This window comes from Streptomyces sp. A01 (assembly GCF_059026195.1).
Map to the genome: position 1 here is coordinate 230687 of NZ_JBWLKN010000006.1, position 56323 is coordinate 287009.

Here is a 56323-nt window from a genome sequence, read left to right on the forward strand (position 1 = left end):
CGCCGCTTGCCGCCACTGCCGACCGTAGCGCCCTTCTTGTTGGAGGTACGGCGGTTCCTGCGCTGGCTGTTCCCGGCCATGGGTCACCTGTCTCTTACTGCTCAGCAAAAAAGTCCATACTACGGAAAGTGTGCCGCCCGGCGCTCCGGGCGGCAGCGTGGGCGCCGCCCGGAGTTTGCTTCCGGGCCTGGTCAGCGGGGACCGAGCTCCCAGCGCGGGCCCGACGGAGTGTCCTCAATCACCAGACCCGACTGCTGGAGCTGGTCGCGGATGGAGTCGGCCGTGGCGTAGTCCTTGCGGGCGCGCGCCGACTGCCGCTGCTCCAGTACGAGCCGTACCAGCGAGTCCACCACACCGTGCAGATCCTCGCCGCGCTCGGCGCCGCCCGACCACTTCTCGTCGAGCGGGTCGAGGCCGAGCACCCCGAGCATGGCCCGCACCTCGGCCAGCCGGGCGACCGCCGACTCCTTGTCATCGGCGGTCAGGGCGGAATTGCCCTGCCGGACCGTGGTGTGGATGATCGCGAGCGCCTGCGGGACGCCGAGGTCGTCGTCCATCGCCTCAGCGAACGCGAGCGGCACCTCGGCGGCGGGCTCCACCGTCCCGGCCTTCTCCACCACGCGCTGGACGAAGCCCTCGATCCGCGCGAACGCGGACTCGGCCTCGCGCAGCGCTTCCGCGCTGTACTCGATGGTGGAGCGGTAGTGCGGAGTACCCAGGTAGTAGCGGAGCACGATGGGCCGCCACTCCTTGACCATCTCGGAGATGAGCACCGAGTTGCCGAGCGACTTCGACATCTTCTCGCCGCTCATGGTGACCCAGTGGTTGTGCACCCAGAAGCTCGCGAACGCGTCACCGTACGCCTTGGCCTGGGCGATCTCGTTCTCATGGTGCGGGAAGATCAGGTCGATCCCGCCGCCGTGGATGTCGAAGGCGGAACCCAGGTACTTGTGCGCCATCGCGGAGCACTCCAGGTGCCAGCCGGGGCGGCCACGGCCCCACGGCGTCTCCCAGCTGGGCTCCCCGGGCTTGGCCGCCTTCCACATGGCGAAGTCACCCGGGTTGCGCTTGTGCGAGTCGACCTCGCCCTCCGACTGCCGCAGCTTGTCCAGCTCCTGGTTGGACAGCTCCAGGTACTCCGGGAAGGAGCGCACGTCGAAGTAGACGTTGCCGTCGACGGTGTAGGCGTGGCCGCGCTCGATGAGACCGCGCATCATCTCGATCATCTCGGGCACGTGGCCGGTGGCGCGCGGTTCGCAGGTGGGCGGCAGGCAGCCGAGCATGTCGTACGCGTCGTTGAACGCGCGCTCGTTGCGGTAACCGATCGACCACCACGGCTCGCCGCTGTCGGCCGCCTTCACGAGGATCTTGTCGTCGATGTCCGTGACGTTCCTGATGAACGTCACGTCGTAGCCGCGGTAGGAGAACCAGCGGCGCATGATGTCGAAGTTGAGTCCCGACCTGATGTGCCCGATGTGCGGGGCGGCCTGCACGGTCGCGCCACAGAGGTAGATCGAGACGCAGCCCGGAGTGAGCGGGGTGAAGTCACGGGTCTGCCGGGCGCTGGTGTCGTACAGGCGAATGGTCACCCGACAAGGGTAGACGGAACAGGGCAGTGCCCCGCGACCCCAAGGGCCGCAGGGACACAGAAGCGTGACACTCGGGCCGTGCCGGTCGCCCCCGGCGCACTGTCCGCGCCTGCCGTGCCGGTGCCGCCGGAGTCCGGAAGCGGGCTCAGATCCTCCCGACGACCTTCCGCGGCGTGATGCGGACGACGACGCGCTCCGTGTCCTCGGCGGAGGCCGGGTTGAACTCGGCGTACTTCTTGCCCGTGTACTTCAGCGACAGCTCGTCGATCAGCGCCTGGCCGCCCTCGGTGGTCACGGTCGCCGTGCCCCGGACCTCGGCGTACGTGTACGGCGCGTCGGCCGGGTTGACCATGACGGAGACGCGGGGGTCGGCCGCGATGTTCCTCTCCTTGCGGCGCCCCACGGTCGTCGAGATGAGCAGGTCGTCACCGTCGCGCTTGACCCAGACGACCGACAGCTGCGGACTGCCGTCCGGCTGGATGGTCGCCACGGTCACGAAGACCGGGCTGTCGAGAAGCTTCTTGAGGTCGGCGGAGAGTGCGGCTGACACGGTGGGTCCTTCCGTCGTGAAGATCAGTGATGAGAGAGATCAAGGACGAGAGATCAGAGACCGGGGAGCAGAGACCGGGGAGCAGAGACCGGGGAGCAGAGGCCGGGGGCGGGGACCAGAAAGCAGAAGCCGGAAACAGAGGCCGGGGGGCAGAGACCGGAGATCGCAAACTGTGGCACGTGGGTGGTGGCACGCGCGCGGTGACACACCTCCGCGTCACCCGCAGGCTCAGGCCGCGGCGCTCGCGCCGGGCCCCGACCCGCACGCTCAGACCCGGGCCACCAGGGCGGTCGCGATGGCTGCCAGGCCCTCGCCCCTGCCGGTGAAACCGAGGCCGTCGGTGGTGGCGCCCGAGACCGAGACGGGAGCGCCGACAGCCTCGGACAGCACCTGCTGCGCCTCGTCCCGGCGCTTGCCGATCTTCGGGCGCGGGCCGACCACCTGCACCGCCACATTGCCGATGGTGAAACCCGCCTCCCGTACGATCCGGGCGGCCTCGGTCAGCAGCGTGAGGCCCGAGGCTCCGGCCCACTCCGGACGGCCGGTGCCGAAGTGGGCGCCGAGGTCGCCGAGGCCGGCTGCGGAGAAGAGCGCGTTGCACGCCGCGTGAGCGACGACGTCGGCGTCGGAGTGACCCGCGAGGCCAGTGCCCTCGCCCTCCCAGCGCAGGCCCGCGCACCACAGCTCGCGGCCCTCTTCGAAGGCGTGGATGTCGGTGCCGATCCCGACCTGGGGCAGCACCGGGTCAGAACCCATCGTTGGCCCTCCTGCGGGCGAGTACGGTTTCGGCCAGCACCAGATCCAGCGGCCGGGTCACCTTGAACGCCTCCTCGTGGCCGGGCACGACGACAACCGTGCGGCCCAGGCGCTCCACCATCCCGGCGCAGTCGGTGGCGCCCTCGCCCTCCAGGGCGACCTGCTCGTGCGCCTCGACGAGCGTGGCGCGGTCGAAGCCCTGCGGAGTCTGGACGGCGCGCAGACTGGCCCGCTCCGGGGTACCGACGACCGGCTCCGGCTCACCGCCGGTGCGCGGCTCGACCTGCTTGACGGTATCGGCCAGCGGCAGCGCGGGCACGACGGCGAGCGCCCCGTCCCGGACGGTGGCGGCGACCGCGTCCACCACGTCGACGGGCACGAGCGGGCGCGCCGCGTCGTGGACGAGGACAACGGTGATGCTGTCGGGCAGCGCGGCCAGACCGAGCCGTACCGACTCCTGGCGGGTCTCGCCGCCGGGGACGACCAGCAGCTCGGTCTTCTCGGTCGAGGCCAGCGGGTACTCGTCGAGCAGTCGGCGGACCTCGGCGACACCGTCCGAGGGGGCGACCACGACGACGAGCGACACGGCGCGGGAGGCCGACATGGCGCGTACGGCGTGGACCAGCATGGGAGTGCCGTTCAGGGCGCGGAGCGCCTTGGGCGCGCCGGGTCCGAGCCGGACCCCGCGACCTGCGGCGGGGATGACCGCCGCCGTGCGTACGGGGCGCTCCTCGGTGGGTTCGGCGCGCTCTGATGCGGACATTGCGTTGGCGTTCAGGTTTGCTTCCTCGGCCGAGTTGGGTATGGCCACAGCGTGCCGGGCGCGACGGCCCGACCAGCCCCTTCCGTGACGACTGGTCGAGTCAGCTGTCCGAGCCCGGCACACCAATCGCCGCACATGTGATGTAACCGCACATGACGCGTCGAAGCGAAGCGCAAGAAGTTGCCAGTTGTCCGATCTTCCCATTCCCCATCGCCACTGCTGACCGCTGCCCGTCCGACCCCGACGCTCGCAGCGGAGCGGCCACTCGACCGTGGCTCCGGCCACCGCATGGCCCGCTTCAGCCAACGGCATGGGAGAAGAACACCGCAGACAGAGGGCGGCATGCGCGTGCCCGGCACGCACATCCTCTGCGGCGCGGCGCGTACGAGTACGTGATGTACGAGCGGCATGGGACGGGACGTCCATCCGCGAGCGGGCATGCGCGCACGCTCGCGTACGAGGATGAGTAGTCGCGTACGCGAGTGTGGGTGCGGCGGCCTGTGGGCGGTGCGGCCCACGGTGTGACCGGGGCGTTTGCGGTCGCGCCGCCGGGCCTGCGGCTCGCGGGAGCGGGCGCCGGGGCGCGGCGTCGTGCCACGGTTGCCGTGCTCCGAGCCGTGGCGCACCGACCTGTCCGTCGATCCGCCGGTGAGCCGATCCGCCGGTCAGTCGCCACCGGGCGTGGGCGTGTCGCCCGTGCTCGTATGGCGGCCTGTGCTCGCATGCCCTTGACCTGGGTCCGTACGAGGATCGCGGCGGCGTGGCCCCGACTCCTGTGACGTGCCTGGTCGCCAGCCGAGCGCCTCGACAACACCGGTCATCGCCGCGACGACCGCCGTGGTCCGGGATCTGGGCGTCCGGGCCGTGGAGCAGTGGTCGCAGCTCAGGCGTCGCACGCCTCGACCCACGATGACTATCTGCCACTTCACCAAGCGTCATCACCAAAGGTCGCAGCTGCTTCAGCCGTCACAGGTATGCGATGGCACCGCGGACTCCACGGTCGCCACAGACAACGTCCTGCACGTATGCCGAAGTGCCCGATACGAGGGACACGTCATGAGGACGTGACCGCCACTCGGGCACTGCGGCATATGTACGTCCGTCAAGACCATCAGGACTGTCCGTCAGGACGCGAGAACCTCGTCGAGCAGGGCCTCAGCCTTGTCTTCGTTCGTGTTCTCCGCGAGAGCGAGTTCGCTCACGAGAATCTGGCGGGCCTTGGCGAGCATGCGCTTCTCACCCGCGGAGAGCCCGCGCTCGCGCTCACGACGCCAGAGGTCACGCACAACCTCAGCGACCTTGATCACATCGCCGGAGGCGAGCTTCTCAAGGTTTGCCTTGTAACGACGGGACCAGTTCGTCGGTTCTTCCGCAAACGGTGCGCGCAGCACCTCGAAGACCCGGTCCAGCCCGTCCTGGCCGACCACATCGCGTACACCGACGAACTCCGCATTGTCCGCTGGGACGCGCACCGTCAGATCGCCTTGAGCGACCTTCAGCACCAAGTAGGTCTTGTCCACGCCTTTGATCTGGCGAGTTTCGATAGCCTCGATCAGCGCGGCCCCGTGATGGGGATAGACCACGGTGTCGCCAACCTTGAACGTCATGTGACAGGTACCCCTTCCGTGGCTATCCAGAGTAACACGGGAACGCCCCGTTCTGAATGGCGTTTTCGCAGGTCAGAGCATATCTCGGGGCTTGACAACAACAGCCGAATCGTGCTTCGAGCGCTCTCCGGAACCAGGTATTCGCAGGTCGGAGCCACTGTCCGGGCGAGGTGAAACGCGTACGTTACAGCCCTCGACAACCTCGGGCGACAGGCCGTACGTCCCGGTTTGCCGGAGTCCAGGAGTCCCACTTCCGCTACTCCGTTCGGGGCCTCTCCCGCGCTCACCGCAGGTTTCCCGAATTGATCAGGCCGAGTTGATCATCGTCGTGATCAATTCACGAAGCCATCACCGAACCCCTGCATTCCTTACCAATATTCACCCGGTCGAGCCAGCGGCCGATATTCGTCATCCGGCAGCGGCCGCCGGCGTGATCAAGCACTGTTCAGACAGTGTTCACGGAGCGGTGCGCGAAGCGGTTCACGGACAGGCCGCCGGGGCGGTTCACGGGACGGTTCACGCGTGGGTTCACGGACAGGTTGACGGGCACGTGCACGTACCTGGTGAGGGGCGGGGTTTCCGGTGGCCGCGAGGACGGGTTCCCGGCCGGTGCCGAGCGACTTCCCGGATTCGCCTCAGCGGAACCCGCGCACGCGCTGCTCGTACGGAGAGTCCCCGTCGAGTCCCCCGTAGTGAGGCGAGGACGCGTCGGACGCACCGGCGCACCCGAGTACGGCGGTCCGCGACCCCCGCGCCCGGGCACGGACCACTGGCGGAGAGAGCGGGCGGCAGGGCTCTCCGTTCGCTCGAACAGCCGCACGGGGCGGGACGGAGAGCCCGGGGGCGGGTCGGGTGCGTGCTCTCGACGGCGGGTCGGTAACCTAAGCCCGCTGACAGACCTTTAGGGCGGCCACCGCCGCCCGCGCCGTCCATCCGCGACCGGGCGAGACTCGTTCGGCCGCCGTAGCTCGTCCTAGGAGATGCCGCCGCCGTGAGCAGCAGCCTTCGACGCGGCACTCTCGCCGCTACCGCCCTCGTGCTCTCGATCGCCTCGCTCTCCGCCTGCGCGGCCGGGAACGACTCGCAGATGATGGAGGTCAAGCCGGACAACGCCGCGAAGACCGTCGATGACATCAAGATCCAGAACGCCACCGTGATCACCCAGCCCAAGGTGGACATGGAAGGCCCGGCCGCCATCACGGCCAGGATCTTCAACAGCGGTGACACCGACGAGGTCCTCAAGGCCATCCGCCTCAAGGGCGCGGAGACCGTGAAGCTGGCCCCGGCCAAGGGCTCCGGTCCGATCGTCGTTCCCGCGGGCGGCTCCGTCGTCCTCGGCGGCAAGGGCAACGCCTCGGCCGTGGTTCCCGACGGGCATGAGGCCGCCAAGGTCGGCAGCGCGCAGGAGATCGTCTTCGACTTCAGCAAGACGGGTGACGTGGAGATGCGCGCCTTCGTCGTCCCGGCGAAGGGCACCTACGCGAAGTGGGGCCCGAGCGCCGCGCCGAGCCCGTCGCAGCCCGCGAAGCCGACCGAGTCGGGCAAGCCCACCGGTAAGCCGACCGGCACTCCGACGGGCACCGCCAGCGGCACCCCGACCGGCTCGCCGACCGGGCCCGCGAACGCCAACGACGACGCCGACGCCGACGACAACGCCCAGCACGGCGGTCAGCAGGGCGAAGGGATCGCTTCCGGCGAGCCCGACCCCAACGGCGAGCAGGGCCAGGCAGGCCACTGACCCGGCAGGCGGGCCTGTACGCGCCCACACGGGTCTGACAGCGCCAAGCTCCGCACAGTCGCACCACCAGCGGTCCCTGGGCTTTACGAGGCTCATGGGGCCGCTGAGTGCTGGTAAGGGCGGTTTGGAGCGGCCCGGGGGAGCGTGTCGCTGGCGGGGGCGCGTGCCTGCGGCGCACGCCCCGTGGACGTATGCCTGTGCACGTATGCCCCGTAGACGTACGCCTCGTAGACATACGCCCCGTGGACGGCATGCCTCATCGATGGGCGCCGCGTGGACGCACGCCGCATACCAGCACAGCCCGGCAGCCACCGGGATGGCGACATGGGTGGGCCCCGGACAGCGGATCGCTGCCGGGGCCCACCCATGCGGCCTCGTGGCGTATGGCCCAGCCGTGCGGGCGCCACGTGACGCGGTCGCCGCCTGGGCACGGCCCGGCCGGCTGGCCGGTCGCGCGCCCGCGTGCCGATGACGGCGGCGACGTACGGCTACGGTTTACGGCTCGAACTTGTAGCCCAGTCCGCGGACCGTGACCAGGTAGCGCGGCGCTCCCGGGTCGGGCTCGATCTTGGCGCGCAGCCGCTTCACGTGGACGTCGAGCGTCTTGGTGTCGCCCACGTAGTCGGCGCCCCAGACGCGGTCGATGAGCTGCATGCGGGTCAGCACCCGGCCCGCGTTGCGCAGCAGCATCTCCAGCAGGTCGAACTCCTTCAGCGGGAGGTCGACCTTGCCGCCGGAGACGGTGACCACGTGCCGGTCCACGTCCATCCGCACCGGGCCTGCCTCCAGCGCGGCCGGGCTGACCTCCTCCGGCTCACCGCGGCGGCGGAGCACCGCGCGGATGCGGGCGACCAGCTCCCGCGAGGAGAACGGCTTGGTCACGTAGTCGTCGGCTCCTATTTCCAGGCCGACGACCTTGTCGATCTCGCTGTCCTTGGCGGTCACCATGATGACCGGGACATTGGAGCGGCCGCGCAGCTGGCGGCAGACCTCGGTGCCGGGCAGGCCGGGCAGCATGAGGTCGAGCAGCACCAGATCGGCGCCGTTCCGCTCGAACTCGTCCAGCCCTTCCGGTCCGGTTGTCGCGATGGCGACCTCAAAGCCTTCCTTGCGGAGCATGTACGACAACGCGTCGCTGAACGATTCCTCGTCCTCGACAACGAGCACTCGGGTCACGGAAGGACCTCCGGGGCAAACTCAGGGGCGCGAAGCGCCTTCCAGCTACGGGTGGTGGTGGGCGACAGGAGGGGGTTCGTTGGTGAAGGTCTCATAGGGCCGGTCGGGGTCCTCATCCTCCAGGTCGTCCGGCTCGATCAGGGTGTTGCCGCCCTTGCGCCGTCCGGAGGCGGCTGCGGCTTCGGCCCGGTCGCGTACGCCACCGGCTTCCGGAAGCCGCAGAGTGAAGGTGGAGCCTTGTCCCTCGGCGCTCCACACCGTGACCTCCCCGCCGTGCGAGGCGGCCACGTGCTTGACGATGGCGAGGCCGAGGCCGGTCCCGCCAGTGGCGCGCGAACGCGCCGGGTCCACTCGGTAGAACCGCTCGAAGACACGCTCCCGGTCTTTCTCCGAGATGCCGATGCCCTGGTCGGTTACGGAAACTTCGATGAGATCCCCGCCGGGGGCTGCGATCCGCCGGGCGGCGATGCCGACCCTGGTGCGGGCCGGGCTGTAGTTCACCGCGTTTTCCACGAGGTTGCCAAGGGCTGCGGCAAGCTGGCCCCGGTTTCCCCAGACATGGAGGTCGGCGGCGCCACCGGCGGCCATGTTGATCTGCTTGGTGCCCGCCTGGTGGCGGCACCTGTCGATCGCCTCGGCGACGAGCTCATCCACCCGTACCGGCTCGGCGTCCTCCAGCGGGTCGTCGTTCTGCACCCGCGAGAGGTCGATGAGCTCCTGGACCAGGCTGGTCAGCCGGGTCGCCTCGATCTGCATGCGACCGGCGAAGCGGGTGACCGCCTCCGGGTCCTCCGACGCGTCCATGACGGCTTCGGAGAGCAGCGACAGGGCGCCGACCGGGGTCTTGAGCTCATGGCTGACGTTGGCGACGAAGTCGCGGCGGACAGCCTCGATACGGCGGGCCTCGGTGAGGTCTTCGACCAGCAGCAAGACGAGCCGGGAGCCGAGCGGGGCGACCCGCGCCGACACCGCCAGGGCGTCGCCCCGGCCCGTGCCGCGCCGGGGCAGATCCAGCTCGACCTGTCGTATCTCACCGTCGCGGCGGGTGTCGCGCGCCATCTGGAGCATCGGTTCGACCGCGAGCTTCCCGCCCCGTACGAGCCCGAGGGCGTACGCGGCGGAGCTGGCCTTCACGACCGCGTCCTCTTCGTCGAGGACGACCGCTGAGGAGCGCAGCACGGAGAGCACGGTATCGACGCCGGGTGGAAGCACGGCGTCGGTGTGGAGTGAGGAGCGCGTGGGCTTCGCCTGGTCGCGCTCACTCCAGCGGAACGCCAGCATGGCGATGACACCGGTACAGAGCCCGGCGATCGCTGCCACTGCGGCGATGGCCGCGTCCACGTTCATGTCTCCAGGTTAGGCGCCCGCCGAGACCGCTCCACAGCCAAATGGGGGTCAGCCCGAACAGACGTTGCCGAGAGTTCACCGTGGGGACGTGACTGGTTCACTACGGCGGCCGGTCGCCAGGCCGGCCGACACCCCTCTCATCATGGGCGTTGCCGAGAGTTCACCGGCACGTCGGCACTGGTTTACTCCGGAGGCCGGAATCGGACGCGTTTCGGCCACACCGTGGGAGCGTGGGGCTACAGCCTTACGAGACCCAAAGCGAGAGAAGGTCAGTGATGCGGGACGCGTACCACGAGGAGCTTGATTCGATCGGTGAGGGACTGGTCGAGATGGCCCGGCTCGTCGGCTCGGCCATCGGCCGCGCCACCACGGCGATGCTCGACGCGGACCTCAAGCTCGCCGAGAGCGTCATCGCCGCAGACGAGAAGGTGGACGGTCTGCAGCGGGACCTGGAGGCCAGGGCTATAGCCCTCCTCGCCCGTCAGCAGCCGGTCGCCACGGATCTGCGGATCGTGGTGACCAGCTTGCGGATGAGTGCCGACCTGGAGCGGTCGGGCGACCTCGCGCAGCATGTCGCGAAGCTCGCGCGGCTCCGCTTCCCGGAGTCCGCCGTGCCGCACGACCTGCACGCCACGATTCTGGAAATGGGCCAGCTCGCCCAGCGACTGATGGCGAAGGCCGCCGAGGTCATCATCACCAAGGACGTGGATCTGGCGCTTCAGCTGGAGCAGGACGACGACGCGATCGACATGCTGCACCGCACGCTCTTCCAGCACCTGATGGACGACCGCTGGAAGCACGGCATCGAGACGGCCGTGGATGTGACGCTGCTCGGTCGCTACTACGAGCGGTTCGCCGACCACGCCGTTTCGGTCGCCAAGCGCGTGGTGTACCTGGTCACCGGTGAGCACGCGGACGAGATCACCGCGGCGACGCCCGCGGTGGACGGCCAGTAGCCGGACCGGCGCCCCTCAGCGGAAGGGCGCACCAGCACAAGGGCACGGCGGTGCGAGAGTCCGTCGGCACGAGAGCCCGCGCTCTCCCGCGTATCGGGGGCGCGGGCTCTCGTCTACGTAAGAACCGCTGTGCAACCACGCGCCGGGGTGCGCGCTGTTCCTCCGCGCCGGGAACCGGGCATGCACTGGAAGCCAAGAAGTACGCCTGCGAGGAGGAATTCCATGGCAGATTCCCCGAGCCCGACTCCAGTGGAGCAGCCCGTCACCGAGACCCCGCCGCGGCCCGTGCTGGGCGCCTGTGGCTGCGGCCCCGGTTGCCAGTGCGGCTGCCAGTCCGGCGGCCCGTGCCAGTGCAGTGGGGGCTGCGGCTGACACCAGGCACCGGCACTTGACGCCACCTGTCTGACAGCCGACGGCAAGCGCCGGGCGGCTGACACCGAATGCGGAACGGGCCCCGACTGGCTGGCGGTCGGGGCCCGTGCGTGCGCGGTCCGGCGAGTCCGCCCTCGCGGACATGCGGCTTCTCGGCTCGAAGCGGAGGGCTTACTTCGACATGATGAAGTCCAGGGCACTGCCGGAGGCCGTCGACCAGTAGGTGACGAGTTGACCGTCGTCCGCGTGCAACGTGGCGACGGGCAGGGGGACGTCGATCGGCCCGCCCGCCGTGCTGCCGGGCTTGCTGCCATGGAGAGTGAGGGTGACGCTGTTCGCCTCGTACTCATCCCTGGCGCCGCCGGCGACGAGCAGAGCGGCGTATGCCTCCTCACCCGGAGCGATGGTCATGGGCTTCCCCGGGTCCGGGCTGCTGTCCTTGATCACAGGGGTCGTGGCCTGGGCTTCGCCGATCTTTACGTGCGGATAGTGGTAGACGTTGCACTTCTTGTCGCCGGCGTTCTGGACGGTGACGAGGAGGTGCCTGGCGTCCTTGCTGTCCGCGGGCTCCTTCGTGGCGGAGACCGCGAGGTCGTCCGCGGCGCAGGCGGCGACGGTGCCACTGCCGCCGTTGCCGCCGTTGCCGTCGCCACCGCCGGTGTCACCCGAACCGCCGCCCGGCTTCACCGAAGCCGTCGCACTCGGCTTCACCGAGCCCGTGGCGCTCGGCTTTGCCGAACCCGTCCCACTCGGCTTCGCCGAACCCGTCGCACTCGGCCGGTCCGTAGGCTTGGCGTCATCGGAGCCCTCGGCCGTGCCCGGCTCGCACGCCGTGGACGCGAGCAGCGCGGCGACCGCCGCGGCCCCGAGAGCATAGGGCTTCCAGCCTCTGGGGCTCTTGTGGTTCTTGTGCTTCTTGCGGGCAGCAGCATTCATCGTGTTCCCCCCGTTGCCAGTCGGAAGCGTCCGCTCTCGACTCTCGATTGCGAGCAGATTCTGCATCAGGGAAGCGCCCTCAACCCATATGCCGCGTATGCCTGTTACCGATCACGTACAAGGAGGGGACGGTTCCGCAGAGGAACACAGACGTGGCCAGAGGGGCTGCTCCATGGTCACCCCCGCCGCGCTCAGTCACACGAACGCGCGCCGAGTCCCGAGAGAACGGCACGCACGCGCGGCGCCCCTGCTACGCCTCGGTTCTCCTGGACGCACGGGAAGAGTCCCCTCCTGACGATAAAACCGCAGGCAGGGGGCTCTTCGCGCTCTTCGCGCTCTTCAGTGGCGCTTACTTCTTCTTGCCCTGGTTCTGTCACCGTCTTGGTGACCTGCGGTTCCGCGGCTCGGGGTGATGTGCTCGTGCCGGTGGGGGTGCAGGCCCTCATCGCCTACTCTGCGCCAATGAAGATTACCGATTGGGCCACGCTCGTGGATCAGGGCGGCTACAGCAGTAGCTCAGCGTTCGAGCGAGTCGAGCGCGATATTCGCTCTGCGATTGTTGATGTGGTGTGGCCGGAAGGCTCCAAAAACTTCACGATCTACCCAGAATCCGGAAAAAAACGCGGAGAGGGTAACGGCGTGGTGCCGATCAAGAAGGGTTTTGCGCTTGCCTTGCAACGACGCGGCTGGGAACTGGAGCACCGAGCGCCGAAAGCCACCAGCGAAGAGCAGAAAGTCATCAAAGGTTCCCGCCCGGGAGCCTTCGATGGCCACCTCTCCTTCCCTGACGACGATCCGCCACCGTTTGCGGTCGAGTGGGAAACTGGCAACATCTCATCCAGCCACCGCGCAATCAACAGGATCGGACTGGGGCTGAAAATCGGTTACCTTTCAGGGGGCGTACTGATGGTGCCGAGCGCGCGACTGGCCAGATACCTGACAGACCGGATCGGAAACGCGCCCGAACTCCTTCCTTATCATCCGCTATGGAAGGAATGGACCTTCGGCGCGTTCGGGTACTTCGGCATCATTACCGTTGAGCACGACGACGAGAGCGTCGAAGTTCCTCGCGTACCGAAGGGGACTGATGGTAGAGCCGCTTTGTAGCACGGCCTCGCGCCCTCGCGGGTCTCGATAACCTCGTTTCCATCGTGGGGGTGGCTGAGCGGGAAGCCTCAACCACCCCCCGTTCGGCCTACGGCGACACCAGCCGAACTCAGGTCTTGCGATTTTTTCTGCTGTCTCCCATACCGGGGAGTTCGACGTCATTCGCAACGCCGGTAAGACGGTTGACGATCGGCTCGATTTCACCCGTTTCGGCCCCGATCCAACGGCGGTGCCTTCGCTCCGCCACGGCATAAGTTGTCCCGCTCCCCCCGAACGGGTCGAATACCAGGTCGCCGGGTCCGCTCGCTATATCGAGTACCCTGTCCAGAAGTTTCTCGCTCAGTTCGTTGGACTGGCGATTCTTCGTTCCCCTATGACGGACAGGAGGGATGTCGTTCCACACATCAGTCAGATTGATTCCGTCGGGGTGCAGCTTGTTTCGGTGCCCACCGTAATCCTTGATATCTTTTCCGCAGTGCCTGCACACCTGAATAGGAATCCGCGGCCTGTCAAAGGTGCGCGGTTTCCCCTTGGTGAAGTACAGAAGGCTGTAGTGACTGGGGTACAGCTTGCCCTGAATTGGTAGACCAAATTTAATATCAATGGTAATCCAATGGCGGAAATTCATGCCCAGGCTCTGCATGAAAGTACCATTGGGCATGTTCCAGCGTGGAATATTGTACAGAAAGAACGCACCACCCGGGCTGAGAATGCGCAGGCCCTCTTTGATCCAGGATTGAGACCAGCTCAAATACTCCGCTTCCGCCAGCGAATCGCTGAAGTGCGTCCCGTAGATCTTCCCAAGATTAAACGGTGGATCTGCGAAGATCAGATCGACAGAGTCAGAATCCAATCCACGCATAACATCCATGCAGTCATTCTGGTACAGCACACCCAGTTCAGACGTGAAGGCAGGCTCAAGCGAGCAAGACTGCCTGCTCGCACCCTCGGGGTGGCACGCATCAGAGCTAACGGCATCGTTCATGTGGATTCCTTTTCAGTCTGTGGCCCAATAGTCCCGGAAAGGAGAGCTCGCAAGCAAGCCGCATCAGCGACCGCCACCAACAGCGATGCCGATGGAGCGGGTTCAGCCGGCGGCCCACCCCGGCTCGGGGGCCGGGCAAGATCAGGAGGTCCTACGCCGACCCGGCAACTCCGGCAGACTGTCGACCTGCCAGGAATTCGCACGAGTGGCCCCTTGTTGACCTCCGCGCGGGGCACCGAGACATCGAGGCAACGAGGCGATCTGCTGGTACCGAGTGCCCGCCAGGTCGCTGCTCCTTTGTTTGCGACCCCTTCGGTGTGGCAGGACAGTCGCATCGAACGGTCATGACGGGTAGCCCGCGCCCGGTCGCCGCGATCCAACGCGGCAAGAACGGCGCTCCAGCGGACTGAGGGCATCGACTCCGGTACATCCGTCTCGACGCGGATGTGATCCGGTCGGTGGATCACGCGTGGCTGACACTCAGCAGCCAAGAGACGTGCTGCGATCTTCTGCGCTCCGAATGCGGAAGCGTGCACAGCAGTCCTCCGTCACGGCGCGATCACCCACGGTAAAGCCAGTTAACTAGACTACAGCTAGTGGACTAGATTTGCCACATGCTTGAACAGCCGCCCTACCTCTTTGTTGCTGACCAGCTCCGGCAGCGCCTCACCAGCGGCGAATGGGCGCCCGGGGACCGGTTGCCCTCCCGAGCCGCACTCGCCGAGGCATACGACATGGGTGACAACGTCGTACGCAGGGCGCAGGAGTTGCTGATCGCTCAAGGTCTCCTGGAGGGCCGGACCGGATCTGGCACGTACGTGGCCGAGCCGCGCGAGCGGCTGCGCGTGGTCCGTTCCTGGTGTCGCGAAGAGCGCGGTGGTTCGCGGTTCCGCGCCGATATGGCCGGACTGGGCCAGCAGGGAACGTGGGAGCACCGCACCGAGGTGCAAGTGCCGGCGCCACCGGAGGTCGCCGTCCGGCTGGGCATCTCCGAAGGAGACCTGTGCGTGCGTACGGCCTACGAGTTCCTGACCGATGGCAAGCCGGTTCAGCTCTCGACCAGTTGGGAGCCGTACGACCTCACGGGCCGCACGATCGTGGTGTTGCCCGAGGGTGGCCCGTACGCCGGTCGTGGCGTGGTCGACAGGATGGCTGCGATCGATGTGCGGGTCAGTCACGCCGTTGAGCAGCCGGAGCCGCGGCAGGCCAGCATCGATGAAGCGAACCTGCTGGGCGTGCAGAAAAGCGCCTTGGTGACGCACATCAAGCGGACGTACTTCTCTCGCGACGGCCGTCCAGTCGAGACGGCGGACATCATCGTCCCGGCCGCATATTGCGACATTGTTTACGAAATCCCCCTCAACGAGCCGTAGAGCCAGCCGAGACGCGAGAGGGGAGCTTCGGCGCTTCCGCCTGATGGCCGGGCATGACCACGACCGCTGGTGCCGCACCGAGCATCCGCGTAGGCGTCCGGCGCCGCCAAGCCTGACGGCCCCCAGACGGCCCGACACAGCACGAAGCCCCCTACCAGCGGAGAATCCGCAGGTAGGGGGCTTGAACGCTGCTGCCTACTTCTTCTTGCCCTGGTTCTTGACCGCCTCGATGGCGGCCTTCGCGGCCTCCGGGTCGAGGTAGGTGCCGCCCGGGTTGAGCGGGCGGAAGTCGGCGTCGAGCTCGTAGGCGAGCGGGATGCCGGTGGGGATGTTCAGGCCGGAGATGTCCTCGTCGGAGATGCCGTCGAGGTGCTTGACCAGGCCGCGGAGACTGTTGCCGTGGGCAGCGACGAGGACCGTGCGGCCGGTGAGCAGGTCCGGGACGATGCCGTCGTACCAGTACGGCAGCATCCGGATGACGACGTCCTTGAGGCACTCGGTGCGCGGGCGCAGCTCGCTCGGGATGTAGGCGTAGCGCGGGTCGTCGCTCTGGGAGAACTCGGCGCCGTCCTCAAGGGCGGGCGGCGGGGTGTCGTACGAGCGGCGCCAGAGCATGAACTGCTCCTCGCCGAACTCGGCGAGCGTCTGCGCCTTGTCCTTGCCCTGGAGCGCACCGTAGTGCCGCTCGTTCAGCCGCCAGGAGCGGTGGACGGGAATCCAGTGCCGGTCGGCCGCCTCCAGGGCGAGCTGCGCGGTGCGGATCGCGCGCTTCTGGACCGAGGTGTGGACGATGTCGGGGAGCAGGCCGGCGTCCTTCAGCAGCTCACCGCCGCGGACCGCCTCCTTCTCGCCCTTGTCGTTGAGGTTGACGTCCACCCAGCCGGTGAACAGGTTCTTCGCGTTCCACTCGCTCTCGCCGTGGCGGAGGAGGATCAGCTTGTACGGTGCGTCGGCCATGCCTCTGAGCGTAATCGACGCCGTACGGCCCTTCGTGCCCCAGGTTCCCTCGTGCCGGGTGTGCCCGCGACCGCTGGAGCGTTGACGGTTTCTGCTAATCGAGTGGCGCCGGTGAGCCCTCGGGACGTAAGTTACGCATGCCATGAGGGCCTATTACAAGCTCCTCGTATCCGCACATCCTCGGGGGATCTTCGATGTCGGTTGCCACCATGAGACGGGCCGCGAGAGAGAGCGTCTCGGGGCTTCCCCGTGAGTTCTGGTGGCTGTGGACCAGCACGCTGGTGAACCGGCTGGGGGGCTTCGTCGCCACCTTCATGGCGCTGTACCTGACGCTGGAGCGCGGCTACTCCGCCACGTACGCGGGGCTCGTCGCCGCCCTGCACGGGCTTGGCGGCGTCGTGTCGTCCCTGGGCGCCGGGGTGATGACCGACCGGCTGGGGCGGCGGCCCACCATGCTGATCGCCCAGGCGTCGACGGCGGTCTCGGTGGCCGTGCTCGGGTTCATGGAGCAGCCTGTCGCCATCGCCGCCGTGGCATTCGTCGTCGGCATGGCGAGCAACGCCTCCCGGCCCGCCGTCCAGGCGATGATGGCGGACATCATCCGCCCCGAGGACCGGGTGAGGGCCTTCGCGCTGAACTACTGGGCCATCAACCTCGGCTTCGCGTTCTCCTCGATGGGCGCCGGGTTCATCGCCGAGTACAGCTACCGGGCGGGCTTCCTCGGTGAGGCCGTGATGACGATGGTCTGCGCGGTGCTGGTCTTCATGAAGCTGCCCGAGTCCAAACCGGTACGGGAGACCAGCGCGGCGGGTGCGGCGGCCGAGCCCGAGGTCGGGCTGGGCACGGTGCTGCGCGACGGGCGCTTCATGGGCGTCGTCGGGCTGTCCTTCCTCCTCGCGCTGATCTTCCAGCAGGGGTACGTCGCCCTGCCGGTGGCCATGGGCGCTGACGGCTTCTCCAGCTCCGACTTCGGCGTCGCGATCGCCGTCAACGGCGTCCTCATCGTCGCCCTCCAGATCCCCGTGACCCGCTACATCGAGCACCGCGACCCGCAGCGGCTGCTGGTCATCTCCGCCCTGCTCGCCGGTTACGGCTTCGGGCTGACGGCCTTCGCGGGGTCGCTCGTCGTCTACGCGCTGACGGTGTGCGTCTGGACTCTCGCGGAGATCATCAACTCCCCCACCCAGATGGGCCTCGTCGTCCGTCTCTCCCCCACCCACGGCCGTGGCCGCTACCAGGGCGTCTACACGATGTCGTGGTCGGTGGCCGCGCTCGCCGCCCCGCTGATAGCCGGTCAGGTCATCGACCGCTACGGGTCGGAGTGGCTGTGGGGCGGATGCGCCGTGCTCGGCATGGTGGGGGCCCTGGGCTACTGGTCACTGATGCGCGGCCTCCCGGCGGAGGAGCACATTCCGGCGCGGCAGGACGCGGCGGCGGGCGCGGCGCAAGCCTCGGTCCCCGCCGAGCCGGTGCCCACTCCCTCAGTGACCGAGACATCGGCTCCCGAGAAGCCGGAACCCGTCGCCTGAACCGGTCCGGCGGCCGCGAGTCGGCCGCGGGCCGCACCGCACCGTCAGTCCGTGGCCGGTGATTCGCCGGTCAGGTGGGTGAACGCGGCGAGGTTACGGGTGGACTCGCCTCGCGACGTACGCCACGCGTACTCCTTGCGGATCGCCGAGGCGAAACCCATCTCCAGCAGCGTGTTGAAACTGCCGTCGGCGTTCTCCAGCACGGTGCCCAGCAGCCTGTCCAGCTCGTCCGCTGTGACGGAGGCCAGCGGGAGGCGGCCCACCAGGTAGATGTCGCCGAGCTTGTCGATCGCGTAGCTCACCCCGTACAGGCGGGTGTTCCGCTCCAGCAGCCAGCGGTGGACGGCCGCGTCGTTCTCGTCCGGATGGCGGATGACGAACGCGTTGACCGACAGCGAGTGCTTGCCGACGCGCAACGAGCAGGTCGTCGACAGCTTGCGGGTGCCGGGCAGTGTCACGACGTACGCGCCGTCAGCGGCGCGCTCCCACGTCAGCTCCGCCTCGCGCAGCGTGCGCTCGATGACGGCCTCAGCCTCACCACCGGTGTCGGCCTTCTTCTCAGCCTCGGTGCCAGTGCCAGTGCTGGTGCTGGTGCTGGTGCGGTCAGTGTGAGTGCCGGTGTCGGGGTTGGTCTCGGCTCCGGACTCGGCACGGTGCGTGCTCTCGGCGCGGTGCGTCTTGTCGGCGGCGTCAGAACCCATGGGTTGATCGTAGGCGACCGCGCCGTTCCTGCATGGCGGCGCTGTAGACGTCCGCGGTCTTCGCCGCGGCTCTGTCCCAGCCGAAGGACTGCGCGTGCCGCGCGGCCGCCTCGCCCATCCGCGTCGCCAGGTCCTGGTCCGCGGCGAAGCGGCCCAGCGCCCGTGCGTAGTCGGCCGGGTCGTGGCCGCTCACCAGGAAGCCGCTGACCCCGTCGCGTACGGCGACGGGGAGGCCGCCCACAGCCGCCGCGATCACGGGCGTGCCGCATGCCTGCGCCTCGACGGCGACCAGGCCGAACGACTCGCTGTACGAGGGCATCATGAGGACCGAGGCCGCGCGGTACCAGTCGGCGAGCTGGTCCTGGCCGACGGGAGGACGGAAACAGATCACGTCGGCGATGCCGAGCCGCGCGGCGAGCTTCTGCAGCACCTCCGGCTTGGCCAGACCGCTGCCGCTGGGACCGCCGACCACGGGGACCACCAGCCGCTCGCGCAGCGCGGGCTGCTCCTCCAGCAGGTGGGCGACGGCCCGCAGCACGATGTCGGGAGCCTTCAGCGGCTGGATGCGACCGGCGAACAGCGGGATCAGCGCGTGCGGCGGCAGCCCGAGGCGGGCTCTGGCCGCCGCCCGGCTGGCGGCTACGGCGGCCGCGCCCTGCGCCGCGGGCGCGTGCGCGGAGATGGCGAAGCCTGGCGCCGCGCCGGTGGCGGACTGGAGGCCGGGGGTCGCGCCGGACGCCGCCGGGCGGAAGCGGTCGAGGTTGACGCCCGGGTGGACGACGGCGACCTTGCCCGGTTCCGATTCGTAGTACCGCACGAGCTCACCGGCTTCCTCGGCCGTGTTCGCGATCAGCCGGTCGGCGGCCCGGACGATCTGCGTCTCGCCGATCACGCGGGCGGCGGGTTCCGGGGTGTCGCCCGCGGCGAGGGCGGCGTTCTTGACCTTCGCCATGGTGTGCATGGCGTGGACGAGCGGCGCGCCCCAGCGCTCGGCCGCGAGCCAGCCGACGTGCCCGGAAAGCCAGTAGTGGGAGTGGACGAGGTCGTAGTGGCCGGGGCGGTGGCCCGCCCACGCCTGCATGACGCCGTGCGTGAAGGCGCACAGCTGGGCGGGCAGGTCTTCCTTCGCCAGCCCCTCGTACGGGCCCGCGTCCACGTGCCGTACGAGCACGCCAGGGGCGAGCTCCACGGAGGGCGGAAGGGCGCCGGTGGTAGCGCGGGTGAAGATCTCCACCTCGATGTTGATCGCGGCGAGACGCTTGGCCAGCTCGACGATGTAGACATTCATGCCGCCCGCGTCGCCGGTGCCCGGCTGGTGCAGGGGGGACGTGTGGACGCTCAGCATCGCCACGCGGTGCGGGAAGCCCCGTCCGAAGGCGAGGGGGCGCCGTCCCGCCCGCCCGAGCAGGCCGCCGCGCGACCTGGGGAACGATGACCGGGAGCCTTGCCGGGGTCCGTACTGACTCACCGCGCGTGGCCTCCTTAGACGGCGTGACGTCCCTCCGCAGGGGTGCAACAGCGGAATGGGTCGCTCCAATTTCCGCTTTGCCAAGTTGTTACGCGCGGGCCGCGGCGGGGCGCCTCCCGAGGGCGGCGGCCGTATCCCGCCGCGGTACGTCGAAAGCGGCCCCTGCCAGGCGGTTAGGCTCCTCCGTATGCCGCCCCGTACGCCGATCCGCCCCGTGGGATCGGCGACCCGTGGGACGACCAACCCCAACCGGTTGCGCCGTATGGACCGCTGGATCGCGGCCACGTACAGCCGTGCGTTGCGGCTGGCGGACGATCCGGTCGCCGTCGACCTCGGGTATGGGGCCGCCCCGTGGACCGCCGTCGAACTGCTGGCCAGGCTGCGGACCGTCCGGCCGGACGTCGAGGTCGTCGGGATCGAGATCGACCCCGCGCGGGTCGCCGCCGCCAAGCCGTACGAAAGCGACGGCCTGTCCTTCGTGCACGGCGGTTTCGAGGTTCCGCTGCTGGGAAGCGGCCGGGCGCCGGTGCTCATCCGGGCGGCGAACGTGCTCAGGCAGTACGAGGAGGCCGAGGTCGCCGCCGTATGGGAACGGCTGTGCGCCCGGCTCGCGCCCGGCGGGCTGCTCGTGGAGGGGACGTGCGACGAGATCGGGCGCCGGCATGTGTGGGTCGCGCTCGGGGCGGAGGGCCCGCGCACGGTGACCTTCGCGACCCGGCTCGCCTCCCTGGAGCGCCCCTCCGACCTCGCGGAACGACTGCCGAAGGCGCTGATCCACCGCAATGTGCCCGGCGAACCCGTGCACGCGTTCCTCCGCGACTTCGACCGGGCGTGGGCGGCGGCCGCCCCATACGGGGCGCTCAGCGCGCGGCAGCGGTGGGTGCGGTGCGTACGCGAACTCAGCGCCGACTGGCCACTCGCGGACGGTCCCGGGCGATGGCGGCAGGGCGAGGTCACGGTCAGCTGGGCGGCGCTCGCGCCGGGCGGCTGAGCACGGGGCGGCTGAGCACCGGGCGGCTGAGCACCGGGCGGCTGAGTACGGGGCGGCCAGCTCCGAGCCTGAGCACCGCGCAACTGGCGCTGGGCGGGGACCGCCCAAGCGGTGGGTGGGTGGAGGGATGAGTGGATGGGTGAGCGGGTGGCCGTGGCGGTGCTGGGCGGTGCCGGTTCGTATATCGCGTGACAGGCCGGTGGGGGCGGGACAGACTCCGGGCACGGTCGCCGTGCCGCTTGCCGCGAAGTTGCCATATGAGGGGAAGACACCGGTGGTCAACGTCAGTGTGGAAACCGTGGGACAGACCGAGGAGCGCCTGCGAGCCGTCATCGCACAGGCAGAGCTGGTCGTACTCGACGGCGTCTGGTGCTTTGAGGAGTCCCCGCTGCGGCAGCCGCCGTCGCTGACCGGCGAGGAACTGGCCGTCGTACGTGATGAGGACAGCTGGAGCCGACTCGTCCCGGACAGCGGTGAACGGGAGGACATCGAGCGGTTCGGCGTCTTCTCCTTCCACTTCGACGGCGTGGGAGACAACAGCGGATTCGTCGGATGGCTCGCCAGTCACCTCAAGACGAGCTTGGGCACCGGGGTCTTCGTCGTCTGCGGGAGCAACCGCACGCGCGGCGGCGTCTACGACTACTGGGGATGCCCCGTCGACCTGCTCGACCAGGCCGTCACGGTGGTCGCCGGGCTGCGCGGCGCCGGGGGCGCGACGGACTGACCGACAGCCCCGCTCGTCGGCGGAGCCGGCTCAGGCGCGGGCGTTTCAGGCGAGCTTGGCGGCGAACGGGCCGCCGGAGCCGAAGGCCAGGGCGGCGAAGCGTTCGCCGATGCGGCGGTGGGTGGCGGCGTCCGGGTGGAGCTGGTCGGGCAGCGGCAGTTCGGCGAAGTCCGCCTCGCCGTAGAGGTCACGGCCGTCGAGGTAGTACAGGTTCGGGTCGTCGGCTGTCCGCTGCTTTACGAGGCGGGCCAGTTCGTCCCGGATGACGCCCAGGGTCAGCTTCCCACCGGCCCGTTCCGCGGGGTCGCCCGCGGCCCGGAACTGGAGCCTTCCCCCGCTGAGGTTGTCGAAGTCCGGGGCACTGGGGCCGGGGGTGTCCTCGTGGATGGGGCACAGGACGGGCGAGACGACCAGGAGCGGAAGGGTGGGGTGGCCCTCGCGGATGGTGTCGAGGAAACCGTGCACCGCGGGGCCGAAGGCGCGCAGGCGCATCATGTCGGTGTTGACGAGGTTGACACCGATCTTGACGCTGATCAGGTCCGCGGGGGTGTCGCGCAGGGCGCGGGCGGTGAACGGGTCCAGCAGAGCGCCGCCGCCCAGGCCCAGGTTGGTCAGTTCCACGCCGCCGAGGGAGGCGGCCAGAGCGGGCCAGGTGGTGCTGGGGCTCGCGGCGTCGGAGCCTTGGCTGATCGAACTGCCGTGGTGGAGCCACTTCCTGCTGCCCTCATCCGGCAGGGGCTCGACGGGGGCGTCGGTGCGGAGGGCGACCAGCTGGGTGATCTCGTTGTGCGGCAACCAGATCGCGACGTCCTTGACGCGGTCGGGAAGGCCGGGGAACCGGACGGTGCCGACCGGGCCAGGCCGCATCTCCGCGGACCCGGTGGTCATGTCCATCATCAGGACGTTGCCGCCGGTCACACTGGCCTGCCCGGCCGGCCGACCGTCGACGAGCAGGTCGTACACGCCATCGGGGCGGGGCGGGGCGCCCTGGTAGGCGTTCTTGGTGCGCAGCGCGTCCAGCTCGATGACCGTGGCCCGCGTACGGAACATCAGCCGCACCCCGGAGGGCTGGGCCTCCGCCATGGCCAGTTGCCCGTCGGCGCACTGCGCACGGGCCCGGGCGGGCAGCCGGTGCGGCAGCACCCCGTGCTCGGTGCGCTCCAGCTCCAGGGCACCGTGCAGAAGGTCCGTGGTGATGGGCGTGGTGATGGGCGTGGTGATCCAGTCCGCCGCCCGGGCCGCCGTGGGGGTACTGGGGACGTCGTCGAGCCGGTCGTTCATGGTGGCATTGTGCTGGCCGGATGGATGGCCCGCACCATGGTTTTCCGTCCGAGCCCCTCATGGTCGACGGCCGACGGCCGCGAACCGCCAGACGATCACTGGGGCCCCGGTCGCCCGGAACACCCGGGACGCCCAAGTGCCTCGGGACCCGCCTTCCCCTCCACGGACCGCGCCCCGCGACTCCCCTTCACCGACGCCCCGCGACTCACGGGCGCCCCGCGACTCACGGACTTCCCGCGTCGCCGCCACAGCTCTCCCCCGCCTCGGAGAGAGTGTTCAGCAGCGCGGTGACAAGCTCCCGGTCCCGGTCCTGGGTGAGACGGCCGCGGGCGGCCGTCGGCGACACCCACAGCAGCCGGTCCACCTCATCGCCTGGTGTGAAGGTGCCGCCTGTCGCCTCGGCCGCCCAGTAGCCGACCTCTTTGGGGGCATCGCCTACCCGGTAGTGGACCGTTGGCAGTCCGGCCCCGAGGTCGCAGGACATGCCCGTCTCTTCCCGCACCTCGCGCACGGCTGCTTGCCGTGCGTCCTCGCCGCGCTTCAGCTTGCCCTTCGGGTGCGACCAGTCGTCGTATTTCGGACGGTGGACGAGCGCGATCTCCAAGCGGCCGTCCCGGGGCGACCGGCGCCACAGCACGCAGCCAGCCGCCCGGATCAGCCGGGCGGCGGTGTCTGGTTCCTCCAACGTCTCTGGCGCCCCGGACGTCCGTGGTTCCTCCAACGTCCCTGGCGCCCCCGATGCCCGTGGTGGCTGGTCGGGCCGCGGGTCCCCGACCGGGTCGCCCGTTCGGCGGTCGGGTCCCCCGCCGGGGGTGGGCCCGTGGCCACGTTCCCGGTCGGGGGCGGCCCCGTCCGGGCCCTGCTCCGGTGGACAGTGTGGAGAGTGCGGGGAGTGCGAGGGGTGCGGGTAGCGGGCCGGGGTGGCGGGGGGTCGCTGGTCCGGACGGGGGGTGGGGTGGCTCCGGTCGTTGCCGGGTGGGGTCATGGGGCGGCCACCACCACCCGCTGCCAGATCCGGCCGAAGGCGAAGCGCGCCGCCTCGACCTCGTGGCGCTGGTCGGCGTGGAGGACGCCGAGTGCGTACGCCGTCGCCGGGGCGATACGCGGCGTACGGGCGGCCGTGGCGGACGCGGCCGCTGCCTCGGCCGCGTCGCGGTGCCGCTCCAGGGCCTGACTCGCGGCCAGCAGACGGACGGCCAGGGTGGGTTCGGCCTCCGTGGGCCCGGCGCTCGCGGGCTGCTGTTCGTCGAGGACTTCCAGCGCGTACCGGCCGAGCCGGACCAGTCGGCGCACCTGGTGCCACGGCGCGTCCTGCTGCTCGCTGGCGGGCGGGGCGTCGGCCGCCGCAGTGGCGGCCAGGCCGTGGGTGAGCGCTTCGGCGTTGTACGGGTGACCGGCGCGGCTCAGCGGCAGGGCCTCGACGGCTTCGGCGAGCCGCCGGTGGGCGAGTTCCGCCAGCGGCGGCAGCGTGACGTCCGCGGGCTGGTCGGCGGCGCCCGGTACCAGCGGGACCTCCGAGGCCAGGAGGGCCACGGCGTCGGCGACGGCGTGGAAACGGGAGGAGCCGAGTGCTTGCAGCGCCGCGGTGTGCGCGCGGGTCCGGGCAAGGGTGAGCTGGCGTTCCAGCAGCCCGCCCGCGCGCGCGGCGCCCACGGTCAGGGCACCCGCGCGCGCTTCGCCGCGTTCCGCGTCGTCCCGGCCCGGGGCGCCCGGGGGCCTTTGCTGCCGGTCTGCGGTAGTACGCCCGGAGGCGGCCCGGCTGCTGACATCGCCGCCGGTGACGTCGCGGGTGCTGATGTCGCGGGTGCTGATGTCGCGGCCGGTGGCGGTCGCCCGGCCCGTCCGGACGCGGTTGCCGCCGTCCCGGGCCGGGCCTTCTCCGTTGCGCGAGGCTCCGTCGCCCGCCCCTGGGCGCTGCTCCCCCACCCGCACCGTGCGGCCCGAGCGGGCCCCGGCGCCCGCTGACGACGACGATGACGACGGCGATGACGACGATGACGACGATGACGACGATGATGATGATGATGACGGCGCAGCCGAGCCAATTGGACTGTTCGAGCCGGTTGGACTGTTGATGCCAGTCGGGCCGTTCGCGGGGTCCCGGCGGGCGGAGGCGGTCAGCGGCGAGGCGGGTGGTCCCGCGCCGTCCGGGGGGAGCTTCGCCGAGACCGCTGAGCCCGGTGCGCCCGGCCCGGTGGTGGCCGCGCCGTGGCTGCGAGAGCCGCGCGCGCCACGGGTGGCGGCGCCACGGGCGGACGCGGCGTCGGCGTCGGCCGTGCCGTTCCCGGACGCGAAGGTGCCCCTGGCTCCCTGCGAGGCGCGGGATGTCTCGGACCCGGTGGTGTGCCGGGGCTCGGCCGGCTGCTCGGGGAGCGTCGCCCCGGAGAGCCGGTGCAGGGCTCCGCGCAACCGGGCCAGCCGGGCGGCGTACGCGTGTTCGCGTGCCAGCGTGCCCGACAGCCAGGCCAGTTCGGACCGCAGCTGGTCGGCCCAGGCGGGGTCGGTCAGCGGGCGGTAGGTGTGCAGCGCGCCGCTGATCCGGCGCGCGGACTGGCGCAGCAGCCGGGCCGCCTCCTCCGCTTCCCCCGCGTCAGAACCGCTCTCGCGGTGCAGGCGGAGGCTGCGCAGGAAGTCTCCGGCCTGCGCGTGCAGATAGCACGCGAGCACCTCGCCCGCCGTCGCCGTCGGAGAGTTCTGGCCGCTGTGTGCCGCCGCCGAACCCATGGCGTAGTCCGTCATTTCGTGTCCCCTGGTACCGGAGGCGGTACCGGTGACGGGTCCTTGCCTGGCCCCCGTAACCTCGACCGCCAGGTCATGTCGCTGTTGAACCACGCCGGCGCCTCCGGGCGTCGATGAGCATCTCCTGTACGTTCCGCAGCGGCCGCCCCTCGGCGTCCACCGCGTGCCGGGTCCATTCGCCGCCGGGGCCCAGATGCCAGGACGCGGTGGAGTCGGACGTCCCGGTCTCCAGCAGCCGGTCGAGCGCGGCACGGTGGGCGGGGTCGGTGACGCGTACGAGCGCCTCGATCCGCCGGTCCAGATTGCGGTGCATCATGTCGGCACTGCCGAGCCATACTTCGGGCTCGCCGCCGTTCCCGAAAGCGAACACGCGCGAGTGCTCCAGGAACCTGCCGAGCACACTGCGCACCCGTATGTTCTCCGAGAGCCCGGCGACACCGGGGCGCAACGCGCAGATACCGCGTACCCACACATCCACCGGCACGCCTGCCCGCGCCGCCCGGTACAGCGCGTCGATGATGGCCTCGTCCACCATCGAGTTGACCTTTATTCGTACATACGCGGGACGCCCCGCCCTGTGGTGCGCCACTTCCTTGGTGATGCGTGAGATGAGGCCGTCGCGCAGCGACTTGGGCGCGACCAGCAGCCGTCGGTAGGTCTCGCGGCGGGAGTAGCCGGAGAGCCGGTTGAACAGGTCGGAGAGGTCGCCGCCGACCTTGGGGTCGGCGGTGAGCAGGCCGAGGTCCTCGTAGAGCCGGGCCGTCTTGGGGTGGTAGTTGCCGGTGCCGACATGCGAGTAGCGGCACAGCTTGTCGCCTTCCTGCCGGACGACGAGCGACAGCTTGCAGTGCGTCTTCAGGCCGACGAGGCCGTAGACGACGTGGCAGCCCGCCTCCTCCAGCTTGCGCGCCCACTTGATGTTGGCCTGCTCGTCGAAGCGCGCCTTGATCTCGACGAGGACGAGCACCTGCTTGCCGGACTCGGCCGCGTCGATGAGCGCGTCCACGATCGGCGAGTCACCGGAGGTGCGGTACAGCGTCTGCTTGATGGCGAGCACATCCGGATCGGCGGCGGCCTGTTCGAGGAACGCCTGAACGGAGGTGGAGAAGGAGTCGTACGGGTGGTGCAGCAGCACATCGCGCTCGCGCAGCGCCGCGAATATGTCGGGCGCCGACGCCGACTCGACCTCGGCGAGATCGCGGTGTGTCCCCGCCACGAACTTCGGGTACTTCAGCTCCGGCCGGTCCAGCCCCGCCACCAGGAACAGCCCGGTCAGGTCCAGCGGCCCAGGCAGCGGATAGACCTCGGCCTCGGACACCTTCAGCTCGCGGACCAGCAGGTCACGAACGTACGGGGCGATGGTCTCCTCGACTTCGAGCCGCACCGGCGGTCCGAAGCGGCGCCGCATCAGCTCCTTCTCCAGGGCCTGGAGGAGGTTCTCGGCGTCGTCCTCCTCCACCTCAAGGTCCTCGTTGCGGGTGACCCGGAACATGTGGTGCGCGAGCACGTCCATGCCGGGGAACAGGTCCTCCAGGTGCGCCGCGATGACGTCCTCAAGCGGGACGTAGCGCTGCGGTGACGCCTCAAGGAACCGATTCAGCAGCGGCGGCACCTTGACCCGCGCGAAGTGGTCGTGGCCGCTCACCGGGTTCCGTACGACGACGGCGAGGTTGAGCGAGAGCCCGGAGATGTACGGGAAGGGGTGCGCCGGGTCCACGGCCAACGGGGTCAGAACGGGGAAGATCTGCTGCCGGAAGAGCGTGAAGAGGCGCTGCTGCTCCTTCTCGGTCAGCTCCGGCCACCGGATGAGGTGCACGCCCTCGTCGGCGAGCGCGGGCGCGATGTCCTGCTGGTAGCACGCGGCGTGCCGGGCCATGAGTTCCCTGGTCCGGTGCCAGATCAGGTCAAGGACCTCGCGCGGCTGGAGACCGGACGCGGAGCGGGTGGCCACGCCCGTCGCGATGCGGCGCTTGAGGCCGGCGACCCGGACCATGAAGAACTCGTCAAGGTTGCTCGCGAAAATCGCGAGGAAATTCGCCCGTTCGAGGAGGGGCGTCGTCGGGTCCTCGGCGAGTTCCAGCACCCGTTCGTTGAACGCCAGCCAGCTGCGCTCCCGGTCCAGGAACCGGCCCTGCGGCAGCTCGTCGCCGTCCTGCGCCTCGTACGCGTCCTGGTCGGAGTCGAGATCGGGGTCGAGCTCCCGTACCGGAGGAGCCCCTACGGCGTGCGGCCGGTGTGCGGCGATGGAGCCGATGGACGGCTGCGGCCCTGGGCGCACGTCCATCCCCGGGTCCTGCTCCTCGGCGTGGGAGTGGACGCTGGTTTCGCGAGGGTATGGGCCGCGTTCCCCGGAAGACTGCTGCATGACCTTATTCTTCCGCGTCTCGGGCCCCAGGGGCTCGGCGGAAGCCTGCGGAGCTGGGTGAAGCCTCCGGTTCGCGGCATTGGGCACGGCGGGCTGCATTCAGCGATATTCGCAAGCGACATTGAATCGCCGGTAACGCGCACATGGCTGTCAGGCAAGCGGGTCCCCTCGCCGGGGTGGCCGACACGCGTGTGACCTCCCGTGCCGCACACCGCCACACCCGTATCTCAGCGGCTCTGCCGCGCCTTCCGCCCCCACCCGCTCGGGCGAGGCGACATGGGCGACCGCCGGGCAGCGTAGCCGTGGGAGGCGGCGCGCGCATCCGCCCGGACATGCGGTCACACGTTCGCAGAGTCGCGCGTTCGAGTAGCCGCGATCGCGGACAGTGCAGACAGTGCAGACAGCCCAGATAATCCAACCAACCCGGACAGCTCAGTCATCCCACGGCCGCGGGTCGAGCGCTGTCTCCCCGTGCGACGGGGCCGAGATCTGTACGGCGCGGGGCCGGGCGTGCGTACGCCACGGCCACGACGTCCGTGCGCGACGAGCTCCGCGTCCGTACGCCACAGGCTCCGGAGTCCGTACCCGCCACGAGCTCCGCGTCCGTACGCCACGGGGCTGACGTCAGTACGTCACGGTGATCCGCCGCGCCCGGCCGTCCACTCGCGCCGCACCGCCGTAGGGGATCACCAGCTGGGGATCGGTGTGGCCGAAGTCCACGTCGAAGACGGCGACGGCCTCCGGGGCGTACGCGGCCAGCGCGCGCAGCACCGCGTCGCGCTGCTCGGTGGCGTAGCGCCGTCTGCCCTCGGTGTCGTGCGGTCGCTCGAAGGACCATGCCTTGGCCCGGCCCATCAGCAGGGCGGGGAAGCGGGCCAGGAGGCCGCGCTCGCCCATGCCGCGCAGGATGCGGAAGACCTCCTCCGCGCTGGGCATGTCCTCGGAGGTCTCCAGGAACAGGACGTCGCCTTCGTACGCGGCGGGGTCCCGGGCGATCTCCCGGTCGGCCATCAGCAGCCAGGAGAGGATCTCCAGGTTGCCGCCCCAGGTGCGGCCCTCCACGACGCGCTCGGGCCCGCGCCAGATCCAGCCACCGGCGGGCTCCGACTCCGGCTCGGCCTCGAACGTGGCGGGGTCCGCCCAGTCCCGGTCCGTGTCGCGGTAGCGCTCGGCGGGGCGGAGCTCGTAGGGGCCCGAGGTGAAAAGGGCCGCGCGGACCGAGTCGGCGGTCATGGGGTGGAGGGCGTACGGGCGGCCGATCTCGACCATCACGCTGGCTCCGTGGTAGCCGACGATGCCCAGATTGCGCAGGAACAGCAGCAGGTTGGTGTTGTCGCTCGTTCCGAAGAACGGCTTCGGGTTGGCGCTGAGGAGCTCCCGGTCCAGCAGGGGCAGCACGGTGATCTGGTCGTCGCCGCCGATGGTGGACATCACCGCCTTGATGTCCGGGTCGGCGAACGCGGCGTGGATGTCGTCGGCACGTTCCTGCGGCGTCGAGCCCATCGTCCGAGTCGCCGGGTACTCCACGGGTTCCAGGCCGAATTCGTCGCGCAGCCGCTTCAGTCCGAGTTCGTACGGGAGCGGCAGGACCCCGGCGAGCCCGGAGGAGGGCGAGATGACCGCGACGCGGTCGCCGGGCACGGGCTTGGGCGGGTACGCGGGTGAGATCACGCGGTGAGCGTAGAGGCCAACCTGGCGGCCTGGCCAAGGGTTTCCGAGGGCCCGGGTCCGTCGGTAGGGGTCCGGCCAGGGGGAGCGCAGAAGCCCGTGAGTGCGCGGAAGCTGAAGGCCCTTCGGCGCGAACCCGAGGGTGCGACGCACCGATTCTGGGGGCGGGACCCGCGGGTTTGAGGCCCCCTCACGGGGTCGGCTTCGGCCACCTGCCCCGGTAGCGCCCATGCGGAGTCCGCCTATCGCATCGCGGTCCCCTCCCGACTGGCCAGTGGAGTTACTGATTGGCGTCGCGGAGCTTGCGCAGGATCTCGGTCAGCGCGGCTACCTCGTCGGCTGTCAGCATGTCGTGGATGTGGCGTTGGGCCGAGGCCAGCCCGATGGTGCCCCGCCTGCGTGCCTCCGCCAGACCTTCCTCGGTCAGCGTGACGAGGGTGGCGCGCCGGTCGTTCGGATGCGCACTGCGGGTCACCAGACCGTGCTTCTCCGCCGTGTCCAGGAGGCGGGTGGTCCGGGTCGTGCTGGTGGCCAGCGCGCGCGTGATGTCCACCGTGCGCAGTGCGTGGCCGGGGGTTCGCGCGAGACGGAAGAGCAGGTCGGAGATCGACGCGTCGGTGTCGCCGGCTGGGCTGACCTCCGCGTCGATGCGCCTGGTCACGGCCAGATATGCCTCGCGGAGCATCCCGTAGGCGTCCCAGCGGGGGTCATTGAAGAGTTCGCCCATCGATTCCTCCTTGCGGGATCATCCCGATCGGTAGTAAATTCGGGACTGTCCCGCTCGGGACAATATTGCCATATCGATGGAGACTGCCATGACCGCTTACGCGCTGTTCGACAACATCGAGGTCACCGACCCGGCCAAGCTGGCCGAGTACTCAGCGCGCGTGCGCGAGGTGGTGGAGAGGCACGGCGGCCGCTACCTCGCCGTCGGCGGGCAGGCCGACACGGTGGAGGGCGGGCCTGTGCTGACCTATCCCGTCCTCATGGAGTTTCCCGACCTGGAGACGGCGCACCGCTGGTACGACGCGCCCGATTACCAGGAGCTCAAGGCGCTGAGGCAGTCGGGATCAAGGGCGAACGCGACCTTCTACGAGACCGCGCCCTCCGACCTGCTGGCCGGCTAGCGGCGATTCCGGCGGTCTCCGCCGGGCGCCGGTGGAGCGCGATCCGGGCTCAGAAGAACTCGCGGAATATCGCACAGTACGCACGCCGCGACTCAGGCCCCGAGAGCCGGAACGGAAAGCCGGACCCGGAAGCCGGAATCAGGAAGCCGGAATCAGGAAGCCAGAACGGGAAGAGAGCGGGGGGCGGGCCAGGGCGGCTCAGGTCTCCGTGCGGTACATGAGGTCGGTCTCGTACGTGACGAAGCCCAGCCGCTCGTACACCGTGACGGCCGGGACGTTGTCGGCATCGACATACAGCATCGCGGTGGGCAGCCCGCTCGCCGCCAGATGCCGCAGGCCGGTCGCCGTCAGCGCCTTGCCGAGGCCGCTGCCCTGCTCATCGGGGTGCACACCCACCACGTACACCTCGCCAAGGCGCTCCGCGCTGTGCACCTTCGTCCAGTGGAAACCGACGAGCCGACCGCCCCGTTCCGCCAGGAAGAAGCCCGCCGGGTCGAACCACGCCTCGCCCTCGCGGTCGTCCAGGTCGCGCTGGGTCAGCGAGCCCTGCTCGGGGTGGTGGGCGAACGCCGCCGCGTTCACCGCCAGCCACGCCTCGTCGTCCTCGCCCGGCCGGAAGGTCCGTACGGTCACGCCCGAGGGCAGCACCGGCTCGGCGATGTCCAAGGTGGCGAGGTCGCCCAGGGGGCGGCGGAGCTGGCGCAGTTCGCGGAAGAGCGTCAGGCCGAGCACCTGCGCGAGGTGCCGCGCCGAAGGGTGCCCGCCGTGCGCCCACACCCGCAGCCTCTTCCCCGACTCGCCCAGCAGCGCGTTCCCCAGGGCGCGGCCGTGGCCCTGGCTGCGCTGCCCGGAGTGCACCACCAGCTCGGCGGCCGGGGCCTCCACCGGGTCGGTGTCCTCCAGTTGCGCGTACCCGGCCAGGCTTCCGGCGGCATCCCGCAGCACCAGATGGCGTACGCCCTCCCGGCTGCCGCCGCGCAACCGCAGCCTGCCCTGCTCCGAGACGGCTTGCTGCCCGTCGTTCCGTGCGGCCTCCTCGATGAGGCCGAGGACATCGCGCGCCACTTCGGGCGTCAGCTCGTCCGCGATCTCGATCCGCCGCTCCTGGCCCGGCTCCTGCACCACGTCAGTCATGCGCTGAGCCTACGACTTGGCGGCACGTCGGCCCGCCTTCGGCCCCGCGTCACCTCAGGAGGAGGGGGGACGGGACCTCGCCGGGAGGGCCGCCGCCACGTTCCGCGCAGGGGCGGGGACGAACCCGTGCCATGTGACCAGACGCAAGGCGCAACCAGCTCGTAACCTCAACCCCCCTGCCACGCTACGCGCGTCAACCGTAAGCTGCCGCCGACCACCCGAGTACCCGCGCGCGAGCGCGCGTGACCGCGTGCGACCGTCCGCTGTTGTTCCGTGAAGGGGAGCCCATGCCAGCCACACCACACCGGCGCCGCGCCGCGCGCAGACTGACCGCCACCGCCGCGGTACTGGCCGCCGCGGCGGGCGTGCTGTCGGCCGCACTGCCCGCGGGCGCCGACACCGACGACGCCGCGGCCCGCCACCCGCACGGTTCGAAGGGCCGGACCGTCGACGTCCAGCTGCTCTCCTTCAACGACCTGCACGGCAACCTCGAACCCCCGCAGGGCTCGTCGGGCACCGTCACCGAGAAGCAGCCGGACGGCACCACGAAGGCCATCCCGGCGGGTGGCGCCGAGTACCTGGCCACCTCGCTCCGCAAGGCACGCGCCGGCCACCCGTACTCCGTGACGGCCGCGGGCGGCGACATGATCGGCGCCAGCCCGCTGCTCTCCGGACTCTTCCACGACGAGCCGAGCATCGAGGCGCTGAACAAGCTCGGCCTCGACGTGTCGGCCGTCGGCAACCACGAGTTCGACGAGGGCGCCAAGGAACTCGCCCGCATGCAGAACGGCGGCTGCCACCCGAAGGAAGGCTGCTACGAGAAGGGCAAGACGTTCCCCGGTGCGGACTTCCCCTACCTCGCGGCCAATGTGACCAGCGAGAAGACCGGCAAGCCCCTCCTCAAGCCGTACACCGTGTGGAAGCACAGGGGCGTGAAGATCGGCTTCATCGGCGTCACGCTCGAAGGCACCCCTGACATCGTCACGGCCGAGGGCGTCAAGGGCCTGAAGTTCCACGACGAGGTCGAGACGATCAACAAGTACACCAAGGAACTGAACCGCAAGGGCGTGAAGTCGGTCGTCGCGCTCATCCACGAGGGCGGCATGCCCGCCTCCTCCTCGTACAACTACGACTGCGACAGCGGCGGCCCCGGCGACGGCATCTCGGGGCCGATCGTCGACATCGCCAAGAAGGTGTCCCCGAAGGTCGACGCGCTGGTCACCGGGCACACACACCAGGCGTACGCGTGCACGATCCCGGACCCGGCGGGCATGCCGCGCACCGTCACCTCCGCCGCTTCCTTCGGCCGCCTCTACACCGACACGACGCTGACGTACGACCGCCGCACCCACGACATCGTGCGCACCAGCGTGAAGTCCGCCAACCACGTGGTGGACCGGGAACAGCCCAAGGCGAAGGACATCACGTCGCTCATCGAGCGCTGGAACAAGCTCGCCGCGCCGGTCGCGAACAAGCCCGTCGGCTATGTCTCCGCCGAGATCCCAGGGCGTGGAGCCACCACGTACGAGACGCCGCTGGGTGACGTGATCACCGACGCGCAGCTCGAAGCGCTCGCCCCGGCCGACAAGGGCGGCGCCCAGATCGCCCTGATGAACCCGGGCGGCGTCCGCTCCGACCTGGCGTACAAGGCGTCGGGCGGCGAGGGCGACGGCGTGGTGACGTACGGCGAGGCGTTCACGGTGCAGCCGTTCACCAACATGATGAACGTGCTCGACCTGACCGGCGAGCAGCTGCTCACCACGCTGCGGCAGCAGGTCAGCGGCGCGAACGGGGCGTCCCCGAAGGTCCTCCAGGTCTCCAGGGGGTTCACGTACACCCTCGACCTGACGAAGACCGGCGCGGACCGGATCGTCACGGACTCGGTCAAGCTGAACGGTGAGCCGATCGACCCGAAGAAGACCTACCGGGTCGCGATGAACGAGTTCCTGGCCGGTGGCGGCGACGGCTTCCCGGTCCTGAAGGAAGGCAAGAACAAGCTCGTCGGTGCGTCCGACCTGGATGTCCTGGTCGCGTACCTCAAGGCGCACTCCACGCCGGACGCGCCGCTGGCCCCGCCGAAGGCGGACCGCATCACGATAGTGAAGTAGGAGGGGCGCGGCAGGCTGTCGGCAGCCCGTAGTCGGCGGCGGACAACCGACAGCCTGTATCCGGCGTCCGGCAGCCGACAGCCGCAACGGCAGCTCGCTGTCGATGGGGCGGCGGCCCGGGGAAAGGTCCCTGGGCCGCCGCCGTTTCGTTCCCCGCGGTCAGGCCGCGGTCACGCCGCCGGCTTGGTGCGGACGAACGAGTCGGGTGCGCCGTCGTTCCAGTTCGGGGTGAGCTTCTCGCCGCCGCCACTGACCGCGTACATGCCGTGCATGGTCTCGCCACCGCAGGTGAGGCTGACAGCCTTGCCGCCGCCGACGCTTCCCGAGCAGCTCTTGCCTCCGGCCGCCGCGGAGAGGGCGCTGCCGTTGACGTTATTGGGTTGCCGTGTGCGGGACCCGCTGCTGGAGTGAGCGGATGGATCACACTGAGGTATTGGCGACATTCGACCACCAGATGCGACAGAACGTACGCCCCGACGGTCCCGAGACCCGGGTCGAACGGGTTGCATCGGGACAGCGGGGCGGGCGGGGCGGCGCGGGCGCGGTGGTGCGGCAAGTCAGCACCGAGGACGGCTGGAACGGCGTCCTGTGGTCGGACCTCGACCAGGACACGGCCGAGGCGGCCATCGCCGAGCAGATCGCGTACTTCACCTCGCTGAACCGCGCGTTCGAGTGGAAGCTGTACGCCCACGACCAGCCCGGTGACCTCGCCGAACGGCTGCTGACCGCCGGCTTTCTGCCCGAGCCGGAGGAGACGCTGATGGTCGCCGAGGCCGCAGAGCTACCGGCCGCCGTCACACTGCCCGCCGGCGTCCAACTGCGTCCCGTGACCGGCCCGGCCGACGTGGAACTGGTGGCCGACGTCCACGAGCAGGCATTCGGCACGGACCGTACGCACCTGAGAAACCGGCTCCTGTCCCAACTGGCCGAGGACTCCGGCACGGTCGTCGCAGCGCTGGCCATGGCGGGCGGCGAACCGGTCTGCGCGGCCCGCATGGAAACGCACCCCGGCACGGACTTCGCCAGCCTCTGGGGCGGCGGCACGGTGAAAGCCTGGCGCGGCAAGGGCATCTACCGCGCCCTGGTCGCCTTCCGCACCCAGATCGCCATCGACCACGGCTACCGCTACCTCCAGGTCGACGCCTCCGACCAGAGCCGCCCGATCCTGCAACAGCTGGGCTTCGCACCGCTGTGCGTGACGACGCCGTACATCTACGCGCCGTAGCCGGGGGTACGGCGCCGCGCCCTGGGCCTCCACCTCCCGTGGGTGGCCGCCTTCGGCTCAGCGGTACCCGGTGGCGTCGGCGGGCTTGCCCTTGTCCTGGACCTCGACGAGGTACCGCCAGGCGTCCGGCCGGCTCCCGTCCAGATCGGTGAAGCCGTACTCCCGCGCGAGCCGGCCACTGGACACCGAGCCGCCGTTCCAGCGGTACACCTCCGGGTCGGCGGCGAGAGCGGCGACGGCGCGCCCGGTATACGCCGGGGTCTCGGAGATGCAGAAGTGCGGCTGGGCCTCCAGCGCGTCCCGCCAGTTGTCCTCGGTCACCCCGTAGTGGCTGAGCATCATCTCGGAGCGCATCCACCCCGGCGTCAGCGCCACGGCGGTCGCGCCCCGCGGCCCCAGCTCGTGCCCCAGCGAAAAGGCCATCCGGAGTACGGCGGTCTTGGCGAGGTCGTAGAAGAACGAGACCCGGTACGTGTCCCGGTTGTACTCGGCCGTGCCGTCCGTCATCTCGACCACAAGCCCACCGGGCGTACGCAGCAGAAGCGGCAGCGCGTAATGGCTGGTGATCGCGTGCGTGTCCACCGCGAGGCGCAGCAGCCGCAACCCGTTGTCGAGGTCGTGCTCCCAGACCGGGACGTCCCACTCGAAGAGGAGTTCACCGCCCCAGATGTCGTTGACCAGCACATCGAGCCTGCCCTGTTCCCGCTCGACGCGCTCCACAAGGGCCCGGACCTGGTCCGGAACCAGATGATCCGTCGGCACGGCGATCCCGACCCCACCCGCCGCCGTCACGAGGTCGGCGGTGTCCTCGATCGTCTCGGCCCGGTCATACTCCGAACGCCGCTCCCGCGTGCTGCGCCCCGTCACATACACCGTGGCCCCAGCCGCGCCCAACTCGACCGCCGTCCCCCGCCCCGCACCCCGCGTCGCCCCCGCGACGAGTGCGACCTTGCCTTCGAGTGCTGCTCCCATGTCCGTCCTCCTCCTACGCCCGTGCTGCCCGTGCCATCCGTGCTGGCTGCGATAGCTGCACGTCATGTGCCCGTCTGTCCGTATCCCCGAGGGTGCCGATTCCTTCCGGCTCTCGGCGCCAGGACGAGCGTGTCGCGGAATCAGGACAGGGTGTGTCGTATATGCGGGAGGGATTTGAGGGGGGGTGCCCTCGGGCGGGGTTCTGGGGCCGGTTCGCTCTATCGTGAGCCGCTGCGAGCGAAGTGATCAAGCCTGCCCGCCTTGGCGTGCGCTATGAACGCCCGGAGGACGTCGGGGGTGGTCGTGAGGATCACGCTTGGGGCGTCGCTTTCACGGAGCTTGAGGCAACCGCCCTCAGCGGGGGCGACATTGAGGCAGTTCGAGGAGTCTCCGCTGAAGGAGGACTTCCGCCAGTCATACATGGGCACGATTCTGACCTCTCAAATGTCCTGGGCAATACGGTGAATGAACTCACGGGATGCCGCCGGATTGAGCGCGCTGCTCTCCATGCGGTTAAGCACAGTCTGATACTTGGCCAGCTCCGCCTCAGCGTCCAGGAACTCGCAGCCGTGATGGATGTCAAGCTGGACTGTGTCCAGTTGAGGCACTACGCCGCGTACGTAGTCGATCGGCTGACCGTTGCCAGCGAACCCGCCGCGCCCGAATGGAATGACCACCACTTTGACGTTCGTTTGCTCGCCCATGGCGATGAGGTGGTTGAGCTGCGCACGGGCCGTAGCCGATCCTCCGAACCGCATCCGCAAAGCCGCCTCGTGGATGATCGCCGTATACGGTGTCGGAGTTTCTCGGTGAAGGATTCCCTGCCGCTTGATCCGATGCGATAGCCGATGTTCGACCTCATAGGCCCTCATCGGCGGTACTACTTCGTCGAACAGCGCGCGAGCGTGATCGGTAGTTTGCAGTAGGGCGGGCATGTGGATCGCCAGGCACACCCGCAACTCAACGGCATGGTGTTCCAACTCCGCCAGATCGTTGAGTGCGGCGGGCAGAAACTCGCTGTACTCCTCCCACCACCCCCGCGTACGGCCGCCCGTCATGGCGGCCAAGGCGTCTACCAGGGCTTGATCCGCGCATGAGTAGCTGTGGGCCATCGCGCGGACCCGGTCCGCGCTGACCGCGTACCGGCCGCCCTCGATCATGCTCATGCGCGCCTGCTGAAAGCCGAGGCGAGCGGCGGCCTCGGTGGAGGACAAGCCCGCTCGCTCTCGGAGTTTGCGCAGCTCAGCACCAAGTCGGCGCTGCCTCAGTGTCGGAGTGTTACTCGGCGGCATACGTCTCCCCTGCACAGTCGCGCTCAGCGCTCCGCTGTCACCCACAAGGGGTCAATTCAGAGTTCTATCACTGAACGGCTATTAGAACTATCACAGAGTGCTCTACCGTAAGCATCAAGCCACCCCAACTGGCCCGCCAAGCAACCGGAAGCGCACCGTCTGGGCGTGAGCAGGCAGCCGCCCCGGCGACATGGACACCGCTCGGCACTGGCCAACTCCACCTCCCGACAGGAGACTTCCATGGCCACCGTATCCCCGCAGGGCCCCTGGTCGGAGCCGTCCGACGACGAGGGAGGCGACGATGTCGGCAAGGACAGCAGGGACAGCAGGGACAGCAACAAGCCCTGGGCCTACACATTGCGACTCCCGCACGACGCGCGGTCGGCCCGGATCGCCCGGGCGACATTGCGTGCGGTTCTCCATGGGCACGGGATGGAAGAACGTACCGACGTGGCCGGGCTGTTGGCGTCCGAGCTGGTCACCCACGCGTACCGGCACTCGGACGGGCCGATCCGGATCAAGCTGCGCAGCATGGAGGGTGACTGCCTGCGGATCAGTGTGTACGACACCAACCCGACCATCCCGCCGCCCTTCAACCGGGCACCGCGCCAGGGCGAGCGCGCTGCCGCGCTGTTCGATGCGGCTGCCTGTACGGGGGCGACGTGCGGGCGCGGGTTGATCCTCGTCCGGATGTGCGCGGACAACTGGGTCGGGTCCACGCTCGCTGAGGCACTGTTCGGCATGAGCGGCAAGCTTCTGTGGTTCGAGCTCGACTCGCCGAAAGACGCCTTCGACATTGCCGCGTAGCCTCAGCGGTACAGCAGTTGGTGCAGAATCGGCCGCATGAAACCGATCGCGCACACCACGTACGGAGCGGTACTCGGCGCCACTGTGGGCGGTGTCAGCGCGTTCAAGGGGATTCCCTACGCGGCCCCGCTGGAGGGGCCACGGCGGTTTCAGGCGCCGCAGCCGCCGCCATCGTGGGACGGCGTGCGGGACGCCACGGCCTTCGGGCCGCCGACCCCGCAGGGCGGCAGGAGCCCTCAGGCGCCGTCCCTCTGGTCGCCCGGGGACGGCGCGGACTGTCTCAGTGTCAATGTCTGGACGCCGGACGCGGGCGGCTCCGGGCTGCCGGTCATGGTCTGGCTCCACGGCGGGATGTATCTGGTCGGCGCGTCCAGCCAGTACGAGTACGACGGCACGCTGCTGGCCCAGGGCGGAGCCGTCATCGTGTCGCTCAACTACCGGCTCGGCTTCCAGGGCTTCGGCTGGCTGCCGGACGCGCCGGACAACCGTGGCTTCCTCGACCAGCTCGCCGCGCTGCACTGGGTGCGGGAGAACATCGCGCGTTTCGGCGGCGATCCGGACAACGTGACCATCTTCGGGCAGTCGGCGGGAGCAGGGGCCGTGGCCGCGCTGACCGCCGCCGACGCCGGGCGCGGCCTCTTCCGGCGTGCGATCGGCCAGAGCGTTCCCGGCCGCTTCCTGAGCGTGGCGCAGGCGCAGCGCGTCAGTGAGAAGGTCACGGCGGCGCTCGGGGTTCCCGCCACGGCCGAGGGGCTGGCCGGGGTCGCGGCCGAACGGCTCATCCAGGCTCAGGTGCCGCCCGGCAGCGGTGGCACACCGTACGGGCCTGTCATCGACGGCGACCTCGTCCGCGACCACGCCTGGCGCGGGCTGCGCGCGGAGGTGGACCTGGTCACCGGCTTCAACCGGGACGAGTTCCGCGTCTTCGCCCACGGGCAGGACCTGAGCGGCGTGGACCCCGTCGAGACGGCGCGCTCCTTCGGGCTGCCGCCGTCCGCCGTCGCCGACTACCGGGCGGCCAATCCCCGCATATCCGCCGCTGACCTGCACCTGCTGATCTCCTCGGACGCGGTCTTCCGGATGCCGTCCCTGTGGTGCGCCCAGGAGCACCCTGGCCGCAGCTACTGCTACGAACTCACCTATCCGTCACCGGCGTACGACGGGGCGCTCGGCGCCTGCCACTGCCTTGACGTGCTCCTCGTCTTCGGCAACGCGCGCGGCGGAATGGCCGACTGGGTGCTCGCCGGTCATCCGCTACCCGCCGATGCCTTGGATCTGTCGCGGCGGATGCGCGCCAGCTGGCTCGCCTTCGCCACCACCGGCGACCCGGGCTGGCCGCCGTACGAGGCGGGCTCGGAGCTGGTCCAGATCTGGGATCTTCCGCCGCTGGTCGCCGCCGATCCGGAGGCCGTTTCCCGCAAGGTGTGGGAGGCCCACAGGTGACCTGGCGGCGCCTTGAGGCTGAGTCCGGGGTCCGCCATGGGGCGGAGGGTGATCATCGCGTGGGCTGACGTGCGGGCGGCGCCCCGGCGTAAGCATGGGACGCGTGCAGCATCCACCGCTTGGCCCCAGCGACCAGCCGCAGGCATCATCACCGTCCCCACGGCTACGCCAACCGTCCTCGTCCCCGTACCCGTACCCGTCATCGTTGCCGGTGTCCGTGCGCGGCCGGGGGCTGGCGCCCGGTTCGCAGCGCATCGCGGTCGCGCGCAAGGTGCTGTGCGGCTTCGCCATCACCGCGTGCCTGCCGTATCTCTTCCTCAAGCTCGCGTGGGTGTGCGGAAGCGGTGTGGGAGTGGCCGACGACACCGCCAACGACGCGACAACTCGTACGCTCAACGCCCTGACCTTCGGGATGGACGCCATCGCGGTCGTCATCGCGCTCGCCCTCGTCCGGCCCTGGGGACGGCGGTTGCCCGCCTGGCTGCCGGTTCTGCCGATGTGGATCGCGACCGGGCTGCTCGGTTCGATCGTGGCGGCCGTTCCCGTCCATGCCGTCGTGGCGGCGTTCGGTGTCGAGTCCGCCGTGGACGGTGGCTCGCCATCCGGCGGCGGAGGCGGGAACGGGGGTGACGCGGGGGAGGACGCCGACAGCGGCATGGCCACCTGGGCGTCGGTGGCCATCTACGGTGGCTTCGCCGCGCAGGGGATGACGCTGATCCCGCTGTTCGGGTTCTACGTCTGGGAACGCTGGGGGGATGTCCTGCGGGGCCGGATCGGCGATCTGGTCGACAGCCCGACGCGTCCGGTGCAGCGGCTGGGCGCGGTGACAGCCGCCGCGCTCGCGACGGCGACGTCCGGGGCGCGCCTGTTCTGGGTGACCGGCGGTAACATCGGGATCTCCCCGGCCATGGCGGACAGCCGTACGACCTTCGCCTTCGTCCTGGACATCGTGTTGACCGGCATGGGGCTCGCCGCAGCCCTCGGTGTGCTGCTGCTCGCCTTCCGGCCCTCCCGCGCCGCGCGGCGGCCTCTGCTGCTGCCGCTCGCGCTCGCGTGGTGCGGGGCGGGGGCACTGGTGGGCTGGGGCGGCTGGCTGTCGATCGCCGCGCTCGTCCCGCCGGGTGAGGACGCGCCGGGCGGGAGCGACCACGCCTTCAGCGCGTTCGCCCAACTGACGTATTCGGTGCAGCTGCTGGCCGGTGTTCTCGTGCTCGTGGTGGGCGCGGTGGTGCTGGCCGAGCGCGCGGCGACCATCCGCGCGACGGCGCCCCGGCGCGACGGAGTCCTGGGCACCCGCGAACCCAGAGCCGGTGACCCGGGAGACGGTGAGCTGGGAGCCGGTGACCCGCAGGAGACGGTGACCCTGGCGACCGCAACTCGGGCCAATAAGTCCGCTGCCGGATAATCTGTCACGGATCGACTCGCTATGCTGGCGGCATGACCGCCATGGCACCCGCTCGCACCGAACCGGACCTCTCCTTCCTCCTCGACCACACCAGCCACGTGCTGCGGACCCGGATGTCGGCCGCGCTCGCAGAGATCGGGCTCACAGCGCGGATGCACTGTGTACTGGTGCACGCCCTGGAAGAGGAGCGCACCCAGATCCAGCTCGCCGAGATCGGCGACATGGACAAGACCACGATGGTGGTGACGGTGGACGCCCTGGAGAAGGCCGGGCTGGCCGAGCGGCGGCCGTCCGCCAAGGACCGCCGGGCCCGGATCATCGCGGTGACCGAGGAGGGCGCCCGGATCGCCGGGCAGAGTCAGGAGATCGTCGACCGCGTACACGAAGAGGCGCTTGGCGCGCTCCCCAGGGGCGAGCGGGAGGTCTTTCTGCGTGCGATGAAGCGCCTGGTCAGCGGGCATCTGGCCGCCCCCGTAGAGCAGCCCGCGACGGTCCGGCGGGCACGTCAGCAGACGAAGTAGCGCCGAAGCAGTACCGAAGTAGCACCGAAGTAGATCCGAAAGAGAACGTCTACAACAAAACTATCTGCTACGGTCTCTCCTGTTGCCGCACCTGCCGCACCTGCCGCACCTGCCGCACCGACAGGAGAGACCGCATGTCCACCACCTCGTCTCCGACCACCACACCCACCCCCGACGCGCCCCGCCCCACCGCTATCCCCAGCGCTGCGCCCGGTGCCGCCGACCCATCCCGCTCGCGCTGGCTCGCCCTCGCCGTGATCGCCACGGGGATGCTGATGGTCGTCCTCGACGGCAGCATCGTGACCGTGGCGATGCCCGCCATGCAGGACGATCTCGGCCTGTCTCCCGGCGGGCTGAGTTGGGTCGTCAACGCCTACCTGATCGCGTTCGGCAGCCTGTTGCTGCTGGCCGGGCGGCTCGGCGACCTGATCGGCCGCAAGCGGATGTTCCTCGCGGGCACCGGGCTGTTCACAGCGGCCTCGCTGCTGGCGGGCGTGGCCACCACGCCCGCCCTCCTCATCGCCGCCCGGTTCCTGCAAGGCGTGGGCAGCGCGATGGCCTCCGCCGTCAGCCTGGGCATTCTCGTCACGCTGTTCACCGAGCCCAGGGAGCGCGCCAAGGCCATCGCGGTCTTCAGCTTCACCGGAGCCGCCGGTGCCTCGATCGGCCAGGTCCTCGGCGGCGTCCTCACCGACGCGCTCAGCTGGCGCTGGATCTTCTTCATCAACCTGCCGATCGGGCTCGCCGCTCTGCTGGTCGCCGTCTCGGCGCTGCCCGCCGACCGTGGCCTCGGGCTCGCCGCCGGAGCCGACATCCTCGGCGCCCTCCTGGTCACCGCCGGGCTGATGCTGGGCATCTACACCGTCGTCAAGGTCGAGGAGCACGGCTGGACCTCAGCGTCCACGCTCGGCTTCGGCGCCCTCGCAGCCCTTCTGCTCAGCGCGTTCGTCGCCCGCCAGGCCACCGCGAAGACCCCACTCATGCCACTGCGGATCTTCCGCTCGCGCAGCGTCACCGGGGCCAACCTCGTACAGGTCCTGATGGTGGCCGCGCTGTTCTCCTTCCAGTTCCTCGTCGCCCTCTACCTGCAGAAGGTGCTCGGGTACGGAGCCGCCAAGACCGGCCTCGCGATGCTTCCGGCCGCCATCGTCATCGGCGTCGTCTCGCTCGGCGTCGCCACCCGGCTCAACGCCCGCTTCGGTGAACGCAATGTCCTGCTGGCCGGGCTCGCACTCCTGGTCGCGATGCTCGGGATGCTCTCCCGCATCCCCGTCCACGCGAACTACGTCACCGACCTGCTCCCGGTGATGCTGCTCGCCTCGGGCTTCGGCCTCGCCCTCCCCGCGCTGACCTCGCTCGGGATGTCCGGCGCCGGAGATCACGACGCCGGGCTCGCCTCGGGGCTGTTCAACACCACGCAGCAGATCGGGATGGCCCTGGGCGTGGCGGTGCTCTCCACGCTGGCGGCTTCCCGTACGGACGGGCTGCTCGCGGACGGCGAAAGCCAGGCCACGGCTCTGACCAGCGGCTACCACCTGGCCTTCACGGTCGGTGCCGGGCTTCTGCTGGCCGCCTTCCTCGTCGCCTTCTCCATGCTGCGCCAGCCCCGCCGTACGCACCGCACGGACCGTACGCCTCGTAGAGACCGCACGGACCGGGCGCTTCGCATGGACGGCAGCGACCGTATGGACACCGCACGGGCGGAGCGTGACGTACCGGCCACCGCCTCCGCCACGGTCCTCTGACCCGACCCGACTGACCTCCCATCAGCACGCCCGCCGACCAGCCCGTCGGCCGACTCGTCACACCAGCGAAGGAGCGCGCCATGAACGCCGCACTGCTCCCAGCGGGGCCCTTCCCCGCCCGCCTGGTACTGCCGCTGGAGCATCGCCTCAGCCGCCCGGTGTACGACGCGCCGCACCCCACCTCTCGGGGAAATTGGAGATCAGCCGGTCGGTCTCGCCTCGCGACCGGGGAACGAGCGCCGTTCGGGGCGACCGGACTTCACCCGATACGAGGAGGCTTCACCATGCCCTCCAAACCTGCACCTCCCTCCCTTTCCCCCGCCCAGGACTCCGCCCCGCCCGATCCGTCAGCCCGTGGCGGGCGGGCAGGCGGCGACGCCGGGCCCGGCGGACCCACTCGGTCCAGCTGGCCCGGCTTCGTGGTGCGGCAGCTGGACACCGCCCGTCCGTACGCACTCGCCGCGTTCCGTATCGTCTTCGGCCTGCTCTTCTTCTGCCACGGCAGTTCCGGGTTCTTCGGCCTCCCGGAGGGCCAGAACGGCCAGGGCGGCGAAGTCGAGTTGGGCGACTGGCCCATGGGATACGCCGCCCTCATCCAGCTGGTCGGCGGCGGCCTGATCATGCTCGGGTCCGGCACGCGCACGGCGGCCCTGGTGTGCTCCGGCTCGATGGCGTACGCGTACTTCGACACGCACCAGGTCACCGCCCTGTGGCCGATCCAGAACGGCGGCGAGGACGCCGCCCTGTACTGCTGGGCCTTTCTGCTGCTCGTCTTCACCGGACCCGGGGCGCTGTCCCTGGACCGCTGGCTCGGCCACCGCAAGGGCCGGAGCGCCGGTCTCCGGGCTCGGACACAGGCCGCCGGGGCCTGAGGTGCTGGCCTGGCGACGCGTCCGCGCGTCGCCAGGCCAGCGCCATGTCAGCGCCCGGGCAGCGACGCGACAGCAAAGACCGCCAACGGCTGCGGCAACCAGCAACGGCTGGAAAGCGTCCGTGTCGCGATCCACTCCCGTAAGACTTGCGTTCGATACGGGCTGCTGTGGTGGGATGACCCGATGCGAACCCCCACACGCATACCCTCACCGCCGCATAACCCGCAGTTCACCAAGGAGCTTGACACCCAGGAGTCCGACACCAGGAAGCTCGACCCTGTTCCCCACGAGTCCGGCGACCCTGCCGCGTTCCCCGGCGCCGACCCGGCTCCGAACGAGTCATCCACGTTCGCGACCGCAACCGCGACACCGACCGCGCTCCAAGCCAACGGGCCCCACGCCAGGAGGCTGAACACCGCCGGACCGGAGGCCACCGCGTCAGCTCCGTACAACCCGTACGACGACCTCGCCGCACTCGCCGAGCCGTACCCGTACGAAGACGACCGGGACCCGCTCGGCCTCGGGCTGAAGGCCGACGACGAGGACGAGGACGACGCCGGGTGGTCGCCGCCCAACCACCGCAGGCGCAAGCGCGGCAGAAGCCGCTTCGCCGCGATACCGCTGACCGCGAAGCTGCTCGTCGCCGTGCTCATCTGCGCGGTGACCCTGACCCTCGCCGACCGGTGCGCGGTCATGTACGCGGAGAAGAAGGCGCAGGACCGGCTGCGCGAGGACCTGAACCTGGCCGCCGCGCCCGAGGTCGATATCCACGGCTTCCCGTTCCTCACCCAGGTCCTCGACCGGCGTCTGGAGCGGGTGGACGTGACCGTCCCCGATGTCGCCGCCGACCGGGTGTCGCTGGCCAAGGTCCGCGCCTCGGCGAAGGACATCGAGATCACCGGTGACCTGCCCGACTCCCTCAACGGCGCGATCGTCGGCGCCATGGACGGCGACGTCCTGCTCTCCTTCGACGACCTCAACCGCGAACTGGGCGCCTCCCAGGTCCGGTACAGCGATCTTGGCCACGACTCGGTACGCGCCGTCGGCAACCTCTCCGTGGCCGATCAGCAGATTCGCGTACGGGCCGAGGCACGCATCCAGCAGGACGGCGAGCGCGGCATCTCCACGCACATCAGCGGCATGCTGCTGGACATCCCCAAGGTGGCGAGCTACCGGCCGGGGCGGCACGCCGGGCTGCGGCTGCACCGGGAGACGGCCGAGCGGATCGCCCGTGACGCGGAGAAGGCCAAGGCGCTGCTGGCCGTGCCCGCGATAGCGGATCGTCTCGGCGTACCGCGGAAGCGGGTGGATCAGGCGCTGCGCAACGACGACCGGCTGCACGACCTGACCGGCTCGCCGCGCTTCATCGACCAGCTGATGGGCGTCAACCTCGTCGACACGGCCGCCGAACACCCGTGGCTGCTCAAGAAGCTCGGCCTCGACCCGGTACTGCTCGCGGCACTGACCGAACTCAAGCTGCCCGAGCTGTCGGAGCGTCTGGCACTGTCCTTCGAACTGCCGAAGGCGGCGGGCGACCTGCGCCTGCGCAACATCACCGTACGACCGGATGGCATCCGGGCCGAACTCTCAGGCACTGAGCTGGCGTTCGGCGAGGCCAGGAAGCAGCACGACAAGAAGTAACCGGGACGGCCACCCGGACCCCTGGGCTCGGTATGACGCGAAGGGCCAGCGAAGGAAGCCAGGGGCGACAGCGGGAACCGCCGGGCGGAAGCTGGGGGCAGCCACCGCCCGGCGGCGTCACGACCGGCGCGCGAGCGGGCGGGCGCTCCGCGACCGGGCGGTGGGTGACCGCTGGGCAGTGTCCGGCGGATCATGCCAGGGAGGGGAGCCCCTGTCCGCGCGTCGCAGACCGCCGGTGCGTCGAGGCTGGTCGCGCAGTTCCCCGCGCCCCTGACGGGGCACATCCCCGCACTGCGCACATAGTTCCTGTGCGGGCGATGCCCGGCGTGAACGGGTGAGTTCGGGTGCCATGGCCCTGCTCATCGGCCGGACGGCTGTCGCCGGGGGGCGGGGAGCCAGGGCGGACCGGCGGCCGGTTACCGCGTGGCGGTCAGGACGACCGGGTACCACTTGTTGTTCCCCGCGGCCGGACGGATGGCGGTGATGTCGATGGTCTTGCCGGACGCGGAGATGTCCACCCCGGACAGCGGTTTGCCGGACGTCGACGGCAGCTTCAGCGGCTTCCACTTGCCGCCGGTCTTGCGGAGCGCGTGGGCCGAACCGTCGCTCTTGTCCGTCAGGAGGACGGGCTCGCCCTGGCTGACGGTGACCGAGCGGACCGGGCGCGTTCCGGCGGGCAGCGCTTCGCGCTTCCACTTCTTGCCGTCGTACCGCAGGACGAGGCCTGACTTGGTGTTGTCCTTGGCCACGGCCTGCCCTGCCGCCCACAGCTCGCCACGGGGGCCTGCGGCAAGGCTGTTCAGGCCCGCTCGTACGTCCCCCAGGGCCGGAGTGGCGACCTTGCGCCAGCTCTTGCCATCGAAGTGCATCACCAGCGGCTCGCGTCCAGAGTCGCCGTACGTACCGCCCACCGCCCAGACGTCGTCGGCGGACCGGGCCACCACGCTGTCGAAGCTCCAGCCCTCGCCCTTCCCCGCGACGGGCGGGAGCTTCGCCGCGGTCCAGCGCTTGCCGTCCCAGTGCTGGATCAGCCCCACGCTGGCATCGTCGTCCTCGGCGACGGGAACCTGGGCCCAGCCCACGGCCCACGCGTCCTTCGCGGTCCGGGCGTCAACGGAGAGGAACCCCGCGCCGATGGTCTTCTTCGGCACCGGGGCGACGGCGTTCTTCCACGACGTGCCGTTCCAGCGCTGGGTCAGGACGCCGCCGATCTTCTCCTCGTCCGCGTAGTCGCCCACGATGACGGCGTTCTTCCGTGAGGAGGCGTCGACGTCGTTCCAGCGGCCGTCGTAGGCGCTGGGGGCCGGAGCGGTGCGCACCTCCTTCCAGCCCGCCGTGGTGCGGTCGTCACGCCCCCACAGCGTCGGAGCGAACCGGAAGCTGTCCCCTCTGGGGATCATCCGCATGCCCGCGGTCCACGTCGTGTGCGCGTCGGGGCGCGTCGTACCTATGGCGGTCGCCCACTTCTTGGTGACCGTCGACTGCTTCCAGGCGATGGCGCCGGGGCGGGCGGCCGACGCGTCGGAGGACGGGGTCTTCTCAGCGGCGAACACGGACGGCGTCGCCGCCGTGACCGCTAGTGCCGCGCTCAGCACGAGTCCGGCACGGATACGGCGGTGTCTGGCGAACGTAGTCAAGGCGGGACCTCTCAGATCGGCGGACCGGCGGACCGGCGGATCGTCGGCAAGGAACGGTCGGCCTCCGTGGAAGCCGACCGGGGCGGTCGTGCTCTCGTACGAACCCGCCCACTCTCTTGACTGTCCGGCGCGCCACCCGGGTTCCTGTCTTTTTTCCGGTCCTTTCCAGAACCGGTCTTTTCCAGAACTGGTCCTTTCCAGAACTGGTGAGCCGGGTTCGAGCCCTAGACTGGGGAGTGCGGCGGGGGTGGTTCATCGGCCGTGACGCGGAGAGCGGGGACAGCGGAGAGCGGGTGAGCTCGGTGGGTGCCAGCGCGGGCATGGCAGCTGTCCTGGTCAATCTCCGTCCTGAAGGGACCAGTGGTGATCTCGTCGGTGGCGACCCGGCGCGGTGCGCCGAGGTGCTTGGGGTCGATGGCATCGGGGTCTCCCTGACGACGGACGACGGGCTGAACGAGCTGGTCTGGGGCTCGCCTGGCGCCAGCACCCGGCTGGAGGATCTGCAGTACACACTGGGCGAGGGCCCGGGGCCTGAGGCGGCCACCACGTGCTCCCCCGTGCTGGAGCCCGATCTGGACGACGTCGCGGTGGGCCGCTGGCCGTTGCTGCTGCCCGAGGCGGCGGCGCTGGGGGTGCGTGCGGTGTTCTGCCTGCCGCTGCACATCGGAGGTGCCTGCGTGGGGACGATGACGTTGCAGCGCGCGACGGCGGGCCCGCTGCCGGGACCGGTCATGAGTGACGCGCTGATCCTCGCGGGCGCGCTGACCGCCGTGGTCCTGGAGGGCGGGGAACAGCAGGGCGCGTTCGCCGGCGCGGAACGGCACTCGGTGTTCTACCGGGCGGCCGTCCACCAGGCCGCCGGAATGATCAGTGTGCAGGCCGAGGTGTCGCTCGCACAGGCTCTCCTGCGGCTGCGGGCCCACGCCTTCCGGTACGGGCGGCCCGTGGTGGACGTCGCCGACGACGTAGTGGCCAGGCGCGTGAACTTTCGTAAAGATGGCAAGGAGCCGGACGCGTCTGGCTGGCGAAGGGGATGAAGGACATGACCACGCGCGAAGACCGCGTACTGGAGGTCGTCGTCGAAGCAGTCGACACGCTGGTCGATGACTTCGACCTGATCGACTTCCTGCACCGGCTGTGTGACCGCTGTGTCGAACTGCTTGACGTGTCCGCGGCCGGTGTCATGCTCGCCGATCCTGGCGGCTCCCTGCAGCTGATCGCCGCCTCGGACGAGCACACCCGGCTGCTGGAGCTGTTCGCCCTTCAGCACAACCAGGGCCCGTGCGTCGAATGCCACCGCGGCGGAGAAGCCCGGACCAACATCGTCCTCGCCTCGCCCGCGGCCACCTCTTCCTTCCCCGAGTTCGCCGGTCGCGCCCAGCAGGCGGGCTTCGCCGTGACGCACGCGCTGCCGATGCGGCTTCGCCAGCAGGTCGTCGGCGCGATGAACCTCTTCCAGAGTCATGAGCGCGTCCTCAGCGACGCCGACGCGCGACTGGCCCAGGCACTCGCCGATGTGGCGACCATCGCCATCCTGCAGCAGCGCACGCTGGAGCAGAGCAACCTGGAGCGAGCGCAGCTCCAGGGCGCCCTCACCAGCCGCATCGTCATCGAGCAGGCCAAGGGCATCCTCGCGGAACGCTGGCAGACCAGCCTCGACAACGCCTTCGACGCCCTGCGCCACCACGCGCGCACGCACCAGTTGCGACTGATCGACCTCTGCCGTCAGCTGGTCAGCGACGAGCTCGACACCGCCTCGATCCGACCCCTCTGAGCCCCCCCCCCGGGACCAGACCAGCCCCCGGCCCACAGAAACGACCCACAGAAACGACGAGGAACACCAGCTCCCAGCCCTTCGGAGTCACCATGACCGACGCTCAGCACCACTCCGCCGCGTGGGCGTGCGTGACGCGCGCCGCCGAGGCCGCGGGCACCGGTGTGTCGCTGGCCATCGCGTGCGAGGCGGGCGCCGACGACCTTGGCGCCGACGCGCTGGGGGTCACCCTGGTCACCGCCGGAGAGCTGCGCCTCATCGCCTGCGCCACCGACGAGCGCGCCAATCAGCTTGAGGACACCCAGCTCATCACCGGCGAGGGCCCCTGCACCGACGCCTATCTCAGCAACGACTTCGTCGAGGAGCCTGACCTGGGCCGCTCGCCCCAGCGGTGGCCCGCCTTCTCCCAGGTCGCGACGGAGCTGGGCATCCACGCCGTGGCGGCGCTCGCGCTGTCCATCGGGTCGCTGCGGATCGGCGCCATGGACCTCTACCGCACCGAGCCGCGCTCCTTCACGGTGGAGGAGGTGGCCAGGGCCCGTGCGTACGGCCGCATCATCGCGCTGCTGGCCCTGGAGATGCACCCGCACATCCTCACCACCGAGACCCACGCCCCCCGCCCCGGGCCACAGGGTTACCCACCGGCCGTCCACCAGGCCGCCGGAATCCTCGCGGCGAAGAACGGCATGGGCCTCGACGACGCCCTGGCCAGCCTGCGCGCCCACGCCTTCAGCAACGATCAGCCTCTGCTGGAGACGGCGGCGCAGATCATCAGCGGCCAGCCTCTCGACCCGGGCGACCGCCCCTCCGACCTGGCCTGAGGCGCCGGGACCGTCCTCGGCGGGCGCACACCCGTGCCGTCACGCCTTCTGAGCTCCCGGCCCCGACGGCGGGTCCGAGAGTACATGCCCCGGTGGGTTCCGCGGTGGCGTGCCGGGCGGCGGATGCGGGACGCCCGGCAGGCGTACGGAGGCGACGGTGCCGCCCTCCGGCGCGGGACGCAGGGTGATCTCGCCGCCCGCCTGCTGCACCGTACGGGCCACGATGGACAAGCCGAGGCCGGAGCCGGGCAGGCTGCGGGCGGAGGGTGAGCGCCAGAAACGGTCGAAGACGTGCGGCAGCTCGTCGGCGGGGATGCCGGGGCCGTGGTCGCGCACCGTCAGTTCGCCACCGCGCAGCACGACCTCGACCGCCCCGCCGGGCGGGCTGAACTTCACCGCGTTGTCGAGCAGGTTGACCACGGCCCGTTCCAGCGCGGCCGGTTCGGCCTGTACGTACCAGAGGTCGAGCGACGCGGTGATCGCCAGGTCCTGGCCGCGCAGCCGCGCCCGTTCCACTGCGGCGCCCGCCGCCTCGTGCAGCGCGGCCACCTGCGGCGGGCCGCTGCCCGGCGGGGTGTCGGGCCGCGACAGCTCCTGAAGATCGCCGATCAGGGCCGCCAGCTCGGTCATCTGCGCCTTGACGCTGGCCAGCAGCGCCTTGCGGTCCTCGGGGGGCAGTGCGCGCCCCGTCTCGTCGCTGCGGGCGAGGAGTTCCACGTTCGTCCGCAGCGAGGTCAGCGGCGTCCGCAGCTCGTGCCCGGCGTCCGCGATCAGCTGCTGCTGCCGGTCCCTGGAGGAGGCGAGCGCGTCGGTCATCGAGTTGAAGGACCGGGAGAGCCGGGCGATCTCGTCCTCGCCCTCCACCGGGATGGTGGTGGCCAGGTCTTCCGTACGGGCGATGTGCTCGACCACGTCCGTCAGCCGGTCCACCGGCCGCAGACCTGCCCGGGCGACGGCGAGACCGGCCGTCGCCGCCCCGAGCACGCCGACGCCCGCGACAATGGCGAGCACCAGCGCGAGAGTGCTCAGCGCGCCGTCGATCTCGGTCAGCGGCCGGGTCAGGGACACGGCGAGGGCCCCGTCGCCGACGAAGGCGCGCTTGGTGAGGACCCGTACGGGCGTACCGCTGTCGGTCTCCCCGTCCCGCAGGACCGTCCCCCGCAGGCCCTGCGCCACTTCCACGTCCGCGTCGGTCACGCGCACCGGCCGCGACCCCAGCCCGACGCACCGGCTGCCGTCCGCCGTCGCGATCTGCACGAACGACACGCTCGGTGGCGCGTTCTTGCTCGGTTCGGGCTCGTTCTCCTGGCAGTGCTCCAGCGCTTGCCGCAGGTAGGTGGGGTTGACCTCACTGCTGCGCAGCGACTGGTCGAGCTCGTTGCGCAGCTGGTCGCGGGTGATGACCCAGCAGGCGAAGGCGGAGACCGCCACCGCCACGGCCACGGCCAGGGCCGTCAGCAGGGCCAGCCGCGAACGGAGCGGCAGGCGCGAACCCCACACCCGCCGCCCGGGCCGACGCGTCGCCCTGCTCACTCGGCGCCGCCGCGCTCGCCGGGGCGCCCGGCGCCGGGCGGATACTGCGGCCGACGCGGGAACGGCGGCGGATTGCGCGGCCTGCTGGGCGGCGCGCCCTGCGGCGCGGGCCCGGACCCGCGTTCGGCCGATCCGGGTGAGGGCGACGCCGGGGGCGCGGGCGTTTCCTCCGCCCGCAGTACGTAGCCGACACCGCGCACCGTGTGGACCAGCCGCTGCTCGCCGCCCGCCTCCGTCTTGCGCCGCAGATACATCACGTACACGTCGAGGGAGTTGGACGTCGGCTCGAAGTCGAAGCCCCATACGGCCTTCAGGATCTGTTCGCGCGTCAACACCTGGCGCGGGTGCGCGAGGAACAGTTCGAGCAGGGTGAACTCCGTCCGGGTCAGGTCCACGCGCCGCGTTCCCCGGGTCACCTCGCGCGTCACGAGGTCCATCCGCAGGTCCTCGAACGCGAGCGTCTCGCCCTCGTCCGGGCCGTTCGCGCCGCCGAGCGCGGCGGCCGCGTAGGAGCTGCGGCGCAGCAAGGCGCGGATACGGGCGAGCAGTTCGTCCAGCTCGAACGGCTTGACCAGGTAGTCGTCGGCGCCCGCGTCGAGCCCGGTGACCCGGTCGCCGACGGTGTCGCGCGCCGTCAGCATCAGGATGGGCACCGTGACGTCGGCGGCGCGCAGCCGGCGGGCCGCCGTCAGGCCGTCCATCCGGGGCATCAGCACATCGAGGACGATCAGCTCCGGGTCGCACGTCCCGGCCTTGTCCAGCGCGTCCAGGCCGTCGACGGCCCCCGTGACCTCGTACCCCTCGAAGGCGAGGCTGCGCCGCAGCGCCTCCCGCACGGCGGGTTCGTCGTCGACGACGAGGATGCGGGCGGGGTGGTCGCCGTGCTCGGCGGGACTCATCGGCGGTTTCCTTCACGGTGCTACGGGCGCGGGGGGTGAACAGGTCGGCTCTCAGCCTCGCACGCGCGGTCCGCCCCGGAGCGGCACGGCACAGGTGAGGGCGGGCGGCGCGGGGCAACGGCCGCCGGGGCAGGCGGGCGACTCCAGGGGAAGCAGCCCTGGCACGGCGCATGAGCGTGCTCCTTCAAGGGTGCGGGGAACCGCGCGCTCGGCTGCGACGCACCAGCACTGCCCGACACACGGACAGGCACTCCCCTCCTCGCCTCCCCCAGCACGATCCGCCGGACACGGCCTACGCGTTCGTGCCGCCGCCGCGCAGCGAGCCCAAGTCGGCGGTGACGGTGTCGGACGGGATGGCGAACCCGAGGCCGACACTGCCCGCCGCGCCACCGGCCGCCGAAGTCGGTGCGGAGATCGAGGAGTTGATGCCGATGACCTCGCCCTTCATGTTGATGAGCGCGCCGCCGGAGTTGCCGGGGTTGAGTGAGGCGTCGGTCTGGATGGCCTTGTACGTGGTCTTGGACGAGCCGACGTCGCCGTTGTACTCCCGGCCCTCGAACTCGAACGGCCACCCGCCGCCGTCGCCAGGCCCCTGGCCCTGTCCCTGGCCGTCGTCCGCCTTGACGGTCACCTCGCGGTTGAGGGCGGAGACGATGCCGCTGGTGACGGTGCCCGTCAGGCCCTCCGGCGAGCCGATGGCGACGACCTGGTCGCCGACCTTGACGGAACCGGAGTCGCCGAGCTTGGCCGCGCGCAGGCCACTGGCGTCGGCGACCTTGAGCAGGGCCAGGTCCTTGGCGCTGTCGGTGCCGACCATCGACGCCTTCTTCTTGGAGCCGTCGCTGAAGGTGACGGTCACCGAGTCGGCGCCGGAGATCACGTGGTTGTTGGTGATGATCTCGCCGTCACCTGTGATGACGACGCCGGAGCCGGTGGACTGGCCCGCCGGTGTCGTCGCGCTGATCTCGACGATGCTCGGGCTGACCGCCTTGGCCACCGCAGAGACGTCGCCGCCCGTGGAGGCGTTGGCGTTGACGACGGGGGTCGAGGGGCTGGAGGAGCCGGAGTCGTCGCGGCTGCCGACCAGGGCGCCGGTGCCACCGGCGACGAGCGCGGAGACGATGGCGACCGTGGCGAGGAGCGCGACGGGGCGGCGGGCGCGCGGCTTGGAATGGCCCGCACCGTGATCACCGGGCGCACCGGGCGGGACGTTCGGCGGGGCAACCGAGCCGAATGTGGCGTAACCGTCGGCGCCGACGCCGTGCCCGGCGGTCCCGCCGTGGTGACCGCCGCCGGTGCCGCCGCCGGGCCGGACCGTCACCCCGGAGGCGGTGGTGATCGGCTGCTGCGGCTCGTACGGCGGCGGGACCGGCGCCCCGGACGTCGCCGCGTCCGGTGTGGGTGCCGGTGTGGGTGCCGGTGTGGGTGCCGGTGTGGGTGCCGGTGCCTGGCCGTAGGGTGCGTGCTGGTCTGCTGCGTGGGCCGCGGCGAAACCCGCTGTGGAGTCGCCGTCACGGCGAGAGTTTTCTGTCATGGCTACGACTCTGCGCAGTCATCATGAGAACTCTCTGAGAGCGCCCTGAGAAGCCCGGCAGAACCGGGTATGCCCGGTATAAAGATCCGGCTGGTCCCTTGCACCCCGGGCCCGGCCACCGTCGGTGGCTCTCCCGGCGGACGGGCCTACGAGCAGCCGCAGGAGCGCCGTACGACCAGCGCCGAGGGGAACTGCTTCAGCCGCTCCCGCCGCGAGCCCGTCACCCGCAGCCCCTCGTCGAGTACGAGGTCGACGGCTGCCCGTGCCATCGCCGGCCGGTCGGAGCCGACCGTCGTCAGCGGCGGGTCGGTCAGCCCGGCTTCCTTCACGTCGTCGAACCCGGCGACGGCCAGTTCCCCCGGCACGTCGATCCGCAGTTCGCGCGCCGCGCGCAGCACACCGATCGCCTGGTCGTCCGTCGCGCAGAAGATCGCGGGCGGCCGGTCGGCGCCGGACAGCAGCCCCAGAGCCACCTCGTAGGCGTCGTACCGGTTGAACGGGGCCTGAAAGAGACGGCCCTCGATGGAACGCCCGGACTCGATCATCGCCCGGCGCCACCCCTCGACGTGGTCGGTCACCGGGTCGCCGACGGCCGGGGTCTCCTCGGTGCCGCCGATGCACGCCACGTACTCGTAACCGTGCTCCAGGAGATGCCGCACGGCGAGTTGCGCGCCGCCGACGTCATCGAGGACCACAGCGACGTCGTCGATCGCCTCGGGCCGCTCGTGCATGAGCACCACCCGCGCGTCCCACGCCTCGATCTCGGCGGCCGCGCTCTCGCTCATGCCCTTGCTGATGAGGATCAGCCCGGACACCCGCATCCCGAGGAACGCGCGCAGGTAGTGCACCTCGCGCTCGTCCAGGTAGTCGGAGTTGCCGACGAGCACCATCTTTCCGCGCTCGGCGGCGGCTTGCTCGACGGCGTGCGCCATCTCCCCGAAGAACGGCTGCCTGGCGTCCGGAACGATCAGCCCTATCAGGTCCGTGCGCCGGGAGGCCATGGCTTGCGCGACCCGGTCCGGCCGGTAGCCGAGCTCCTTGATCGCGGCGAGTACCCGCTCGCGCGTGGCCGGGGCGACCGGCCTTGGTCCGTTGTTGATGACATAGCTGACGACCGCGGTCGACGTCCCCGCAAGTCGTGCTACATCATCCCGCGTCACCTTGGCCACGCGCGAAGTGTACGCGGCTCGTCCTAGCCGTTTACCGGGCGTGCGACCACGGGTTTCGCCGTGTCCGCCGACCGCACGCGCCCGGCCCCGCCGTCGCGCTCGTTCGCCGCGTCCGTCTCGTCCGTCCCACCGGCCACAGCGGCCCTGGCGTTCGCCTGCGCCTTGGCCTTCGCGTCCGCCTCGGCCCTGGCCTTCACCTTGGCCTCTTCCGCGGCGCGTTCGACCTTCTCCGGCACCACGAAGCGGTAACCGACGTTCCGTACGGTGCCGATCAGCGACTCGTGCTCCGGGCCGAGCTTCGCGCGCAGGCGCCGTACGTGCACGTCCACGGTGCGGGTGCCACCGAAGTAGTCGTAGCCCCAGACCTCTTGGAGCAGCTGCGCCCTGGTGAAGACCCGGCCCGGGTGCTGGGCGAGGTACTTCAGCAGCTCGAACTCCTTGAAGGTCAGGTCGAGCACCCGGCCCTTGAGCTTCGCGCTGTACGTCGCCTCGTCGACGGACAGGTCACCGTTGCGGATCTCCATCGGGCTGTCGTCGGTGGTGATCTGCTGGCGGCCCATCGCCAGCCGCAGGCGTGCCTCGACCTCGGCCGGGCCCGCCGAGTCCAGCAGGACGTCGTCCACGCCCCAGTCCGCGGTGACCGCCGCGAGACCGCCCTCGGTCACCACGAGCAGCAGCGGGCAGCCGGGCCCGGTGGAACGCAGCAGCTGGCACAGGCTGCGGACCTGCGGAAGGTCCTTGCGCCCGTCGATGAGGATCACTTCCGCACCAGGGGTGTCCACCAGCGCCGGTCCCTCGGCCGGGGCCACCCGCACGCTGTGCAGCAGAAGGCCGAGGGCGGGAAGCACCTCCGTCGAAGGCTGGAGTGCGTTGGTCAGCAGCAGGAGTGAACTCACCGGCGACCACCTGCCCCGGTCTCGCCAGTCGTCGTCGCCCTGTTCGTACTGTCGTGCGCGCTTCGTTTGCCCATGACGTCGGTTCCTCCT

General features: G+C 70.3%; 49 protein-coding genes and 2 pseudogenes (1 of these 51 only partly in view). 20 read left to right on the forward strand and 31 right to left on the reverse strand.

What is annotated here, in order from left to right:
* From rlmB to AC5P1B_RS10520, 6 genes are all read right to left on the reverse strand, one after another.
* On the reverse strand, positions 1-80 hold the start of the coding sequence (gene rlmB, locus AC5P1B_RS10495; protein ID WP_493886439.1) for a 23S rRNA (guanosine(2251)-2'-O)-methyltransferase RlmB. 874 nt of this gene lie to the left of the window's left edge; 80 of the gene's 954 nt are visible here — the first part of the coding sequence; it begins with the start codon at positions 78-80; its stop codon lies beyond the left edge, outside the window.
* Positions 81-191: 111 nt separating this feature from the next.
* Positions 192-1589 (reverse strand): cysteine--tRNA ligase, encoded by a 1398-nt coding sequence (gene cysS / locus AC5P1B_RS10500; RefSeq protein WP_493886441.1) that lies wholly within the window; start codon positions 1587-1589, stop codon positions 192-194.
* A gap of 145 nt (positions 1590-1734) precedes the next feature.
* Positions 1735-2139 carry a PPOX class F420-dependent oxidoreductase gene (locus tag AC5P1B_RS10505; RefSeq protein ID WP_493886443.1) on the reverse strand — a complete coding sequence of 135 codons (405 nt, stop codon included), beginning with the start codon at positions 2137-2139 and terminating at the stop codon, positions 1735-1737.
* A gap of 267 nt (positions 2140-2406) precedes the next feature.
* Entirely contained in the window at positions 2407-2895 is a 489-nt protein-coding gene (ispF, locus tag AC5P1B_RS10510; RefSeq protein ID WP_493886444.1) for a 2-C-methyl-D-erythritol 2,4-cyclodiphosphate synthase, read from the reverse strand.
* Entirely contained in the window at positions 2885-3658 is a 774-nt protein-coding gene (gene ispD, locus AC5P1B_RS10515; RefSeq protein ID WP_493886447.1) for a 2-C-methyl-D-erythritol 4-phosphate cytidylyltransferase, read from the reverse strand. The genes ispF and ispD overlap by 11 nt, the downstream gene beginning before the upstream one ends.
* A 1124-nt stretch (positions 3659-4782) precedes the next feature.
* Positions 4783-5265, reverse strand: a complete 483-nt coding sequence (locus AC5P1B_RS10520) for a CarD family transcriptional regulator (RefSeq protein WP_120722213.1) — start codon at positions 5263-5265, stop codon at positions 4783-4785.
* A gap of 991 nt (positions 5266-6256) precedes the next feature.
* On the opposite strand from AC5P1B_RS10520, the gene AC5P1B_RS10525 reads away from it, so the two are divergent.
* A complete protein-coding gene (locus AC5P1B_RS10525; RefSeq protein WP_493886450.1) occupies positions 6257-7003 on the forward strand; it encodes a copper chaperone PCu(A)C domain-containing protein in 747 nt (248 codons plus the stop codon).
* Positions 7004-7498: 495 nt separating this feature from the next.
* On the opposite strand, the gene phoP is transcribed toward AC5P1B_RS10525, so the two are convergent.
* Both phoP and phoR read right to left on the reverse strand, forming a co-directional pair.
* A complete protein-coding gene (gene phoP / locus AC5P1B_RS10530; protein ID WP_493886612.1) occupies positions 7499-8170 on the reverse strand; it encodes a two-component system response regulator PhoP in 672 nt (223 codons plus the stop codon).
* 54 nt (positions 8171-8224) lie between these two features.
* Positions 8225-9526, reverse strand: a complete 1302-nt coding sequence (gene phoR, locus AC5P1B_RS10535) for a two-component system sensor histidine kinase PhoR (RefSeq protein ID WP_493886452.1) — start codon at positions 9524-9526, stop codon at positions 8225-8227.
* A 275-nt stretch (positions 9527-9801) separates the two neighbouring features.
* Here phoR and phoU point away from each other — a divergent pair, with 275 nt between their 5' ends.
* The gene (gene phoU, locus AC5P1B_RS10540; protein ID WP_493886455.1) at positions 9802-10482 is read left to right on the forward strand and encodes a phosphate signaling complex protein PhoU; all 681 of its coding nucleotides are present in this window, start codon (positions 9802-9804) and stop codon (positions 10480-10482) included.
* 543 nt (positions 10483-11025) lie between these two features.
* Here phoU and AC5P1B_RS10545 read toward each other — a convergent pair.
* A complete protein-coding gene (locus tag AC5P1B_RS10545) occupies positions 11026-11790 on the reverse strand; it encodes a DUF4232 domain-containing protein (RefSeq protein ID WP_493886456.1) in 765 nt (254 codons plus the stop codon).
* 462 nt (positions 11791-12252) lie between these two features.
* Between AC5P1B_RS10545 and AC5P1B_RS10550 the strand changes: the two genes are divergently transcribed.
* Entirely contained in the window at positions 12253-12897 is a 645-nt protein-coding gene (locus tag AC5P1B_RS10550) for a PDDEXK family nuclease (RefSeq protein ID WP_493886458.1), read from the forward strand.
* A gap of 109 nt (positions 12898-13006) precedes the next feature.
* Here the strand turns inward: AC5P1B_RS10550 and AC5P1B_RS10555 are convergent, their stop codons facing one another.
* Positions 13007-13882 carry a DNA-methyltransferase gene (locus AC5P1B_RS10555; protein ID WP_493886459.1) on the reverse strand — a complete coding sequence of 292 codons (876 nt, stop codon included), beginning with the start codon at positions 13880-13882 and terminating at the stop codon, positions 13007-13009.
* 614 nt (positions 13883-14496) lie between these two features.
* Between AC5P1B_RS10555 and AC5P1B_RS10560 the strand changes: the two genes are divergently transcribed.
* On the forward strand, positions 14497-15255 hold the full coding sequence (locus AC5P1B_RS10560) for a GntR family transcriptional regulator (protein ID WP_493886460.1): 759 nt from the start codon (positions 14497-14499) through the stop codon (positions 15253-15255).
* Between the two features lie 195 nt (positions 15256-15450).
* Here the strand turns inward: AC5P1B_RS10560 and AC5P1B_RS10565 are convergent, their stop codons facing one another.
* On the reverse strand, positions 15451-16212 hold the full coding sequence (locus AC5P1B_RS10565; RefSeq protein WP_493886461.1) for a phosphoglyceromutase: 762 nt from the start codon (positions 16210-16212) through the stop codon (positions 15451-15453).
* 194 nt (positions 16213-16406) lie between these two features.
* Here AC5P1B_RS10565 and AC5P1B_RS10570 point away from each other — a divergent pair, with 194 nt between their 5' ends.
* Entirely contained in the window at positions 16407-17741 is a 1335-nt protein-coding gene (locus tag AC5P1B_RS10570; RefSeq protein ID WP_493886462.1) for an MDR family MFS transporter, read from the forward strand.
* A gap of 44 nt (positions 17742-17785) precedes the next feature.
* Here AC5P1B_RS10570 and AC5P1B_RS10575 read toward each other — a convergent pair whose 3' ends face one another.
* Both AC5P1B_RS10575 and AC5P1B_RS10580 read right to left on the reverse strand, forming a co-directional pair.
* Positions 17786-18262 (reverse strand): type III secretion system chaperone family protein, encoded by a 477-nt coding sequence (locus AC5P1B_RS10575; RefSeq protein ID WP_493886614.1) that lies wholly within the window; start codon positions 18260-18262, stop codon positions 17786-17788.
* A gap of 169 nt (positions 18263-18431) precedes the next feature.
* Complete coding sequence (locus AC5P1B_RS10580; protein WP_493886463.1) at positions 18432-19910, reverse strand: glycosyltransferase; 1479 nt, start codon at positions 19908-19910, stop codon at positions 18432-18434.
* A 187-nt stretch (positions 19911-20097) separates the two neighbouring features.
* On the opposite strand from AC5P1B_RS10580, the gene AC5P1B_RS10585 reads away from it, so the two are divergent.
* Together AC5P1B_RS10585 and AC5P1B_RS10590 are read left to right on the forward strand one after the other, a co-directional pair.
* The gene (locus tag AC5P1B_RS10585) at positions 20098-20901 is read left to right on the forward strand and encodes a class I SAM-dependent methyltransferase (protein WP_493886464.1); all 804 of its coding nucleotides are present in this window, start codon (positions 20098-20100) and stop codon (positions 20899-20901) included.
* A gap of 274 nt (positions 20902-21175) precedes the next feature.
* Positions 21176-21625: a DUF6196 family protein gene (locus tag AC5P1B_RS10590; protein ID WP_493886465.1), complete on the forward strand. Its 450-nt coding sequence runs from the start codon at positions 21176-21178 to the stop codon at positions 21623-21625.
* A gap of 45 nt (positions 21626-21670) precedes the next feature.
* On the opposite strand, the gene AC5P1B_RS10595 is transcribed toward AC5P1B_RS10590, so the two are convergent.
* The 7 genes and pseudogenes from AC5P1B_RS10595 to AC5P1B_RS10625 all read right to left on the reverse strand — a co-directional run bounded on the left by AC5P1B_RS10595 (position 21671) and on the right by AC5P1B_RS10625 (position 30405).
* Entirely contained in the window at positions 21671-22906 is a 1236-nt protein-coding gene (locus tag AC5P1B_RS10595) for an SGNH/GDSL hydrolase family protein (protein WP_493886466.1), read from the reverse strand.
* A gap of 223 nt (positions 22907-23129) precedes the next feature.
* On the reverse strand, positions 23130-23591 hold the full coding sequence (locus AC5P1B_RS10600) for an NUDIX hydrolase (protein WP_493886467.1): 462 nt from the start codon (positions 23589-23591) through the stop codon (positions 23130-23132).
* Between the two features lie 296 nt (positions 23592-23887).
* On the reverse strand, positions 23888-25027 hold the full coding sequence (locus AC5P1B_RS10605; protein ID WP_493886616.1) for a CHAD domain-containing protein: 1140 nt from the start codon (positions 25025-25027) through the stop codon (positions 23888-23890).
* Between the two features lie 228 nt (positions 25028-25255).
* Positions 25256-25645 (reverse strand): annotated as a pseudogene (locus AC5P1B_RS10610) (CHAD domain-containing protein); the annotation flags it as partial.
* A 73-nt stretch (positions 25646-25718) separates the two neighbouring features.
* Positions 25719-27929 (reverse strand): RNA degradosome polyphosphate kinase, encoded by a 2211-nt coding sequence (locus AC5P1B_RS10615; RefSeq protein ID WP_493886617.1) that lies wholly within the window; start codon positions 27927-27929, stop codon positions 25719-25721.
* A gap of 705 nt (positions 27930-28634) precedes the next feature.
* Positions 28635-29681, reverse strand: coding sequence for a S66 family peptidase (locus AC5P1B_RS10620; RefSeq protein WP_493886468.1), 1047 nt, complete (start codon positions 29679-29681; stop codon positions 28635-28637).
* Positions 29682-29958: 277 nt separating this feature from the next.
* Positions 29959-30405, reverse strand: a complete 447-nt coding sequence (locus AC5P1B_RS10625; RefSeq protein WP_493886469.1) for a MarR family winged helix-turn-helix transcriptional regulator — start codon at positions 30403-30405, stop codon at positions 29959-29961.
* 88 nt (positions 30406-30493) lie between these two features.
* Between AC5P1B_RS10625 and AC5P1B_RS10630 the strand changes: the two genes are divergently transcribed.
* Positions 30494-30805 (forward strand): DUF1330 domain-containing protein, encoded by a 312-nt coding sequence (locus AC5P1B_RS10630; RefSeq protein WP_493886470.1) that lies wholly within the window; start codon positions 30494-30496, stop codon positions 30803-30805.
* Positions 30806-31003: 198 nt separating this feature from the next.
* On the opposite strand, the gene mshD is transcribed toward AC5P1B_RS10630, so the two are convergent.
* Positions 31004-31939, reverse strand: coding sequence for a mycothiol synthase (gene mshD, locus AC5P1B_RS10635; RefSeq protein WP_493886471.1), 936 nt, complete (start codon positions 31937-31939; stop codon positions 31004-31006).
* A gap of 287 nt (positions 31940-32226) precedes the next feature.
* Between mshD and AC5P1B_RS10640 the strand changes: the two genes are divergently transcribed.
* Complete coding sequence (locus tag AC5P1B_RS10640; RefSeq protein ID WP_493886472.1) at positions 32227-34047, forward strand: bifunctional metallophosphatase/5'-nucleotidase; 1821 nt, start codon at positions 32227-32229, stop codon at positions 34045-34047.
* 170 nt (positions 34048-34217) lie between these two features.
* On the opposite strand, the gene AC5P1B_RS10645 is transcribed toward AC5P1B_RS10640, so the two are convergent.
* Positions 34218-34490, reverse strand: coding sequence for a hypothetical protein (locus AC5P1B_RS10645; RefSeq protein WP_493886630.1), 273 nt, complete (start codon positions 34488-34490; stop codon positions 34218-34220).
* On the opposite strand from AC5P1B_RS10645, the gene AC5P1B_RS10650 reads away from it, so the two are divergent.
* Positions 34463-35272, forward strand: coding sequence for a GNAT family N-acetyltransferase (locus AC5P1B_RS10650; protein ID WP_493886473.1), 810 nt, complete (start codon positions 34463-34465; stop codon positions 35270-35272). The two genes, AC5P1B_RS10645 and AC5P1B_RS10650, sit on opposite strands and share 28 nt — an antisense overlap.
* A gap of 57 nt (positions 35273-35329) precedes the next feature.
* Here AC5P1B_RS10650 and AC5P1B_RS10655 read toward each other — a convergent pair whose 3' ends face one another.
* From AC5P1B_RS10655 to AC5P1B_RS10665, 3 genes are all read right to left on the reverse strand, one after another.
* Positions 35330-36244 carry an SDR family oxidoreductase gene (locus AC5P1B_RS10655; RefSeq protein ID WP_493886474.1) on the reverse strand — a complete coding sequence of 305 codons (915 nt, stop codon included), beginning with the start codon at positions 36242-36244 and terminating at the stop codon, positions 35330-35332.
* A gap of 218 nt (positions 36245-36462) precedes the next feature.
* Positions 36463-36666 carry a DUF397 domain-containing protein gene (locus AC5P1B_RS10660; RefSeq protein WP_493886475.1) on the reverse strand — a complete coding sequence of 68 codons (204 nt, stop codon included), beginning with the start codon at positions 36664-36666 and terminating at the stop codon, positions 36463-36465.
* Between the two features lie 18 nt (positions 36667-36684).
* Positions 36685-37536, reverse strand: coding sequence for a helix-turn-helix domain-containing protein (locus AC5P1B_RS10665; RefSeq protein WP_493886476.1), 852 nt, complete (start codon positions 37534-37536; stop codon positions 36685-36687).
* Positions 37537-37776: 240 nt separating this feature from the next.
* On the opposite strand from AC5P1B_RS10665, the gene AC5P1B_RS10670 reads away from it, so the two are divergent.
* The 7 genes from AC5P1B_RS10670 (at position 37777) to AC5P1B_RS10700 (ending at position 45970) form a co-directional block, all read left to right on the forward strand.
* Positions 37777-38343: an ATP-binding protein gene (locus AC5P1B_RS10670; RefSeq protein ID WP_493886477.1), complete on the forward strand. Its 567-nt coding sequence runs from the start codon at positions 37777-37779 to the stop codon at positions 38341-38343.
* A 36-nt stretch (positions 38344-38379) separates the two neighbouring features.
* Positions 38380-39786 carry a carboxylesterase/lipase family protein gene (locus AC5P1B_RS10675; RefSeq protein WP_493886478.1) on the forward strand — a complete coding sequence of 469 codons (1407 nt, stop codon included), beginning with the start codon at positions 38380-38382 and terminating at the stop codon, positions 39784-39786.
* A 205-nt stretch (positions 39787-39991) separates the two neighbouring features.
* Positions 39992-41191, forward strand: a complete 1200-nt coding sequence (locus AC5P1B_RS10680; protein ID WP_493886479.1) for a hypothetical protein — start codon at positions 39992-39994, stop codon at positions 41189-41191.
* A gap of 32 nt (positions 41192-41223) precedes the next feature.
* Positions 41224-41712, forward strand: coding sequence for a MarR family winged helix-turn-helix transcriptional regulator (locus AC5P1B_RS10685; RefSeq protein WP_493886480.1), 489 nt, complete (start codon positions 41224-41226; stop codon positions 41710-41712).
* A gap of 269 nt (positions 41713-41981) precedes the next feature.
* Positions 41982-43457, forward strand: a complete 1476-nt coding sequence (locus AC5P1B_RS10690) for an MFS transporter (protein ID WP_493886618.1) — start codon at positions 41982-41984, stop codon at positions 43455-43457.
* A 284-nt stretch (positions 43458-43741) separates the two neighbouring features.
* Positions 43742-44329, forward strand: coding sequence for a DoxX family protein (locus AC5P1B_RS10695; RefSeq protein ID WP_493886481.1), 588 nt, complete (start codon positions 43742-43744; stop codon positions 44327-44329).
* 183 nt (positions 44330-44512) lie between these two features.
* A complete protein-coding gene (locus AC5P1B_RS10700; protein ID WP_493886482.1) occupies positions 44513-45970 on the forward strand; it encodes an LmeA family phospholipid-binding protein in 1458 nt (485 codons plus the stop codon).
* Between the two features lie 416 nt (positions 45971-46386).
* On the opposite strand, the gene AC5P1B_RS10705 is transcribed toward AC5P1B_RS10700, so the two are convergent.
* Positions 46387-47607: a beta propeller repeat protein gene (locus tag AC5P1B_RS10705; protein ID WP_493886483.1), complete on the reverse strand. Its 1221-nt coding sequence runs from the start codon at positions 47605-47607 to the stop codon at positions 46387-46389.
* Positions 47608-47927: 320 nt separating this feature from the next.
* Here AC5P1B_RS10705 and AC5P1B_RS10710 point away from each other — a divergent pair, with 320 nt between their 5' ends.
* From AC5P1B_RS10710 to AC5P1B_RS10720, 3 genes are all read left to right on the forward strand, one after another.
* On the forward strand, positions 47928-48644 hold the full coding sequence (locus AC5P1B_RS10710; RefSeq protein WP_493886484.1) for a GAF domain-containing protein: 717 nt from the start codon (positions 47928-47930) through the stop codon (positions 48642-48644).
* Between the two features lie 5 nt (positions 48645-48649).
* Positions 48650-49381 carry an ANTAR domain-containing protein gene (locus AC5P1B_RS10715; RefSeq protein ID WP_493886485.1) on the forward strand — a complete coding sequence of 244 codons (732 nt, stop codon included), beginning with the start codon at positions 48650-48652 and terminating at the stop codon, positions 49379-49381.
* 92 nt (positions 49382-49473) lie between these two features.
* Positions 49474-50202 carry a GAF and ANTAR domain-containing protein gene (locus tag AC5P1B_RS10720; protein WP_493886486.1) on the forward strand — a complete coding sequence of 243 codons (729 nt, stop codon included), beginning with the start codon at positions 49474-49476 and terminating at the stop codon, positions 50200-50202.
* 39 nt (positions 50203-50241) lie between these two features.
* Here the strand turns inward: AC5P1B_RS10720 and AC5P1B_RS10725 are convergent, their stop codons facing one another.
* The 5 genes and pseudogenes from AC5P1B_RS10725 to AC5P1B_RS10745 all read right to left on the reverse strand — a co-directional run bounded on the left by AC5P1B_RS10725 (position 50242) and on the right by AC5P1B_RS10745 (position 56233).
* Positions 50242-51735: a sensor histidine kinase gene (locus AC5P1B_RS10725; protein WP_493886487.1), complete on the reverse strand. Its 1494-nt coding sequence runs from the start codon at positions 51733-51735 to the stop codon at positions 50242-50244.
* Between the two features lie 173 nt (positions 51736-51908).
* Positions 51909-52634, reverse strand: a pseudogene (locus AC5P1B_RS10730) (response regulator transcription factor); the annotation flags it as partial.
* 292 nt (positions 52635-52926) lie between these two features.
* Complete coding sequence (locus AC5P1B_RS10735) at positions 52927-54168, reverse strand: S1C family serine protease (protein WP_493886488.1); 1242 nt, start codon at positions 54166-54168, stop codon at positions 52927-52929.
* Positions 54169-54314: 146 nt separating this feature from the next.
* Positions 54315-55337, reverse strand: coding sequence for a LacI family DNA-binding transcriptional regulator (locus AC5P1B_RS10740; protein WP_493886489.1), 1023 nt, complete (start codon positions 55335-55337; stop codon positions 54315-54317).
* Positions 55338-55360: 23 nt separating this feature from the next.
* Positions 55361-56233: a winged helix-turn-helix transcriptional regulator gene (locus tag AC5P1B_RS10745; RefSeq protein WP_493886490.1), complete on the reverse strand. Its 873-nt coding sequence runs from the start codon at positions 56231-56233 to the stop codon at positions 55361-55363.
* Between the last annotated feature and the right edge of the window lie 90 nt (positions 56234-56323).

What these genes read in the sequence shown, in the direction of transcription:
- ispF (WP_493886444.1), bottom strand. Translation starts at nt 2,895, where the DNA reads ATGGGTTCTGACCCGGTGCTGCCCCAGGTCGGGATCGGCACCGACATC.
- ispD (WP_493886447.1), bottom strand. Translation starts at nt 3,658, where the DNA reads ATGTCCGCATCAGAGCGCGCCGAACCCACCGAGGAGCGCCCCGTACGC.
- AC5P1B_RS10520 (WP_120722213.1), bottom strand. Translation starts at nt 5,265, where the DNA reads ATGACGTTCAAGGTTGGCGACACCGTGGTCTATCCCCATCACGGGGCC.
- phoR (WP_493886452.1), bottom strand. Translation starts at nt 9,526, where the DNA reads ATGAACGTGGACGCGGCCATCGCCGCAGTGGCAGCGATCGCCGGGCTC.
- phoU (WP_493886455.1), top strand. Translation starts at nt 9,802, where the DNA reads ATGCGGGACGCGTACCACGAGGAGCTTGATTCGATCGGTGAGGGACTG.
- AC5P1B_RS10545 (WP_493886456.1), bottom strand. Translation starts at nt 11,790, where the DNA reads ATGAATGCTGCTGCCCGCAAGAAGCACAAGAACCACAAGAGCCCCAGA.
- AC5P1B_RS10550 (WP_493886458.1), top strand. Translation starts at nt 12,253, where the DNA reads ATGAAGATTACCGATTGGGCCACGCTCGTGGATCAGGGCGGCTACAGC.
- AC5P1B_RS10555 (WP_493886459.1), bottom strand. Translation starts at nt 13,882, where the DNA reads ATGAACGATGCCGTTAGCTCTGATGCGTGCCACCCCGAGGGTGCGAGC.
- AC5P1B_RS10560 (WP_493886460.1), top strand. Translation starts at nt 14,497, where the DNA reads ATGCTTGAACAGCCGCCCTACCTCTTTGTTGCTGACCAGCTCCGGCAG.
- AC5P1B_RS10565 (WP_493886461.1), bottom strand. Translation starts at nt 16,212, where the DNA reads ATGGCCGACGCACCGTACAAGCTGATCCTCCTCCGCCACGGCGAGAGC.
- AC5P1B_RS10570 (WP_493886462.1), top strand. Translation starts at nt 16,407, where the DNA reads ATGTCGGTTGCCACCATGAGACGGGCCGCGAGAGAGAGCGTCTCGGGG.
- AC5P1B_RS10585 (WP_493886464.1), top strand. Translation starts at nt 20,098, where the DNA reads ATGCCGCCCCGTACGCCGATCCGCCCCGTGGGATCGGCGACCCGTGGG.
- AC5P1B_RS10595 (WP_493886466.1), bottom strand. Translation starts at nt 22,906, where the DNA reads ATGAACGACCGGCTCGACGACGTCCCCAGTACCCCCACGGCGGCCCGG.
- AC5P1B_RS10615 (WP_493886617.1), bottom strand. Translation starts at nt 27,929, where the DNA reads ATGGACGTGCGCCCAGGGCCGCAGCCGTCCATCGGCTCCATCGCCGCA.
- AC5P1B_RS10625 (WP_493886469.1), bottom strand. Translation starts at nt 30,405, where the DNA reads ATGGGCGAACTCTTCAATGACCCCCGCTGGGACGCCTACGGGATGCTC.
- AC5P1B_RS10630 (WP_493886470.1), top strand. Translation starts at nt 30,494, where the DNA reads ATGACCGCTTACGCGCTGTTCGACAACATCGAGGTCACCGACCCGGCC.
- mshD (WP_493886471.1), bottom strand. Translation starts at nt 31,939, where the DNA reads ATGACTGACGTGGTGCAGGAGCCGGGCCAGGAGCGGCGGATCGAGATC.
- AC5P1B_RS10640 (WP_493886472.1), top strand. Translation starts at nt 32,227, where the DNA reads ATGCCAGCCACACCACACCGGCGCCGCGCCGCGCGCAGACTGACCGCC.
- AC5P1B_RS10650 (WP_493886473.1), top strand. Translation starts at nt 34,463, where the DNA reads ATGGATCACACTGAGGTATTGGCGACATTCGACCACCAGATGCGACAG.
- AC5P1B_RS10645 (WP_493886630.1), bottom strand. Translation starts at nt 34,490, where the DNA reads ATGTCGCCAATACCTCAGTGTGATCCATCCGCTCACTCCAGCAGCGGG.
- AC5P1B_RS10655 (WP_493886474.1), bottom strand. Translation starts at nt 36,244, where the DNA reads ATGGGAGCAGCACTCGAAGGCAAGGTCGCACTCGTCGCGGGGGCGACG.
- AC5P1B_RS10660 (WP_493886475.1), bottom strand. Translation starts at nt 36,666, where the DNA reads ATGTATGACTGGCGGAAGTCCTCCTTCAGCGGAGACTCCTCGAACTGC.
- AC5P1B_RS10665 (WP_493886476.1), bottom strand. Translation starts at nt 37,536, where the DNA reads ATGCCGCCGAGTAACACTCCGACACTGAGGCAGCGCCGACTTGGTGCT.
- AC5P1B_RS10670 (WP_493886477.1), top strand. Translation starts at nt 37,777, where the DNA reads ATGGCCACCGTATCCCCGCAGGGCCCCTGGTCGGAGCCGTCCGACGAC.
- AC5P1B_RS10675 (WP_493886478.1), top strand. Translation starts at nt 38,380, where the DNA reads ATGAAACCGATCGCGCACACCACGTACGGAGCGGTACTCGGCGCCACT.
- AC5P1B_RS10685 (WP_493886480.1), top strand. Translation starts at nt 41,224, where the DNA reads ATGACCGCCATGGCACCCGCTCGCACCGAACCGGACCTCTCCTTCCTC.
- AC5P1B_RS10690 (WP_493886618.1), top strand. Translation starts at nt 41,982, where the DNA reads ATGCTGATGGTCGTCCTCGACGGCAGCATCGTGACCGTGGCGATGCCC.
- AC5P1B_RS10695 (WP_493886481.1), top strand. Translation starts at nt 43,742, where the DNA reads ATGCCCTCCAAACCTGCACCTCCCTCCCTTTCCCCCGCCCAGGACTCC.
- AC5P1B_RS10700 (WP_493886482.1), top strand. Translation starts at nt 44,513, where the DNA reads ATGCGAACCCCCACACGCATACCCTCACCGCCGCATAACCCGCAGTTC.
- AC5P1B_RS10710 (WP_493886484.1), top strand. Translation starts at nt 47,928, where the DNA reads ATGGCAGCTGTCCTGGTCAATCTCCGTCCTGAAGGGACCAGTGGTGAT.
- AC5P1B_RS10715 (WP_493886485.1), top strand. Translation starts at nt 48,650, where the DNA reads ATGACCACGCGCGAAGACCGCGTACTGGAGGTCGTCGTCGAAGCAGTC.
- AC5P1B_RS10720 (WP_493886486.1), top strand. Translation starts at nt 49,474, where the DNA reads ATGACCGACGCTCAGCACCACTCCGCCGCGTGGGCGTGCGTGACGCGC.
- AC5P1B_RS10735 (WP_493886488.1), bottom strand. Translation starts at nt 54,168, where the DNA reads ATGACAGAAAACTCTCGCCGTGACGGCGACTCCACAGCGGGTTTCGCC.